Annotated in this window: 44 protein-coding genes, 5 pseudogenes and 1 riboswitch; of the genes and pseudogenes, 28 read left to right on the top strand and 21 right to left on the bottom strand. The window is 42.4% G+C overall.

The features are described 5' to 3' along the window. Positions 1–518 precede the first annotated feature (518 nt). The 9 genes and pseudogenes from IM509_RS01585 to IM509_RS01545 all read left to right on the top strand — a co-directional run bounded on the left by IM509_RS01585 (position 519) and on the right by IM509_RS01545 (position 10,934). Positions 519–3,878, top strand: coding sequence for a ribonucleotide reductase barrel domain-containing protein (locus IM509_RS01585; protein WP_185237727.1), 3,360 nt, complete (start codon positions 519–521; stop codon positions 3,876–3,878). Positions 3,879–3,940: 62 nt separating this feature from the next. Further along, positions 3,941–4,432: a DUF29 domain-containing protein gene (locus tag IM509_RS01580; protein ID WP_081417905.1), complete on the top strand. Its 492-nt coding sequence runs from the start codon at positions 3,941–3,943 to the stop codon at positions 4,430–4,432. Between the two features lie 38 nt (positions 4,433–4,470). Next, positions 4,471–4,947, top strand: a complete 477-nt coding sequence (locus IM509_RS01575; protein ID WP_072927230.1) for a DUF29 domain-containing protein — start codon at positions 4,471–4,473, stop codon at positions 4,945–4,947. Positions 4,948–4,950: 3 nt separating this feature from the next. Then, entirely contained in the window at positions 4,951–5,403 is a 453-nt protein-coding gene (locus IM509_RS01570; RefSeq protein WP_072927227.1) for a DUF29 domain-containing protein, read from the top strand. Between the two features lie 12 nt (positions 5,404–5,415). Continuing rightward, positions 5,416–5,877, top strand: a complete 462-nt coding sequence (locus tag IM509_RS01565; RefSeq protein WP_185237728.1) for a DUF29 domain-containing protein — start codon at positions 5,416–5,418, stop codon at positions 5,875–5,877. 2 nt (positions 5,878–5,879) lie between these two features. Continuing rightward, the gene (locus tag IM509_RS01560; RefSeq protein WP_052278441.1) at positions 5,880–6,326 is read left to right on the top strand and encodes a DUF29 domain-containing protein; all 447 of its coding nucleotides are present in this window, start codon (positions 5,880–5,882) and stop codon (positions 6,324–6,326) included. 53 nt (positions 6,327–6,379) lie between these two features. Then, positions 6,380–6,979: pseudogene (locus IM509_RS01555) on the top strand (ribonucleotide-diphosphate reductase subunit beta); the annotation flags it as partial. A 271-nt stretch (positions 6,980–7,250) separates the two neighbouring features. Further along, a pseudogene (locus tag IM509_RS01550) lies at positions 7,251–7,765 on the top strand (ribonucleotide-diphosphate reductase subunit beta); the annotation flags it as partial. 670 nt (positions 7,766–8,435) lie between these two features. Then, a complete protein-coding gene (locus IM509_RS01545) occupies positions 8,436–10,934 on the top strand; it encodes a plasma-membrane proton-efflux P-type ATPase (RefSeq protein WP_185238094.1) in 2,499 nt (832 codons plus the stop codon). A gap of 288 nt (positions 10,935–11,222) precedes the next feature. Here IM509_RS01545 and IM509_RS01540 read toward each other — a convergent pair whose 3' ends face one another. After that, entirely contained in the window at positions 11,223–12,143 is a 921-nt protein-coding gene (locus IM509_RS01540; protein WP_052276520.1) for an NAD(+) kinase, read from the bottom strand. Between the two features lie 596 nt (positions 12,144–12,739). On the opposite strand from IM509_RS01540, the gene IM509_RS01535 reads away from it, so the two are divergent. Continuing rightward, the gene (locus IM509_RS01535) at positions 12,740–13,279 is read left to right on the top strand and encodes a phycobiliprotein lyase (protein ID WP_185238091.1); all 540 of its coding nucleotides are present in this window, start codon (positions 12,740–12,742) and stop codon (positions 13,277–13,279) included. Between the two features lie 87 nt (positions 13,280–13,366). On the opposite strand, the gene thiC is transcribed toward IM509_RS01535, so the two are convergent. Further along, positions 13,367–14,749: a phosphomethylpyrimidine synthase gene (gene thiC / locus IM509_RS01530; RefSeq protein WP_002751876.1), complete on the bottom strand. Its 1,383-nt coding sequence runs from the start codon at positions 14,747–14,749 to the stop codon at positions 13,367–13,369. Positions 14,750–14,757: 8 nt separating this feature from the next. Continuing rightward, positions 14,758–14,854, bottom strand: a riboswitch (TPP riboswitch). Between the two features lie 86 nt (positions 14,855–14,940). Here thiC and IM509_RS01525 point away from each other — a divergent pair. Then, a pseudogene (locus tag IM509_RS01525) lies at positions 14,941–15,240 on the top strand (RNA-guided endonuclease TnpB family protein); the annotation flags it as partial. Positions 15,241–15,360: 120 nt separating this feature from the next. Beyond that, positions 15,361–15,990: pseudogene (locus IM509_RS01520) on the top strand (RNA-guided endonuclease InsQ/TnpB family protein); the annotation flags it as partial. 35 nt (positions 15,991–16,025) lie between these two features. Here the strand turns inward: IM509_RS01520 and IM509_RS01515 are convergent. Then, positions 16,026–17,201, bottom strand: coding sequence for a transaldolase (locus tag IM509_RS01515; RefSeq protein WP_185238090.1), 1,176 nt, complete (start codon positions 17,199–17,201; stop codon positions 16,026–16,028). A gap of 209 nt (positions 17,202–17,410) precedes the next feature. On the opposite strand from IM509_RS01515, the gene rpmI reads away from it, so the two are divergent. Genes rpmI through IM509_RS01500 form a run of 3 tightly spaced genes read left to right on the top strand, consistent with a single transcriptional unit; the run spans position 17,411 to position 18,963 of the window. Next, entirely contained in the window at positions 17,411–17,614 is a 204-nt protein-coding gene (rpmI, locus tag IM509_RS01510) for a 50S ribosomal protein L35 (RefSeq protein ID WP_002781071.1), read from the top strand. Between the two features lie 31 nt (positions 17,615–17,645). Next, positions 17,646–17,993: a 50S ribosomal protein L20 gene (rplT, locus tag IM509_RS01505; RefSeq protein ID WP_002739593.1), complete on the top strand. Its 348-nt coding sequence runs from the start codon at positions 17,646–17,648 to the stop codon at positions 17,991–17,993. A gap of 13 nt (positions 17,994–18,006) precedes the next feature. Continuing rightward, the gene (locus IM509_RS01500) at positions 18,007–18,963 is read left to right on the top strand and encodes a PhoH family protein (protein ID WP_002772048.1); all 957 of its coding nucleotides are present in this window, start codon (positions 18,007–18,009) and stop codon (positions 18,961–18,963) included. A gap of 180 nt (positions 18,964–19,143) precedes the next feature. On the opposite strand, the gene IM509_RS01495 is transcribed toward IM509_RS01500, so the two are convergent. Beyond that, the gene (locus tag IM509_RS01495; RefSeq protein ID WP_185238089.1) at positions 19,144–20,259 is read right to left on the bottom strand and encodes a fatty acid desaturase; all 1,116 of its coding nucleotides are present in this window, start codon (positions 20,257–20,259) and stop codon (positions 19,144–19,146) included. A 63-nt stretch (positions 20,260–20,322) separates the two neighbouring features. Continuing rightward, positions 20,323–20,505, bottom strand: a complete 183-nt coding sequence (locus IM509_RS01490; protein WP_036400907.1) for a hypothetical protein — start codon at positions 20,503–20,505, stop codon at positions 20,323–20,325. 158 nt (positions 20,506–20,663) lie between these two features. On the opposite strand from IM509_RS01490, the gene IM509_RS01485 reads away from it, so the two are divergent. The 9 genes and pseudogenes from IM509_RS01485 to IM509_RS01445 all read left to right on the top strand — a co-directional run bounded on the left by IM509_RS01485 (position 20,664) and on the right by IM509_RS01445 (position 30,137). Beyond that, a complete protein-coding gene (locus tag IM509_RS01485; protein WP_185238088.1) occupies positions 20,664–22,169 on the top strand; it encodes a VMAP-C domain-containing protein in 1,506 nt (501 codons plus the stop codon). A gap of 6 nt (positions 22,170–22,175) precedes the next feature. Continuing rightward, a complete protein-coding gene (locus IM509_RS01480) occupies positions 22,176–23,135 on the top strand; it encodes an AAA family ATPase (RefSeq protein WP_185238087.1) in 960 nt (319 codons plus the stop codon). Next, positions 23,132–26,014 (top strand): formylglycine-generating enzyme family protein, encoded by a 2,883-nt coding sequence (locus IM509_RS01475; protein ID WP_185238086.1) that lies wholly within the window; start codon positions 23,132–23,134, stop codon positions 26,012–26,014. The genes IM509_RS01480 and IM509_RS01475 overlap by 4 nt, the downstream gene beginning before the upstream one ends. Before the next feature lie 327 nt (positions 26,015–26,341). Next, positions 26,342–26,593, top strand: coding sequence for a UPF0175 family protein (locus IM509_RS01470; protein WP_002769612.1), 252 nt, complete (start codon positions 26,342–26,344; stop codon positions 26,591–26,593). Then, positions 26,586–27,071, top strand: a complete 486-nt coding sequence (locus IM509_RS01465; protein WP_002757194.1) for a PIN domain-containing protein — start codon at positions 26,586–26,588, stop codon at positions 27,069–27,071. Before IM509_RS01470 ends, IM509_RS01465 begins: the two co-directional genes overlap by 8 nt. Before the next feature lie 203 nt (positions 27,072–27,274). Continuing rightward, positions 27,275–28,078, top strand: coding sequence for a formylglycine-generating enzyme family protein (locus tag IM509_RS01460; protein ID WP_185238085.1), 804 nt, complete (start codon positions 27,275–27,277; stop codon positions 28,076–28,078). Positions 28,079–28,440: 362 nt separating this feature from the next. Further along, positions 28,441–28,641: pseudogene (locus tag IM509_RS01455) on the top strand (PhoH family protein); the annotation flags it as partial. Between the two features lie 24 nt (positions 28,642–28,665). Continuing rightward, complete coding sequence (locus IM509_RS01450; protein ID WP_002755861.1) at positions 28,666–29,634, top strand: cysteine synthase A; 969 nt, start codon at positions 28,666–28,668, stop codon at positions 29,632–29,634. 224 nt (positions 29,635–29,858) lie between these two features. Beyond that, positions 29,859–30,137 carry a hemolysin XhlA family protein gene (locus IM509_RS01445; protein WP_004162819.1) on the top strand — a complete coding sequence of 93 codons (279 nt, stop codon included), beginning with the start codon at positions 29,859–29,861 and terminating at the stop codon, positions 30,135–30,137. Positions 30,138–30,513: 376 nt separating this feature from the next. Here the strand turns inward: IM509_RS01445 and IM509_RS01440 are convergent, their stop codons facing one another. The 15 genes from IM509_RS01440 to IM509_RS01375 form a co-directional block, all read right to left on the bottom strand. Further along, complete coding sequence (locus tag IM509_RS01440) at positions 30,514–30,762, bottom strand: type II toxin-antitoxin system HicB family antitoxin (protein WP_002795687.1); 249 nt, start codon at positions 30,760–30,762, stop codon at positions 30,514–30,516. Positions 30,763–30,778: 16 nt separating this feature from the next. Continuing rightward, positions 30,779–30,868 (bottom strand): immunity protein CdiI family protein, encoded by a 90-nt coding sequence (locus tag IM509_RS24270; RefSeq protein ID WP_502865693.1) that lies wholly within the window; start codon positions 30,866–30,868, stop codon positions 30,779–30,781. A gap of 23 nt (positions 30,869–30,891) precedes the next feature. Continuing rightward, the gene (locus IM509_RS01435) at positions 30,892–31,098 is read right to left on the bottom strand and encodes a HepT-like ribonuclease domain-containing protein (protein ID WP_272079423.1); all 207 of its coding nucleotides are present in this window, start codon (positions 31,096–31,098) and stop codon (positions 30,892–30,894) included. A 6-nt stretch (positions 31,099–31,104) separates the two neighbouring features. Next, positions 31,105–31,236, bottom strand: coding sequence for a ribonuclease HepT family protein (locus tag IM509_RS01430; RefSeq protein ID WP_255520617.1), 132 nt, complete (start codon positions 31,234–31,236; stop codon positions 31,105–31,107). Further along, positions 31,223–31,612 (bottom strand): nucleotidyltransferase family protein, encoded by a 390-nt coding sequence (locus tag IM509_RS01425; protein ID WP_002795690.1) that lies wholly within the window; start codon positions 31,610–31,612, stop codon positions 31,223–31,225. The genes IM509_RS01430 and IM509_RS01425 overlap by 14 nt, the downstream gene beginning before the upstream one ends. 396 nt (positions 31,613–32,008) lie before the next feature. Further along, positions 32,009–34,642, bottom strand: a complete 2,634-nt coding sequence (locus IM509_RS01420; RefSeq protein WP_272079421.1) for an SUMF1/EgtB/PvdO family nonheme iron enzyme — start codon at positions 34,640–34,642, stop codon at positions 32,009–32,011. A 100-nt stretch (positions 34,643–34,742) separates the two neighbouring features. Next, positions 34,743–34,904 (bottom strand): hypothetical protein, encoded by a 162-nt coding sequence (locus IM509_RS01415; RefSeq protein ID WP_158499339.1) that lies wholly within the window; start codon positions 34,902–34,904, stop codon positions 34,743–34,745. 186 nt (positions 34,905–35,090) lie between these two features. After that, entirely contained in the window at positions 35,091–35,300 is a 210-nt protein-coding gene (locus tag IM509_RS01410; protein ID WP_081417880.1) for a BrnA antitoxin family protein, read from the bottom strand. A gap of 4 nt (positions 35,301–35,304) precedes the next feature. Beyond that, positions 35,305–35,583 carry a BrnT family toxin gene (locus IM509_RS01405; RefSeq protein WP_002772034.1) on the bottom strand — a complete coding sequence of 93 codons (279 nt, stop codon included), beginning with the start codon at positions 35,581–35,583 and terminating at the stop codon, positions 35,305–35,307. A gap of 113 nt (positions 35,584–35,696) precedes the next feature. Next, positions 35,697–36,032, bottom strand: coding sequence for a HepT-like ribonuclease domain-containing protein (locus tag IM509_RS01400; protein WP_052276537.1), 336 nt, complete (start codon positions 36,030–36,032; stop codon positions 35,697–35,699). After that, positions 36,029–36,322 (bottom strand): nucleotidyltransferase family protein, encoded by a 294-nt coding sequence (locus IM509_RS01395; protein ID WP_002770523.1) that lies wholly within the window; start codon positions 36,320–36,322, stop codon positions 36,029–36,031. Before IM509_RS01395 ends, IM509_RS01400 begins: the two co-directional genes overlap by 4 nt. Positions 36,323–36,384: 62 nt before the next feature. Next, positions 36,385–37,152, bottom strand: a complete 768-nt coding sequence (locus IM509_RS01390; protein ID WP_185238082.1) for a PP2C family serine/threonine-protein phosphatase — start codon at positions 37,150–37,152, stop codon at positions 36,385–36,387. A gap of 13 nt (positions 37,153–37,165) precedes the next feature. Then, positions 37,166–37,822 carry a vWA domain-containing protein gene (locus IM509_RS01385; RefSeq protein ID WP_185238081.1) on the bottom strand — a complete coding sequence of 219 codons (657 nt, stop codon included), beginning with the start codon at positions 37,820–37,822 and terminating at the stop codon, positions 37,166–37,168. A 235-nt stretch (positions 37,823–38,057) separates the two neighbouring features. After that, a complete protein-coding gene (locus tag IM509_RS01380; protein ID WP_052278442.1) occupies positions 38,058–38,399 on the bottom strand; it encodes a thioredoxin family protein in 342 nt (113 codons plus the stop codon). Between the two features lie 88 nt (positions 38,400–38,487). Next, on the bottom strand, positions 38,488–39,189 hold the full coding sequence (locus IM509_RS01375; RefSeq protein ID WP_128575193.1) for an NnrU family protein: 702 nt from the start codon (positions 39,187–39,189) through the stop codon (positions 38,488–38,490). A 186-nt stretch (positions 39,190–39,375) separates the two neighbouring features. Here IM509_RS01375 and IM509_RS01370 point away from each other — a divergent pair, with 186 nt between their 5' ends. The 4 genes from IM509_RS01370 (at position 39,376) to IM509_RS01350 (ending at position 42,790) form a co-directional block, all read left to right on the top strand. After that, positions 39,376–39,675 (top strand): (2Fe-2S) ferredoxin domain-containing protein, encoded by a 300-nt coding sequence (locus IM509_RS01370; RefSeq protein WP_002786792.1) that lies wholly within the window; start codon positions 39,376–39,378, stop codon positions 39,673–39,675. Between the two features lie 204 nt (positions 39,676–39,879). Next, on the top strand, positions 39,880–40,746 hold the full coding sequence (locus tag IM509_RS01365; RefSeq protein ID WP_052276540.1) for a response regulator: 867 nt from the start codon (positions 39,880–39,882) through the stop codon (positions 40,744–40,746). After that, complete coding sequence (locus IM509_RS01360; RefSeq protein WP_002772019.1) at positions 40,743–41,033, top strand: circadian clock KaiB family protein; 291 nt, start codon at positions 40,743–40,745, stop codon at positions 41,031–41,033. Before IM509_RS01365 ends, IM509_RS01360 begins: the two co-directional genes overlap by 4 nt. A gap of 563 nt (positions 41,034–41,596) precedes the next feature. Further along, positions 41,597–42,790: an NAD(P)/FAD-dependent oxidoreductase gene (locus tag IM509_RS01350; protein ID WP_052276541.1), complete on the top strand. Its 1,194-nt coding sequence runs from the start codon at positions 41,597–41,599 to the stop codon at positions 42,788–42,790. Here IM509_RS01350 and IM509_RS01345 read toward each other — a convergent pair. Further along, complete coding sequence (locus IM509_RS01345) at positions 42,770–43,189, bottom strand: GAF domain-containing protein (RefSeq protein WP_052276542.1); 420 nt, start codon at positions 43,187–43,189, stop codon at positions 42,770–42,772. The genes IM509_RS01350 and IM509_RS01345 overlap by 21 nt on opposite strands. Positions 43,190–43,597 lie beyond the last annotated feature (408 nt).

Raw genomic sequence — 43,597 nt, 5'->3', positions numbered from 1 at the left:
GGATGATGAAATCTTTCATAATACAGTGAGTTCTTTTCTTCTTCCGTGAATTCTAGGTTAATCATGTTTTTAATGAGTGCTTTGCTTCTAATTATGGCTCTTAAACTATATTATTGTCCTTGAGTAAAAAATGCAAGTTGCAGCCGTGCAAAGTATACTTAAGAACAAAACTATACCCATAAGCTATCAGCCATTGGCTAAAGTCTGACCACAACCTCCTCAGCAGTCAAGCAGAATCGGATCAAAAATATTTTGTCAATCTGTTTTTCCTACCAAAGAAAAAGCTTTTTGTCAAGCATACAAAAGAACTACATTTTTCAGGAAAATCAAGAATTTTTTCCAGAAAATGTCAGCCAAAACACTGTTTTTAGGGAACAAAATAATCCTGGCTATACCATATATAGAGTGATAAGATTATTTAACACGCTAGATGTTGTGTTTTCCCAGAAAATCTGATAGAATACTCTAGTACAAATAGATTAATTTGTCAAATTTTTTAACGCCGCAATTTCCTAATTATGCAATCAAAGCCCTTGACTACTACCGTCTCCATTCACAAAAATAACGAAGTAATACCCTTTCGTTCTACCCCTTTAGCTAATATGGGCAGCCATGGAATTAGAGTGATTCGGCGCGATGGTTCCACCACAAGCTTAAATATCGGCAAAATTCGCGACGTGGTAGAGTGGGCTTGTGAAGGCAAAAAAGTCAATTCAATCGCCTTAGAAGCGGGTTTAACCACGCGCCTGCGGGATGGGATTACCACCAGGGAAATACAGGATAATTTAATTAATTGCGCCCTAGAAATGTGTAGTCCCGAGGAACCGGATTGGCGCTATGTGGCGGGAAGATTGCATATTTGGAGTCTGTGGAAAGATACCTTAGTAGTCCGGGGTTATCAGTACGGAAATTACGAGAAAACTGTCAAAACTCAAGTTAAAAATCGGCTGTACGACGAAAGGATTCTCATCTATTCCGAAGCAGAATTAAAAGAAGCCGGTTCTTGGATTAATCCCGATTGGGACATCGATTATGATTACGCAGGGGCATTGTTAATCACTAGCCGTTATTTACTCAAAAATGAGTTACCCCAAGAGGCATTATTAACCTGTTCCCTACTGCTTGCCACTGTGGAAGAACCGGCTAATAGACTCCACTGGGCGAAGAAATTTTATCAAGGGATTGCTCAAAGAAAAATCTCTCTTGCCACCCCAATTTTAGCCAATTTACGCACACCTAAAGGTTCCCTAACCAGTTGTTTTATACTTTCCATTGACGACAGTTTAGAAAGCATTTTCGGCGAGATTACTAATGCTGCCCGCATCTCCAAAAATGGTGGCGGTGTCGGGGTGAATATGAGTAGAATCCGTGCCACTGGTAGCTGGGTAATGGGGAAAGCTAACGCTTCCGGGGGGATTATTCCTTGGATTAAATTACTCAACGATACAGCTATTGCAGTAAATCAGGGGGGAAGACGAGCCGGGGCAGTAACTATCGGTGTTGACATCTGGCATTTAGATGTGCCAGAATTTCTGGAAATGCAGACAGAAAACGGTGATCAAAGACGCAAAGCTTATGATGTTTTTCCCCAATTAGTTATCACCGATGAATTTATGCGTCGGGTGATAACTAAAGCCGAGTGGACATTAGTAGATCCCTACGAAGTTCGCACAAAATTAGGTATAGAATTAGCGCAACTATGGGGGGAAGAATTTGAAGAAGCTTATCGTTTAGTAGAAGCTAATTTAGATCAAGAGATTCTCCTCTATAAAAAAATCAATGCCCGGGACTTATTTAAAAGTATCATGCGTTCCCAAGTAGAAACAGGAATGCCCTACATTGCTTTCAAAGATACCATTAATCGCGCTAATCCTAATAAACACGATGGCTACATCCCCGGTGTAAATTTATGCGTCGCGGGAGAAACAAAAATTCTCACTGACCGAGGACAAATAGCAATCGCTGATTTGGTGGGGGAATATGTTAATGTCTGGAATGGATTGGAGTGGTCAGAAGTATTAGTTAAAAAGACTGGAGAAAACCAGCCTTTATTAAAGGTCAATTTCTCTAACGGAGAGGCATTAGAATGTACTTACTACCATAAGTTTTACGTTCAGAAAAACTACAAGGGAACCGTGGAAATTGTGGAGGCAAAAGACCTCAAACAAGGAGATAAATTAATTAAATACCAGCTGCCTCTCATCCAGTCAGAAAATGATCTTGACTTTCCCTACGCCTACACCGCAGGATTCTTTTCTGGAGATGGGAGTTACGGAAACAATGGAATGCCAGAAGTTGACCTATACGGAGTTAAAAAAGAGTTACTTCCCTTATTGGCTATTCGTAACAAATATCGGGGAAATGGCTCTATTGAAAAAGGTACTTTTTGGAGAAAAGAAACCGATACCCTAGGGGTATATCATGACAGTAAACAAGATCGGATCGTCTGTAAACTCCCGTTAGATATTCCCAGTAAATTTACAGTTCCTCTCAATGGTTACACAATTAAATCTCGTTTAGAATGGTTAGCTGGTTTACTTGATGCCGATGGAACAGTTGCCCGCAATGGTTCTAACGAGTCTCTCCAGATTGCTGCTGTTAACCGGCAATTTTTGCTCGATATTCGCCTAATGTTACAGACTTTAGGAGTTGATTCCAAAGTTACTTTTATGGATGACGGTGGCTATAAATTGATGCCAAATGGAAAGGGAAATTATCAAGAATATCTCTGTCAACCAAAATATCGTTTACTGATTAATTCTGTCGGACTATTTCAACTTGGTCAATTGGGACTTAAAACCCATCGCTTACAATGGACTTTAAAAGAACCCCAACGTTCGGCAACTCAGTTTATCCGCATTGAATCGGTAGAGTTAACCTGTCGTCGAGATGACACCTACTGTTTTACAGAACCCAAGCGTCATCTGGGAATGTTTAACGGCATTCTAACAGGACAATGCACCGAATCTTTCAGCAATGTCACCCCCGATAAAACTGCCCATTGTTGTAATTTAGTTAGCCTTAATTTAGCCAATATCGACAGGGAAGAAATCGAGTCTAATTGTCAAATCGCTGTCAGGATTCTCGACAATACCATCGATATCACTAATCCTCCCTTTGATAATGCTAAAAACCACAACGATAAATATCGCACTATTGGGGTAGGGGCGATGGGATTGGCTGACTGGTTAGCTAAACGGAAATTATCCTACAATAACCTGTCAGAAATTAGTAATTTATTTGAAGAAATTGGCTATTGGTGTACCTATTCCTCGATGGAATTAGCCAAAGAACGCGGTGCTTATCAAGCTTTCTTGGGTAGTGAATGGAGTCAAGGTAAATTAATCGGAGCAAAACCAGTGGCATGGTTTTTAAATAATGCGGTGCAACCGCAAAGATGGCAACAATTAGCCGAAGATATTCAACGATTTGGCATCCGTAATTCCCATATTACCGCCATTGCTCCTAATACTTCCTCCAGTTTGGTACAGGGATGTACCGCTAGTGTTTTGCCAGTTTATAGTCGCTTTTTCTACGATAAATGGGCAAAGGGAACCGTTCCCATCGCACCACCTTTTATTGAAGAAGCTTTCTGGTTTTATCCAGAGAATAAAAATCTCGAACAGCAGCAAGTGGTGAAAGCGATCGCTACTATGCAAGAATGGATCGATACGGGAATTTCTATGGAGTTATTATTCAACCTCAATGAAGGGGTTTACTTTCCCGCAGAACCTAACCGTTGTCTCACTGCCAAAGATATCTTTGATACCCTAGTTATGGCCTGGGAATTGGGGTGTAAAGCGATTTATTATATCCGTACCGTACAAAAGGACAATTTTCGAGAGTCTGACGATAGTTGTTCTAGTTGCGCTAATTAAGGTTAACTTCGGTGGGCAATGCCCACCTTAATTTTTTTACATCAAAGATTAGGACTGATAAAATGAGTTTTATTGATCACCTAATCACAGCTATGGATAAGACTTTATACGAACAGGATTACTATCTCTGGATAGAGAAAACCATATCTTTACTAGAAAATCATCAATTTTCCGATTTAGATTTAGATAATCTCATCGAGGAGATTAAAAGTATGGGTATCAAGGAAAAACATACCTTAACAAGTTTATTGACTAGAATAATCCAACATTTGCTGCAACTCGCTTATTGGCAATCGGAAAGCCAATATAATGCTAATCACTGGCAAGGAGAAATTACTATTTTTAGAATTGATTTATGGGAAGTTCTTGATGATAATCCAAGTTTAAAGTCCTATCTAGAGAATAGTTTTGATAAATGTTATCAGTCAGCCCTTCGTATCCTAGCTAGAAAAATGGGAGTAAAAATCAATACTTTGCCCAGGGAAAAAATTCTCACTCTTGCCCAAGCTTTGGATGATGATTGGTTTCCTGAATATGAGGATAATAATAATTGATGATTTGGTTGGATTATAGTTAACTAAGGTGAGGGACTATGGAAACGAACTTATACGAACAGGATTACTATCTTTGGTTAGAGAAAACCATATCTTTACTAGAAAATCGCCAGTTTTCTGAGTTGGATTTAGAAAATTTAATTGAAGAAATCAAAGATATGTCCAGAAGAGAACGTCAGCAGTTAGAGAGTTTACTAACTAAACTCTTGGAACATTTACTTAAATTAACTTATTGGCAATCTAAGCGCGATTACAATAAAAACAAGTGGCGACGGGAGATTTTAAATTTTCGCATTCAAATAAAAAGAATTATTAGCAACAAAAAGGATGGAACTTATAATACAAACTTAGCATCTTACCTCACCGAGATTCTTGAGCAATGTTATGAGGATGCTTGCCATCTATTTGTCGAAGGTTCTGGCATCGATAAAAGACTTTTAAGTGCTACACCTATGGGAGCAATCGACCAAATTTTAGATGAAAATTGGTTTCCTGAGTTTCTCGGAGAGGATTAAGCAATGAAGAGTGATTTATACGAAAAAGATTATTATCTCTGGATAGAGAAAACCAGATCTTTACTAGAAAATCATCAATTTTCCGATTTAGATTTGGATAATCTCATCGAGGAGATTAGCGACATGGGCAAAAGCCAACGACAAAGCTTAAAGAGTTATTTAACTCGGTTATTAGAACATTTGCTAAAACTGGTTTACTGGCAGTCGGAATTAGAATATAATCAAAGAGGATGGAAAAATGAAATCCGTAACTTTCGCCTACAAATTAAACAAATTATTGAAGACAGTCCCAGTTTAAAGCCCTATCTATCGGAAATTTTCTCGTCCTGTTATCAAAATGCCCGTAAATTGTTTCTGGATTTATCTGGAATGGCTGAAAATTTGGTCGGTTTAGCTCCAATTTGCACTATAGAACAGGCTTTAAATGAGGATTGGTTTCCTGAAATATCAAAATAATGGGGGATAATTATGGAAAATAACTTATACGAAAAAGACTACTATCTCTGGTTAGAAAAAACCATATATTTACTAGAAAATAATCGGTTTTCTGATTTAGATTTAGAGAATTTAATTGACGAAATTAGTAGCATGGGTAAAAGTGAGAAACGAAGTTTAGAAAGTTATTTAACTCGCTTATTAGAACATTTGCTAAAACTGGTTTACTGGCAATCGGAATTAGAATATAATCAAAGAGGATGGAAAAATGAAATCAGGAATTTCCGTCGTGCCATAAAAAGAATTATTGCCGATAGTCCTAGTTTACAGCCTTATCTGATTGAAATTTTTGATAACTCTTTTCAAGAAGCTCGTATTTCTTTTATCGAATTATCGGGAATGGCTGAAAATTTGGTCAGTTTAGCTCCAATTTGCACTATAGAACAAGCTTTAAATGAGGATTGGTTTCCTGAAATATCAAAACAATGGGGATAATTATGGAAAAGAACTTATACGAAAAAGATTACTATCTCTGGTTAGAGAAAACCATTAATTTACTGGAAAATAATCAGTTTTCTGATTTAGATTTAGAAAATTTAATTGACGAAATAAAATCTATGTCTATCAATCAACAGAAAGCATTAAAAAGCAATCTGACTGTGATTTTATGGCATTTACTAAAATACTTACAAGAGCCAGAAAAACAAACCAGAAGCTGGGCATTAACCCTTTTTGAGCATCGAGAGAGAATCGAAGAAGATTTAGAAAATAGCCCTAGTCTTAAGAGTTTTTTAACAGAAGAAGATTTAAAAAAATGCTATAATAAAGCCAGAAAAAAAGCCGCTATTGAAACAGGGATAAACCTAGAGAAATTCCCGAAGAATTGCCCATTTACTTTGGCAGAAGCCCTAGATTTTGAATTTATCCCTAATCAAAACATTTGACTTTTTACCAAAAACCTACTATAACCTAGAAGTGCCATAAGATTCAAGTAATCATGTCCTTACATTTAGTTAATACTTGCCATTCGATGCCCATTTCCCCGATCTTCAATCCTGCGGGAGATGATGCGATCGAAAACCGTTCGATCTGGTTTGGTAACACCACCAACCTGATGCAATTAAACGATGTCCGCTACACCTGGGCGGTGGGTTTATATCAACAAATGCGGGAAAATTTCTGGATTCCGCAACGCTTAGATATCACTCAAGACGTGACTGAATACGGGCATCTTACCGACGAAGAAAGGTATGCTTATGATGGTATTTTATCCTATCTAACTTTTCTTGATTCCGTGCAAACCTGTAATATTCCCCACCTAAAAGGTAGCGTCACCGCGCCAGAAATTAGTCTTTGTATGGCGGAACAAATTTCTCAAGAAGCCATGCACAATCAAAGTTATCAATACTTAATTGAAACAATTATTCCCTCGGATCGCCGAGGCGAAGTTTATGACTTTTGGCGCACCGATAAAGTTCTCAGAGATCGCTGTGAATTTATTGCTAGTCTCTACCAGCAATATATCGATAAACAAACTACTGAAAGCTATTTTATCGCTCTTCTTGCCGATTATTTGCTAGAGAGTTTGTATTTTTATAACGGGTTAAATAATGAGGTAGCCCACTAGCATCGTGAGGTGTTAGTTAAAACTCGCCAAATTGCTGGGAAGCCCTAAAGCCCTTAGGCCAAAGCGAAGTCTGAAAAGATAAGCGTAAAGGAGCGAGAGCAGAAAAAAGTTAAGGGATTTAATAAAAGCCGTAAGGCAGTTATTAAAAACAATGGGTAATCAGCAGCCAAGCCTCTATTTTAAAGGGGAAGGTTCAACGAACAGAGGGTGAGTATCTTCTTGGTAAATACGCTATAAAAGGTTCAAGAAGATAATGGTATGTTCTAGCCCCACTCTGAAAGGATGGGTAGTTGCGTCATCTTTTTCTATAATCTCGCTTCTCGACAGCTAATGTCCGGTAGTGCTGACGTTTTCAAAATGATCAACCGGGACGAATTAAGTCACGTCCGTTTGTATCAGAAACTTATTCCCGAAGCCATGGCAACTTTTTCCCATTCCGTTGAACAGATTTATGAGATGTTCGATACGGCCGTTAAACACGAATGTCGCTGGACAAATCACATTGTTGGCAACGACATTTTAGGTATTACCGAATACAGTACCGAACAGTACACCAAATACCTCGCTAATATTCGACTGAAAGCGATCGGACTTGAGCCTTTATACAGGGAAGAAAAGTATAACAAAAGTCCCTATAACCATCTGGAACGCTTCTCCGATACCAAAAAAGAAGGCCACACCAAAGCGAACTTTTTTGAAGCAACCGTGACCAGTTACGTTATGTCTTCTGGCTTAACTGGATGGGATGAAATTTAAAATTTACGGGACAAAAATGACCCAAATCATTACCATAAAGTGGCAATTTTGTCAAAAAATTGACAAAATTTAGCAGCCTTTATATAAAAGGAAGAAATTAGTGCTAATTTCTTCCTTTTTTTGCTTAGGTAATACGGTTCTTCGTTACTTGGTATGGTTCGATAGGGGGGCATAAATCGACTAAATCTTTATCTGGTAAGAGATTTAATTGATTAGTTCGCTCTAGAGCAAAAACAATTGACAAAAATCGCTAAATGCCTTTCTATATAAAGGTTCCATCCCTTATAACCCCCGTCCATTGCATAACACAAACCGAAGAACCGGTAATACTAAATCTGGTTATTAAAGACTGATTATTTATTCCCCCTCTTGCCCCTTGCCTTTTGCCTTTTGCCCTTTGCCTCTTGTATGAGTGCCTCTTGTATGAGTGCCTAAGTGGGTGGGTGGAATTAAATATAAAATGAACGTAGGTTGGGTTGAAGCATGAAACCCAACGCCCGCATAGTTTACGCTACCGCTAACCCATCCTACAAATAATTGTGCCTCCCTACTTAACCCGAACTGACCTGAGAAAATTATAAAACTAGAGATCATTTGCAAAAGTTGCCCTAGAATGAAAGCGTTGAAAAAGCCGAGCAATTACTGTATATTGCTGAAAAATTAACCAGAGATGACCAATACTACCGATAAACCGACCAACGATCTCTCAAAAATCTCCATGCGAGATTTAATGATCCAACTGAAAACATCTCCCGATGGTCTCACCACCAGTGAAGCAAAAAATCGCCTCAATAGCGACGGTTATAACGAGATTGCCGAGAAAAAAGTCAGCCCCCTGATCAAATTCCTTTCCTACTTTTGGAATCCCTTTTCCTGGATGATTGAAGCGGCGGTAATTTTTTCCGCTATCGTCGGTGATTGGGTGGACTTCGTGATTATCGCCATTCTACTGGTGGCTAACGGTTTGATCGGCTACTTCGAGGAAAAAACCGCCGGGGATGCGGTGGCTGCCTTGAAAGCGCAACTCGCCCTCAATGCCGATGCCAAAAGAGACGGCAAATTTGTTTCCGTCCCCGCTAGGGAATTAGTACCCGGAGACGTGATCCGGATCAAGATCGGCGATGTGCTGCCGGCCGATGCCCGACTGCTGCCGGGGGATCCCGTCAAAATCGACCAAGCTGCCCTAACGGGGGAATCCTTACCCGTGGATCGCAGTTCTGGCGAACAAGTGTACTCAGGTTCAGTGGTGAAAAAAGGTCAAGCTGAGGCCATAGTTAACGGGACCGGCAGTAATACCTTTTTCGGTCGTACCGCTAAACTGGTAGCCAGTACCGAAAACGTCAGCCATTTCCAGAAATCAGTCCTCAAAATCGGTGACTTTCTCATCGTCATTGCCCTGATTTTAATCGCTATTATCGTTGTTTACCGTCTTTATAACGGTATTGTCGATAAACAGGGCGTAGAAGTGATCCGCTTGCTGAAATTCTGTCTCGTTCTCACCATTGCTTCTGTTCCCGTCGCCTTGCCCACAGTTCTCTCCGTCAGTATGTCGGTAGGGGCAAAGGCACTAGCGGATAAAAACGCCGTGGTGACACGCTTGGCGGCGATCGAGGAACTAGCGGGCATGAATATGCTCTGTTCCGATAAAACCGGCACTCTCACCCTTAATCAGCTTAGTTTAGGCGATCCCTACACCCTGCCGGGGATCAGCGCCGACGATCTAATTCTCACCGCTTCCCTCGCTTCCCAAACTAGCGATGACGATCCGATCGATAAAACTATTCTCGCCGGTTTAAAAGATGCCACGGTACTCGATCGCTATCAAGTCACCCACTTTACCCCCTTCGATCCCGTCGCTAAACGCACCGAAGCCGATATTACCACCGCCGATGGTGAGACTTTTAAAACCAGTAAGGGCGCACCGCAGGTAATGCTCGATCTAGCCTACAATAAAGAGGAAATCGAAGGGCCGGTGAATCAAATCATCGAAGATTACGCCAAAAAAGGCTATCGCGCCCTAGGAGTGGCCAAAACCACCCCCCAAGGTCAATGGCAATTCTTGGGCATTATCTCCCTATTTGATCCACCACGGGTTGATTCCCAATTAACCCTACAAACCGCCCTAAAATTAGGGGTTCCCGTCAAGATGATCACGGGGGATCAGGTGTTAATCGCTAAGGAAACCGCTCGACAATTGGGTTTAGGTAACAATATCCTCGATGCCAAAATTTTTCGGGAAGTCCCCCCCAATCAGCTAGGAACCCTCGATGAACAGATTCTCGGCGCCGATGGTTTCGGTCAAGTTTTCCCGGAGGACAAATATCATATCGTCGATGTCTTGCAGAAAACTAATCACATTGTCGGTATGACCGGAGATGGGGTCAACGATGCGCCGGCGCTGAAAAAAGCCGATGCGGGGATTGCGGTTTCCGGGGCGACGGATGCGGCCCGGGCGGCGGCCGATATAGTTCTCCTTACCCCCGGTTTATCGGTAATCGTCGATGCAATTAGGTTAAGTCGTCAGATTTTTGAGCGGATGACCAGTTATGTTCTCTACCGGATCATCGCCACAATTCAGATTCTCGTTTTTACCACTTTGGCGATTCTGTTCTTTAATTCCTACCCGATTACGGCAATTATGATCGTTTTCTTAGCAATTCTTAACGATGGAGCGATCATGACGATCGCCTACGATAATGCCAAGATATCGAAAGTACCCCAAGCTTGGGATATGCCGAAAGTTCTCACCATCGCTTCGGTTTTGGGAGTGGTCAACGTCATTGCCACTTTCCTACTGTACTATCTAGCGGGCCGGGTATGGGGAATGACTCCTGACAAGGTGCAAACCTATATTTTCCTCAATATCGCTCTCTTAGGGATGATGACTCTCTATTCGGTGCGGGCAAAAGGTGCGTTTTGGTCCTTGGCCCCTGCTAAACCTCTAGCGATCGCTACTGGCATCTCGGTCATTATATCTTCGCTGATCTCAATGTTCGGAATCCTGATCGCCCCGATCGGTTTTGAGGGAGTGGCAAAAAGCTGGCTCTATGCCCTAGTCTGGTTATTGATTATCGATCGAGTCAAATTGGCTCTCTATTCGATTTTTAATCATCCCAAGGCAGATTTAGGCAACACCTATCAATCCACTTGGGAGAATTTAAAAACTTGATCGTAGTCCCTATCCTGGGGAAAACCAAGCTCATCAGGCACTTTCCCCAGAAAATTTTTTTCAGCAAACTCTAATTAGGGTCTGCTGAAAAAGTACGGGCGAAGCATTCGGATAGAAAATCTCCGGTTTCACCGATAGGTTATTGCCCGAATGCTTCGCCCCTACGGGACGCGGGCCGATGAAGACGCAAGGTTTGGAAGCACGATTCTCTCAAAATCTTGCACCTGTTTCGCCAGAAAAGCCACAAAACCCTTACCTTGCCTACATTTCACATTTATTCAACAAACCCTAATTATGACGATTGCCATCATAGTGAATTCTTGCCCCGGCCCATTGCAATTTTTCCTGTAGAGTCTGATAAAAAGAATAACTTTCCCGCAGGATAATAAATTGGGCGAATTTTTCGGCTTTAGTAACTCCCACCCATTGCCCGGGCCAAATGGAAGTAGCTAAAGCGCCATCCATCCAGAGTTTAGTATTTAATTCGTAGTCTCCCAGAGGCCAAATACTAACCAGAGATGCCGGGGGAATGACAATCGGCCGACTGGAGAGACTCAAGGGACAAATCGGGGTGACAGCGATCGCTTCCATGCCGGGGTGTATAATCGGACCATTAGCGGAAGCGGTGTAACAGGTGGATCCCGTGGGAGTAGCCACTAATAAACCGTCCCCTTGGTACTGATCTACTACTTCCCCGTCCACTTCGATTTCGAGGATTGAGGTGGGCATCCTATCGATACTAGCGGGTTTCACACACATCTCATTCAGGGCATAAAATGCCTCGCTCACTGGCTGCGGGTTTCTTTTATCCCCTTCATAGATTCTGGCCATTAACATCATCCGTTGTTGTACCGCATAGTGATCGGATTGTAAACGCTCCCAGACCGTCTCCGTATCTTGGAAAATCTCCAAAGGTTCCGTTAAAAATCCCAGATGGCCGCCAACATTCACCGCTAAAATTGGAATGTCTTCGTGGGCTAAATAGCGAGCAGCGGCCAAAATGGTTCCATCTCCCCCCAAAACGATGGCAAGGTCGATTTTTTCCGATGCTGAGGCTAAAAATACTGGATAGGGATTATCTTTAAAGCCACTGGGTCCCATTAAAACTTTACACTGACGGGCTTCTAACTGTTTAGCGCATTTTTCCGCCCATGCTTTACTTTGGGGATGGTTGGCCTTGTGAGCGATGATTACTTGTTTTAACTGCACGGAGTTGAGACCTTGTTCGGAGGTTCTATATTTTTAACAATACCAAGACCGGGTAGATCGGGTGAAAAGTAAAAAGTAAAAAAGGGGTTGGGGGAAGAACCTCGGCCTGACTGTAGCCAATTTGACAGAATTAATCGATAGATAAGGGTAGATGGAATTAACTAGGGTTTGCTGAAAAAGTAGGGGCGAAGCATTCGGATAGAAAATCTATGGTTTCACCGATAGGTTATTGCCCGAATGCTTCGCCCCTACAGGACGCGGGCCGATGAAGACGCAATGTTTTGAAGGACGATTCTCTCAAAATCTTGCACCTGTTCCGCGAGAAAAGCCACAAAACTCTTACCTTGCCTACATTTCACATTTATTCAGCAAGCCCTAACTAGGATAAGCTGGCAGGTTTTAGCAATCTTATTCCCTTTTTTCCCTGTAACTGCTGTATCTGTGCGACTTTTTCCCAATTATCTCCCTCAACACCCCTACCACTTAATTTCCCCGCAAGGTTATAATTGTATTAAGATGTGTAACAATTCTCTGGCAAACTCTTGACAAAGGATAACAAATCTGCTCTCCCAAAAAACAGGAAAGGTTTTATTTCTATGACATTAATTCAAACCGCCCAATTATCGCTAGAAACTTTGGCTTTAGCCTTTTTTAAGCAGACAGAAGGACGCTGGCAATCCCAGAGACGTTATTACACCCTCACCCAAGAAACGGAACCCCAAGAAGTTATCAGCGCCATCGAGATTAAATATTTACCCCAAGGCAGCGAAACATTAATTCAACTGGCCCGTTTACATAATCTGGAAGATACAGTTCTATTAGGTGGTACGGAAGTCACTTGGCAAAGTAATTATCTGCGTCCCCAGAGTAAAAAACCCTCCAACGGTTCGACTATATTCGGTATTTTAGATAATATTCTCTATCGCGATCGGGGATTTGCGACGGATAAACCCGTTAGTGCCATTTATACCTTTCCTAACCCCTCTACTCTCTGTCTGAGAACAGAATACGCCGGTTCTGTCTTTGAAGAAGAAATTAAACTCATCGGTCAACAATATCGCACCCGACAAACTATTATCTCTCGCGCTGGTCAAGAATTGATGATCGGTCAATATCTAGAAAAACGGGTCAATTAGTCAAAAAAATGACGGCTATTCCCATAATTTTGACTTTTATCCTAGGAATAGGGCTGAAATCAAATCAGCCCTTCCCATAACTCCCCTTTAAACTGGGGTTAAATTGTCTTGATTCTGACTAGCGAGAAACTTCTCTAATTCCGTAATTGCATCGGCATCGACCTTAGTTTGCATAGGACAGAATTTCGGTCCACACATCGAACAAAACTCCGCAGTCTTATAGATATCTGCGGGTAAAGTCTCATCGTGGTATTCCTTAGCGCGATCGGGATCCAAGGATAACTGAAATTGACGATTCCAATCGAAATTATAACGAGCAATGGAGAGTTCGTCGTCACGATCACGCGCCCCGGGACGATGACGGGCGATATCTGCCGCATGAGCCGCTATTTTGTAGGCAATTAAGCCATTTCGCACATCTTCAGCGTTGGGTAAACCGAGATGTTCTTTCGGAGTGACATAACATAACATCGCCGTCCCGTACCAACCCGCCAGAGCCGCCCCGATCGCCGAAGTGATATGATCGTACCCTGGGGCAATATCAGTGACAAGGGGACCAAGAACATAGAAGGGTGCTTCGCTACACTCCTCCATTTGTTTTTTCACATTAAATTCAATTTGATCCATGGGAACATGGCCAGGTCCTTCCACCATCACCTGTACATCGTGTTCCCAAGCGCGGCGCGTCAGTTGGCCGAGGGTTTTCAATTCCGCTAATTGGGCCGCATCGGAAGCATCGTGGGTACAACCGGGACGTAGGGAGTCACCGAGACTAAAAGAAACGTCATAACGCTTGAAAATCTCGATAATTTCATCGAAATGGGTGTAGAGAGGATTTTGCTTATGGTGGTGTAACATCCACTTAGCAATAATACCACCACCCCGGGAGACAATCCCGGTCAGACGGGTTTTGACTAAAGGCAGGTGTTCGATGAGGATTCCCGCATGAATCGTCATGTAATCTACCCCTTGCCCGGCGTGTTTTTCGATAATATGGAGGAAATCTTCGGGGGTGAGTTTTTCAATATTGCCGTGAACGCTTTCCACCGCTTGATAGATGGGTACAGTACCGATGGGGACAGGAGAAGCATTGATAATCGCAGTGCGAATTTCGTCCAAATTACCGCCACCGGTGGAAAGATCCATCACCGTATCCGCGCCGTATTTGACCGCTAGGTGTAATTTTTCCAGTTCTTCGTTAATATTCGAGGAGTTAGGGGAAGCCCCGATATTAGCATTAACTTTACACTTAGAAGCAATACCGATCGCCATAGGTTCGAGGTTGAGGTGATTGATATTAGCGGGAATAATCAGTCTTCCTCGGGCGATTTCGCTGCGAATCAATTCGGGAGAGAGATTTTCCCGTTTTGCCACATACGTCATCTCTTCGGTAATTATCCCCTGACGGGCGTAGTGCATTTGCGATACATTTGCTTGTCCGCGCCGGGGGGCAACCCATTCTTGTCTCATAATTTTATTTCCTCTGTAAACAGCTTCCCTACGCTGGAATTACCCAGTCTCAGGTTCTAAGGGTCTTTCTCAGCCTGATTATCCCAGACACCCCTAGCTATGACGGCAATTGTATCACTGTTGACGACTGAGGAGATCAAGCTTAAGATTGTTGTTTGATTGGGCAGTTAGGCTAAAACCCACTTAGACCCCCTACAATAAACTTCTTAGGTGACGAATACTTAAATTTTCCACAATTGGGAAAAATTCGGATTAGGAAATCCAGAAAGTACCCGTCTGGGTTTGAGCCTAAACAAGCTCGAATTATCCAAAAAGCGTCGGGATTTTACGTTTCGGTTTCCTTCCAATCTACGGAATTAGTTCCCGATATGACAGTAGGGAAGACCTGTTTAGGAATTGACGCGGGGATTGAGAGTTTTGTGGCTACTTCACGAGGAGATTTAATCAAAGCCCCTCGATTTTTGTTGAAAGTACAGAGTAAGCTTAAATTGCTAAGTAGGTGGGTGGAATTAAATATAAGATGAACGTAGGTTGGGTTGAAGTATGAAACCCAACGCCCGCATGGGTTACGCTACCGCTAACCCATCCTACAAATAATTGTGCCTCCCTACTTACAAAGACGCTTGAAACATAAAGTCAAAGGCTCAAACAGTTGGTTAAAACTCCAAGAGAAGATAGCAAGATTACACGAGAAAGTGTCTAATACTCGTAGAGATTGGCACTTTAAACTAGCTCATTACCTTTGCGATCTCGCTGATAATATCTTTGTCGAAGATATTAACTTCATTTCCTGGTCTAGAGGGATCGTTAGAAAACAATCTCTGGATTCAGGCATTGGTAGTTTTATTAACGAGATACTAAGTAGTCATGCAAAATTAATTACCTGCCCGATCGAGCTAAAACCCTTACGGGGCAATGATCGTCATGTGTAAATAATTTTGCCTAGGTACTTACCATTGGTTGTTTGGAAACGGGGAAAATATTATCTTAAGGTCGATAAAAACGGAACTTCACAGGAGTGTCCCAATTGTGGCGCATTTACTGGTAAAAAGTCGTTATCGGAAAGAGTTCACCGGTGCGATTCTTGCGGCCACATCGAACCAAGAGATACGGCATCAGCGAAGGTAATCGAGAACCGAGGAAAAAACGCGGTCGGACTGACCGTGTTAGAAAACGCTTGCGGAGGCGGTCTGGCGGGGGTCGTTCAGTTAAACCTGTTTGATCTAGTCAAGAGCCTATGAACCAAGAATCCCCCGCTAGGTTTAGCGGGGGAGAGTCAAGCTTCCACTAAACGAAAGGCTGCACCTAAACCGACAGCGATCTCATCGGGAGAAATTTTCCCATCATGGTTAATATCGATCGCATCGAATACCGCATCGGTTCCCGCCCATTCTTCCCGGGTGATGAAACCATCCCCATCATGATCATAGACTCGGAAAATATCTTCGGCGGCGTGTTCTAGGGTTGACTGACCTTCCAACTGGGTTAAACGTTGAATCAGCAATTGTTCCAACAATTCTAAAGCTTTGGTAAAACCTTGAATACCTTCCGCTAGTTTTTCGGAAGCCATGGCATCTTCGGCGTGCATTTTTTCAAAAGTCGCGTGATCCATGGCAATTTTGACAATATCAAGGGTTGCAGCCTGTGCTGGATCGAGCTTACGGGGTAAATCGGCTTCTGTCCCTTGCAATTGTTCGAGAAGTTTCGGGGAAATGGTTAAAAGATCACAACCAGCTAACTCGCAAATTTCGCCGATATTGCGGAAACTTGCCCCCATAACTTCGGTTTTATAGCCAAACTTTTTATAGTAGTTATAGATCTGGGTAACGGATTGGACCCCGGGATCTTCAGCGCCAACGTAGTCTTTACCGGTTTCTTTTTTATACCAATCGAGAATCCGACCGACAAAGGGAGAAATTAAGGTTACTCCCGCTTCCGCACAGGCGATCGCCTGATGGAACCCGAATAATAGGGTTAAATTACAGTGAATTCCCTCTTTTTCGAGGACTTCTGCGGCTTTAATTCCTTCCCACGTCGAGGCAATTTTAATTAAGACTCTTTCTCTAGAGATACCTGCTTGTTCATACTGGGAAATCAGATAACGGGCCTTGTGGATGGTAGCTTGGGTATCGTAGGAAAGACGAGCATCCACTTCGGTGGAGACGCGGCCGGGGACGATTTGCAGGATTTGCAGACCAAAACCGATGGCTAGGCGATCGAAAGCTAATGTGGCCACATCTTCCGGGGTGGCCTGCTTTCCCAATTCTTTTCTGGCCGCTTGCAGGGTTTGATCGACAATCGGCTGATATTGGGGCATTTGGGCCGCGGCCGTGATCAGGGAGGGGTTAGTGGTGGTATCTTGGGGGGTGAAAGCTTCGATCGCTTGGATATCGCCGGTATCGGCAACAACCACTGTAAATTCCCGTAATTGTTCTAGTAGGGTTTTAGCCATAACTTCTCCAGATGCGTGTTAACGCAAGACTTTATCTGGATCTTAGCGATTCGATCGAAAGGAAGGGGAAAAATTCCCGATTGATTTAATTCCTACCCACAGACCTGGCCAAAGTAAGGATAAGCGGGGAATCTTTTAGCTACTTCTTGCCTAAAGTCCTTTATTTGTGATAGTATTAGTGATTGTGTCGATTTAACAAAACGGAGTTTATGCCCAAGCTAAAAACGCGAAAGGCGGCGGCCAAACGATTCGAGGCCACGGGAAGCGGCAAAAAAATCAAACGTCGCAAAGCCTTCAAAAATCACCTACTCGATCATAAAAGTGCCGAACGCAAGCGCCGTCGTTTGTCCCAGATTACCCTGGTACACGAGCGCGACGAGAAGGAAGTGCGCTTAATGTTGCCCTATTTGTAAATTTTCCAGAAAAATTGTCTAAAGGATTATCATGTCTAGAGTAAAACGGGGGAATGTCGCCCGCAAGCGACGCAAAAAAGTTCTCAAATTAGCCAAAGGTTTTCGCGGTTCTCACTCGCGCTTATTCCGTACCGCTAACCAACAGGTAATGAAGGCCTTGCGGAATGCCTATAGAGACCGTCGCAAACGGAAACGCGATTTTCGTCGTCTTTGGATTACCCGCATTAACGCGGCTGCCCGTCAACAGGGCATCAGTTACAGCCAACTGACCGGACAATTAAAGAAAGCTAATATCCTCCTCAATCGGAAAATGTTAGCCCAATTAGCTGTCCTCGATCCCGTCGCTTTTGCTAAAGTGGTAGAAACAGCCAAAGGATAATTTAGCCCCAAGCATGACGGAAACTTGGCAAACGATTCAATTCCCCAGTTCAGAAAGTGCGATCGCTTTAGCGGGTCATCAAGAAGCTAACCTCAAATTGATAGCCAGGCAAACTGGGGCGAATTTAGTCCTCAGAGGCATGGAATTGCGGATTGCGGGGCAACCGACCCCGGTGGAGCGTGCCACAGCGATTGTACGCTCCTTAAGTATTTTATGGCAAGAGGCCAAGTTAATCGCCGAAGCCGATATTATGACCGCTATCCATGCCCTCGATACGGGGCGTTCTAGCGAGTATAAAGAACTACAGCAGGATATTCTCGCTCGTACCCGTCGCGGGGAGCTAATTCGGGCAAAAACCTTCCGTCAGCGTCAATATATCCAAGCGATTCAAAGTCACGATATCACCTTTTGTATTGGACCTGCTGGCACGGGGAAAACCTTTTTAGCCGCCGTTTTAGCCGTACAAGCTTTATTAGAAGATAAAGTAGAACGGATTATCCTCACCCGGCCGGCCGTGGAAGCGGGGGAAAAATTAGGCTTTCTCCCAGGGGATTTACAGCAAAAAGTCGATCCTTTTTTGCGTCCCCTCTACGATGCTTTATACGAATTTATCGAAGCGGCCAAAATTCCCGACCTGATGGAACGGGGTAAAATCGAAATAGCTCCCTTAGCTTATATGCGGGGACGAACCCTAGCTAATGCTTTTGTTATCGTTGATGAGGCCCAAAATACCACCCCAGCACAGTTAAAAATGGTCTTAACGCGCTTGGGATTCGGTTCGCGTATGGTAGTAACTGGAGATGTCACCCAAACCGATTTACCGCAACAACAAGAATCGGGGTTAATTGCCGCTCAAAAAATCCTCAAATCAGTAGAAGGGATCGCTTTTTGTTACCTATCCCGGGCCGATGTGGTGCGTCATCCCCTAGTACAAAAAATTGTCTCAGCTTACGAACAGCACGAAAAATAACAGATTGTTGAGATAGTCGCTCTTGTACTCTGGTGAGAGGGTATAGAATTAGGTTAATTTAACGCGATGTGCAACTAAAAAGGACAGAATCAGGGTTCCAGAGGATACTTTATCTCTGCTGATTTCTGAAAGTCTTGTTGTAAATCAAGACTAAAAATATAGTTGCACACCGAGTTTAATTTAGCTTTTTCCCCTTAAACTAAAACCGACAAAGACGTAGTTTAAGGCGTTTCGGTATCCCCAAACCTCAAGGAATTGATAACGCTGCCATCCTTTCACCGAGCCAGTCTGAAAAGCTCTTAGGGTGTATAGTTGATTAGCCCAGTTGTGATCGTTTGGTGTAGCATGGTGAACACAGTGCGCCCCTAGGCTAACTGGAAGGATGATTAGCCGAATAAAGACTGCTCCCACTAATTCCGTGGACCATTTTAACCACTCTAACCAGTGGTCTGAGCGCGGGGGGTAAGCACCCAGATATAGGGCAAAAGATTTACCAATTACCTGAGATTTAGCTCCCTCATTATCATCAGCTTTATAGGCCCAATTATGCTCCGGTAGCTGTTGCAAGAGTGCGGCTGCATAGGTTCCGAGTTGGGTAAATAGCGCCCAGAGTAAGCAGATTAAACAAGCATGGGTTAAACCCGCACAAACAGAGGCCAAGAAAAGCACAATCAGGGTAGCTATTTGGTAGTTAATGGGAGCTTTAAGGAGATTAGTCAGGCGAGAAAGGAAGGTTTCTCCGTAAAACTTGGGAGAGAGTAATAACTTGCCCAAATTTTGCCAATAGAAGGCCTCTTCTTGGGCAAATTCAAAACCTAAATCTTCTACTAGGTAGGGGGTATTCCCTTTGTCATTCATGGTAGCTAGGTTTTTCGGCGGGTGGTGAATTAATAGGTGATCTTTTTTGAACAATGGAAAGGGCTTTTTCCCAGTAATTAAGGTAAGTAAACAACCTAAAAGATGGTTATAAGTGGGATATTGAGGGAAAAAAGCATTATGGGCGCAAAAGTGGGCTATTTCCTGCAATTGAGCCGCTCCAGCTACGGATAACACCCATCCTAGGGGTATTAATTGCCAGTGGCTAAGAGCGATCGCTAATCCTCCTATATACTGGAGTATGCCATAGAGTAATTCTAAGGAGGGCGTGCTTTTCCAGAGAGGGGGAGCAAGGTAGTAGCCTGTTAGCCAGTCAAAGAAAGCTTGTACGAGACGATTATCGCTGAGTTGGAGCATCCCTAGGCGTGGATTATCCCTTAAAGCCGATGCTTGTGTTGGGGTGGGTTTTTTCAGTATCATGGCAGTAGAAAATAAGTTGTACTGTCCTGAAAATGGTTAAATAACCAAATTCAGGCGGTTTTATTAGCTGTGCAGCTGTTCGATTTCTCGGTAGTGCTGGACTAATTGCCCATCACTAAAAAACGGCTTTGGAGAGATTTCTATCTCGATGGCGAGATTAATTACCCAAGCTTCTTTGGGTACATACCCCAAGCGATTTTTTAGCCTCTGGGTTAGTGATTTAATCTGGTAGTTTGAGATGTACATAAGCTCTGAATTAGACTACACTTTTAGCTTATTTCTAGACCTTTTAATTGTCGAGGTAGTTTTTGTAGCATTTAGTAGTCAATTTGCCAAAGTATCATTAAGTAGCTAAAAGTAGCATTTTGTGAATTGTATTCTTAAAAGGAGAACCACAAGTACAAATGGGAAATAGAAAACCTAAGTCTAAAAAACCAAGTGATCTGAATGAATCAGATTTTTTGGGCATTGTAATGCAGTTAGTTATAAAAGTAGATAATAAGGGATTATCTGATATACAAAAAATCTTAGTAAATGGATTTCGTCAAGGTTTAACTTATGATGAGATAGCAGAGAAAAATTACTTAAATTCAGAAAATCTTAGGAAAGAAGCAAATAAAAAATTATTTCCCTTGATTTCTAAAGCTCTCACAGAAGCTATGAAAACGCCTATAAAAGTTCAAAAGACCAATTTTATTACATTAATTGAGCATTGGAATGCTATCGATAACAAGGGTATCTCTGTAGAAAATAGTTTTGTTAAAAGCAAGACAAAAATTAATATATTTACAGAGCTTAAAAATAAATTGTCTGGACAACAACAATCAGAACTGAATCGGATCATAAAGTCGTACTTGCCAGATAATGACAATGCTAATTTTGAAAAAATCATCGATAAAATCATAAATATTCGAGATGATAAAGATTTATTAAGAATACTTTTTAGACTTACTCAAGATAGCAGAATTAATAGCGACACTCGCTCATACATTGAACAAACAATACAGGAGTTAAAGAAACTATTAAATATTACTGACACAGATTACAATGCTTGGACAGCAGAGATAACAGAAATTAATCCGGAACCTGACAATCGAGAAAATATTAACAACTATCTAATTATCAAAATAGAGGAGAGTAAAAGTCAAGCAAATACTTCCCCTGAATATAAATTTGCTGCGTGGTTTCTACAGTTAAATACATCTCAAAGTCAAGAAAATAATTATATACATCTTCCTGTAGATAGTAGCGTTAGCAAAGATGTTTATACTCAAAAAGATATAACGAACATTTTAACAAAAATTATTGAAGATTGTCATGAGCGAGGAGGTGCAAACTTAAATATTGAATTTTTCACCAATGGTAAGCTACTATATACTAACTTTGAATCTTGGGAATACAATTACTTTGATAGCCTAACTCAACTTAAGAGAGTATATTTTGTTAATGTTCGCTCTCTTATGAGATTGGAGAATAGATATCGGAATCAACCAGTTTATAAAAATTGGAAAAGTAGATGGGAAAACTTAAAAAAAACTTTTATAGATACACAAACAGTTACTAACAGCGAGTCCTACTTATGCCAAGAAACAACTCTATGGAGCAATCTTTGCGCTTCAACTCAAGAGGATTTAGAGCAATTCTTTAAAAGAAGCTTAAAATATGGAATACCTTTAGCCGTTGGGTCGCGCTGTCATGCTCAGGAAGCAATTCACAGAACACAAATTAATACACTCTTACAGGGTATTCAAATCAATCAATTGTCCACAAAAGTTCAAGAGGTGAGGCGACAATCATCAGATAATTTAGAAGATGAACCAGAACATCTAGGACATCATCTATTATGCTTTTTAGAAGACCCTAATCGGATGCCCCCCTTCCACTACTTAACATCTCAGCACCTAGGTTAACTAACTATGAGTTCATGGAAAATCTTTCAAGGCAATCATGAAAAACGCTCAAGGGATAAGATTACTTGGCCAGAAATCCCACCTTGGCGAAGCTTCGCCACCAACAAATCCGAGGAGCGGGGAAAACAACTCATAGTTAACGATAAAACCATCGAAACCGTAAACGCAGCCATTCACCTACGCCGGCCGATTTTAGTCACAGGGAAACCGGGTACAGGGAAAACCTCCCTAGCCTACGCAATCGCCTACGAATTAGACTTAGGAGAAGTATTAGTCTGGCCAATTAATACCCGCACCACCCTACAAGAGGGATTATACTACTACGACGCGATCGCACGTTTGCAAGATTACCAATTAGAAGAAAAAAAAGACATAGGGCAGTATATCCGCTTGGGTCCCTTGGGGACAGCCCTCTGTCCGAGAAATTATCCCCGGGTACTGCTTATCGATGAGATAGATAAAAGTGACATCGACCTACCCAACGACCTCTTAAACCTTTTTGAAGAGGGAAGATTTGAAATCACCGAACTTTCCCGACTCGCTAAAGATACCAAAAACCAACCAATACCAGTACAAACCCATGACGGTGAATGGGAATCCATCCCCCAAGGTAAGGTAAGCTGCCAACAGTTCCCCATAGTGATTATGACGAGCAACGGCGAGAGGGATTTTCCCCTACCCTTTAAACGTAGATGTCTGCTCTTAGAAATTCCCGACCCCACCCCAGAGGAACTAAAAAAGATAGTAAAAAGCCATTTTGATTATAAAGAAGCCAGTCCCGAAAGTAAAAAAATAGAAGACGCGATCGCAGAATATGTTAAAAAACGAGAAAAAGGGGAACTAGCAACAGACCAGCTTTTAAACGCCGTCTTTTTGAGCATGGGCGAAAATAAACCCACAGGTGCAGAATTAAAGTCCCTTACCGACCTACTATTTACCTATCTCACCGACACAGGCAATACATGACCCAAACCCTTCCCACACCAGAACTGATTGATAAATTTATCACCTTTGTCAAGGGCAGGGGATGGGACCTAGACAGTTACCAGATAGCTGATAGTTTATGGTGGTATGTTCTCACCCAAGAAGAGGAAGGAAAACCCCAAACCCCTACAGAGCCTAGGGAAGAAAAGGAAGAAACCCCTCCCGCTAAAAACCCCCCCCAGGAGAGTAAAAACGAAACCCAAGAGCCAGCAGCCCCATCCGATGAAGTTCCCTTAATACGGGAGACAGAGGCACAAAAACAGCCGGAGAAGATAGGCGCAGACACCCTACCCATTAGCCTCCCCAGTGCCAAATTCTGGCGAGAAACCCTAAAATTAGGGCGAGCAGTGCGTCCCCTCATCCAAAAGATAGACTCAGCCACCCAAAGACAAATAAACCTAAACAGCACCGTACAGAAATCGGCCGAGTATAGCATCGGCAAGAAAGATGGCAGTTTAGCCCTAATACCCGTTTACCAAGCCAAAAAAGTCCGTTCCCTAGAGGTAGTTTTACTGATTGAAGAATGGGCCTCCATGGTCTTTTGGAAAGAAATGGCCGGGGAAATCCGCGATTGGCTAGAACAAATCGGGGCCTTTCGGGATGTCAAACTCTACCGCATCGGATGGGACGAAGACAGGCAAAATTTAGCCATCCGTACCTACTCTAACGATACTTGCTCAATTCACCCAAAAGATCTCATCCATCCTCGCGGCGAAAGACTTCTCCTCTTCTACAGCGATTGTACTTCCCCAGACTGGTATCAAGGACGCTATAACCAAGCTCTTCAGGACTGGGGAAAACACCAAATCGTCACCCTGCTTTCTCCCTTCCCGGAAGCAATGTGGGAAAGAACCGCCCTTAGTCGAGGTTGGTTCGTCTCCCTAGTCAACCAAACCCCCCGGAAACCTTCACAAAACTGGAGATTTACCTCTATCCCCCTCCTACTACAAATTGAGAAGGAAGAGGAAAATCAACATATTCTCAGAGAAACAATCCAAAAAACCTACTTTCCCCTACCCACCATCTCCCTAACCCCTTCATCCTTAAAAGCTTGGGCGCTCGTTGTCAGTGGTGACAGCAACGCCACCTGTGCGGGGGTACTACTAGAAAAATCCCCCCAAAACAGAGAAATACCCGCAACTATTTCTCCGGAGATGTCTAGGAAACAAGCTCTAGAACTATTCGCTAGTACCGCCTCACCTCTAGCTTGGGAATTACTGAAAAAATTAGCCGCAGCCCCGGTAAATCTTCCCATCATCCGTCTTATCCAAAGCCAACTTTTAAGCGCCTCTAACCCCCTAAACATAGCAGAAGTCATCCTTAGCGGTTTTCTCAAAGTCTATCTAGGAGGGGAACCAGTGAAGTGGGACAAAGGAGGTAAATTTAACTTTCATACTCCCCCCAACAGCCTAGATTTTGAATTTGATGATGAGGACAGAGAGCTTCTGCTCACTGAACTAGGGAATAGCCGCGCCTTAGAAGTAATTTTTGTCCTCTCGGAATACATCGCCCAAAAACTTAACCTGAGTACCACCACCTTTTTTGGTCTTATTCTTACCAATCCCCAAGTTCTCCTCGGCAAAGAAGCAGCTAATCTAGTCCGCGCCTTTGCCAAGGTATCTGCTAAGGTTTTCCAAAAGCTAGGGGAAGCAAAGTACCAAGAAATTAGCCAAAAGCTGCAATCTATGGTTGACTCACCTCCACCCCTACCGGTTGAGGAAAAGTGGCTGAGGAAATATAAAACCGTAACCATAGCTAAGGTAAAAGAGCTTACGGGAGGAGAGGAAATATTGTTTCAACTGCTCAAGCATAGACTTAAGGATTTCAGCGTAGAAGATGGGGAACTGTATCAGCGTCTTCGTTTAACCCCTGAGCAGCTTAAAATTTTGGCAAGCGAAGAAATAACCGCCGAGACAATGCCAGTCCAGTTTAGGGAAGTCTTGGATAACACAGAAGAAGAAATCATCACCGAGAAATTTAACCTAACCCTGTTCAAGTCTGAAACCGTCTTTGTGGATGAGACGGGACAAATTACCGCCAAAGAACCCGTGAGAGCCTTCTACTTTGAAGAAAATCCCCCCAGCTTAAAAATGCTCTATATTCCTTCGGGGGAGTTTTGGATGGGAACCGAAGCGGAGGAAATAGCGCGGCTAGTGAAAAAATGCAATGGGCATTGGTTCGAAGCAGAATCCCCGAGACATTTAGTAAAAATCGCCCCGTTTTACCTAAGTCAAACTCCGATTACCCAAGCTCAATGGTTATATATTGCCCAAAGGGAAGATTTAAAAGTAGAGCGAGATTTAAACCCAGAGCCATCATATTTTAAAGGCAGCACAAACCCCGTTGAAGAGGTATCTTGGTTAGATGCCATAGAATTTTGCCAAAGGCTCTCTAAAATGACCAAGAAACAGTATCGGCTACCCAGTGAGGCGGAATGGGAGTATGCTTGTCGTGCTGGAACCACCACTCCCTTCCACTTCGGAGCAACCCTCACCTCAAATTTAGCTAACTACGATGCTACGCAACGCTTTGCTGAGGAACCAGCAGGAGAATATAGCCAGCAAACCACCCCCGTGGGGCAATTTCCCCCCAATGGTTTTGGTTTGTATGATATGCACGGCAATGTCTGGGAGTGGTGTCAGGATGACTTCCGGGAAAATTATCAAGGCGCACCTAATGATGGTAGTCCTCGGCGAGAAAAGAGCAAAAAAAAGCAAAATCAGGCAAAAAAAGCTCTGCGGGGCGGTTCTTGTTACGACGATACAGATTACTGCCGTTCCGCTTTCCGCCGCAACAGCCTCCGCCGCAACCTCAGCTTCAACGGTTTTCGGGTGGTGTGCGGTGCTGGGAGGACTTTGTAGCCCTTTTTCTCTTTTTTCCCTTTTTTCCCTTTTTCTCTTTTTCGATTTTTTTCAACAAATGTACTAGATGAGGTTGGCTGATCAGTAGCTGGTTATAATTAAATTGAAGACGGGTTTTAGGTTTTCCCCTTATCAAGGTAGGGTTGATTCATGAATCAACCCTACAATCAAACCTACAATCAACCCTACAATCAAACCTAGAATCAAACCTAGAATCAAACCTAGAATCAACCCTACAATCAAACCTAGAATCAAACCTATCAACCCTACAATCAACCCTATCAACCCTACAATCAACCCTACAATCAATTAATCCTAGGATTCATCATGTACCAAATCACTCTTTCCCTACCCGATGAAACCGCTCTCGCTTTACATCTCACCCCAGAACAACTAGGACAGGAAATCTCTCTTCTTGCTGCCATTAAACTTTATGAATTGGGAAAACTTTCCTCTGGCACTGCTGCCAACTTAGCAGGTATTCCGCGAGTTGTTTTTCTTTCTAAACTTGCAGACTATGGAGTTGATACCTTCCGACTCAAGGAAGCAGAATTAATCGAGGATCTGGCTAATGCCTAACGTCATTGCCGATACATCACCGATTCAATACCTCTATCAGACTAACTTACTTGACTTACTACCGAACTTTTACGGACAGATAATTATTCCTTTTTCAGTAGCTCAAGAGTTAGCCGTTGGAAAAGCTTCTGGAATCTCTTTACCTGATATAACCTCCTTAAGTTGGATAATTATTCAACAAGCAAAATCAGTTTCTCTTTTACCCCTTGTCACTGATTTAGGAAAAGGAGAAAAAGAAGTATTAGCTTTAGCAATAGAAATTACCGATTCTCTCGCTTTACTTGATGATAGTTTGGCGAGACGATATGCAAATTTATTAGGAATAAAACTCACTGGCACAATGGGAATATTATTAAAGGCTAAACAAAATGGTTATCTACACCGTATTGAGCCAATTCTTAATCAACTAGAATTGCTGAAGTTTCGCTTAGATGCCACTACTCGTACTTCTGTGTTAAAATTAGCTGGTGAAGGATAGAGTATAAAATCAATTTTTAATTTAATTATAATCACTTACTTAGAGCTTGCTGAAAAAGTACGGGCGAAGCATTCGGATAGAAAATCTACGGTTTCACCGATAGGTTATGCCCGAATGCTTCGCCCCTACGGGACGCGGGCCGATACAGAACACTAAAACCCTTACCTCGTCTATATTTCATATTTATTCAGCCAACCCTACTTATGCCTACAATAATCATCCAAAAGACCCAAAAACGTCTTTTAATCTATAGAGAAAAACTCACCGATGACCTAGAAATAGAATTAGTCAAAATACCATCGGGAACCTTTACAATGGGTTCTTCAGAACAAGAAAGTGGTAATACAAGTGAAAAGCCGCAACACAACGTCACCCTGAAAAACTTCTTGATGGGTATCTACCCCATTACCCAAGCTCAATGGTTATATATTGCCCAAAGAGAAGATTTAAAAGTAGAGCAAGATTTAAACCCAGAGCCATCGGAGTTTAAAGGCAGCACAAACCCCGTTGAAAGGGTATCTTGGTTAGATGCCGTCGAATTTTGCCAAAGGCTATCTAAATTAAGTAAAAGAAAATATAGGCTACCAACGGAAGCTGAGTGGGAGTACGCTTGTCGAGCGCAAACCAAACCCTTAAATCTCCACAAAGGAGAAACCTACCCCCCCTATCACTTTGGGGAAATTCTTACCCCAGATTTAGCCAACTATAATGACAATCTCGGAAAAACCACCCCTGTTGGGCAATTCTACGCCAACGACTTTGGTTTATATGATATGCACGGAAATGTCTGGGAGTGGTGTCAAGATGATTGGCGCGAAAACTATGAGGAGATAAAAAAGAGCAAAAAACAGCAAAATCAGGCAGATAAAGCTCTGCGGAGCGGTTCTTGGTACAGCCATCCTTATCTCTGCCGTTCTGCTTACCGCAGCAGCCTCATCAGCCGCGACCGCTTCCTCGAAAAATGCTACGGTTTTCGGGTGGTGTGCGGTGCTGGGAGGACTTTGTAACCCTTTTTCTTGCATGAGTAGAAAAAGGGTTTCTCGGAGAAACCCTTTTTCTGTGGGTTACTCAACGGATTTAGGATAAATTGCTTGTTGAGACGAGACAAGAGGCAACAGTAAAGGGATTGGGGGAAGTTCAACTAATCTAAGAATAAGCGGTTTAAATGCGTCTTAGTTTACATCAACAGCTGCTCATGGCTCTCCTATTCTTTGTGTGATCAGCTTAACTTACATAGGACTGATCGATCTTTGTGTCCTCTGTGTCTCTGTGGTTCCTTCCACTCGCTCGCCAGCAGGACTGTATCAGCTAAAGTGGTAGAATTTGGCCAACGATTCAATTCCCCAGTGGAGAAAGTGCGATCGCATTGATGGTCTTAACTCCCTTGGGATTCGGTTCACGCATGGTAGTAACCGGAGATGTCACCCAAACCGATTTACCGCAACCACAGGAATCGGGGTTAATTGCCGCTCAAAAAATCCTAAAATCAGTAGAAGGGATCGCTTTTTCTTACCTATCGCGGGCCGATGTGGTACGTCATCCCTTAGTACAAAAAATCGTCTCAGCCTAGGAACAGCACGAAAAATAACAGATTATGGATATTAAAAATGGTTTCGTCGATGCGGTGGGTAATACTCCCCTAATTCGTCTCAATAGTTTTAGCGAGGAAACTGGCTGCGAGATTCTCGGTAAGGCCGAATTTCTTAACCCCGGTGGTTCGGTCAAGGATCGCGCCGCTTTATATATTATTCAAGAAGCGGAAAAAGCTGGGACTCTCCAACCGGGGGGAACCGTTGTCGAAGGAACCGCCGGCAATACTGGCATCGGTTTGGCCCATATCTGCAATGCTAAAGGTTATAAATGCCTGATTATCATTCCCGATACCCAATCCCAAGAGAAAATCGACCTCTTAAGAACCCTTGGCGCAGAAGTGCGTACTGTTCCCGCCGTTCCCTACCGAGATGCCAATAATTACGTTAAATTATCGGGGAGATTGGCCAGTGAGATGGAAAATGCTATCTGGGCCAATCAATTCGATAATCTGGCTAATCGTCGCGCTCACTACGAAACCACTGGCCGGGAAATCTGGGAACAAACCGACGGTAAAATTGATGCTTGGGTGGCTGCCACGGGAACCGGGGGAACCTACGCGGGGGTGGCGATGTTTTTAAAAGACCAAAATCCCCAGGTGCGTTGTGTGGTGGCGGATCCGATGGGTAGCGGTTTATATAGTTATGTGAAAACCGGGACAATTACCCTGGAAGGTAGTTCAATTACTGAAGGGATTGGTAATAGTCGTATTACGGCTAATATGGAAGGCGCACCCATAGATGATGCCATTCAAATTGATGATCCCACTGCCATCAAAGTTGTTTATCAACTATTACAAAAAGATGGTTTATTTATGGGGGGTTCTGTGGGTATTAATGTCGGTGCTGCCGTGGCTTTGGCTAAACAAATGGGACCGGGCCACACCATAGTTACTGTTCTTTGTGATGGTGGGTCCCGTTATCAATCTCGTTTATATAATCCTCAATGGTTGGCTGAGAAAGGATTGGCTTAAATTCTTGTTAGGGTTAAGTCATCTGTCAGCTAGATTAAGGTGATGAACCCGGAATTTTACAGGAAAATCAGAAATTATCGGCTCATAAATTAGTGGAGATCATGGTAGCGGTAGGGCAACAATTAGAGAAGGCAGCAGGGGAAAATGAGGCGCAATGTTTGGCAAGCACTTGAGACAAGATAGACAATAATACTGATAACTATCATTATTAGGAGAATCATCAGATGTCAGTTACTATTGAACAAGACCTCAAAGAAATTTTAGGTTCAATTAATCAGAAGTTAGATAATCTGCAAAAAGATGTTATGGATATTAAAATAGTACAGGCGAGATTAGAGGAAAAAGTCGATAGTTTAGAAAAAGATATTGAAGGAGTAAAAGAAGATACAAAAGAATTAAAAGGCTCTCAGAAAGCCCAGATTTGGACGTTAATCGGCATCTTGGGAACAGCTTTAATAGGAACAGTTATTCGCTATATTATTCTCCCTTTTCCTCAATCATAATTAAGACAATGAATTTGGAAACGCCTTCTGCAACAGTTATTCCTCAAATTGCAGAAAATCACTGTAAGGGCGAAGCATTTGGGCATAACCTATCGCTGAAATCCTAGATTTTTTATCCGAATGCTTCGCCCCTACCCATCAATTTCCCATCTACCACGCACCACGCCACCACGCCCAACCTACAACCTAACCTACGGCTGATTGAGCAGAATCAGGCAGTTTAGGTGATGGCACGTTTTTAGGCAGATGAATTGCATCATTCAACCTTTATTTTATCTCAGAGAATAAAGAGCTTAGGTTGGGTTGAACGATAGTGAAACCCAACACTTTTAAATAATTGGGTTGGGTTTCGTTCCTCAAACCAGCCTACTTATTGCTAAATTTGTTGGTGTAATTTCGGGTGTGGCTGTGACAGAAAACTATCAGAAAAAGGTTTTTCTGGCTTTTCCCCACGCTCGGCACAAAAAGCTAAGTAATCTTCCACTGAATCAGCAAAAGCTTGCTGCAATTCCGCTACACTCTCTCCCTGAAAAGTGATAACATCTCGGACGTTGGCCACCTCACCGTGAAAGATACCCGCCTCGTCATCAAAAAAAACTACTGCTTCGTAACCTTTACAATTCATTCTAAGCGATAATTGTTTACTGTTCACTGCTAAAGGGTAATTCCGAGAAATCTATCTCACCTATTTGATCGATTACCCAGAGAGGATAGCAGTCATAATCTGCCATTAACTTAATTTTTTAAATTATTATCATTGGGGCAATGGTGGCAATAGAGACTGCAATTGTTCTAGCAAAGGAGAAAGTCTTACTGTAATAATATTCCAGACAATTTCTGGTTGAACCTGATCGTACTGATGGCTAATAATATTTCTGAGGCCAATAATTCCCCTCCAATCAATTTTGGTGTGTTTTTGTTGAAAAGTCTCAGGAATTCTACGGGCTGCTTCTCCTAAAATTTCTAATTATCTTTCCACAGCACTTTGTAACAAAAGACTCTTGGAATATTCTTCCAAAGAAACATCTTGAATAAATTCTTGGATATTAGTAATAGCTTCGACCATATCCCAAAGATATCCAGCCTCACGACTGTTCATGACGATAAATTAGCTGATGAGTTTTTAAAATTTCGTAACGACGATAGGGGTTTTTCAGTCCCTCTTGATTAACCAAGTCAACTTTGCGTCCGAATATCTCCTCTAATTCTTCTTTCATCTGAACAATATCAAACAAATCCCAGCCATGATTGGGAGCAAACTTATAAAGAACATCAATATCACTATCAACTCGAAAGTCTTCCCTTAATACTGAACCAAATAAAGACATTTCAAGAATTTTCCAATGTTGACAAAAATTAGTAATTTTGCTTAAGATAACTTGAGCTTGTTTTTTCTTAAAACCAGAATTTAACAAGATTTTTTCGGCCTTGTTGGTGGTTATTTTAACAACCTTCGCTGTAATAGCTTGTTTCATTGGTGAGCAAAATCCCCCAAATTATCCTTGACAAAACACTTGAGATCCTTAAGGTTACAGTAACCCGCCATGTAAAGTCGGCTGGTAGGCTACACCAACATTAACACACCCTAGGAGATCGGCGCTCACTTTTTCGTCCGTAGTCTGATCGTAGGTTAGGCCAAACGATAGTGAAACCCAACATTTTTAAATCATTGGGTTGGGTTTCGTTCCTCAACCCAACCCACGGCTTTTTAACAACCGATAACTGTTTCATTTTTCATTGTCCTTAACAAAATTTAACACTACCTCAATTTTTTCAAAAAAATCGAGCCGCCCTTAGGCGGGAAAAAGAGAAAAAAGTAAAAAAGGGTAAAAAGGGTAAAAAGGGTAAAAAGGGAAAAAAGAGAATAAGGGTTACAGAGTCCTCCCAGCACCGCACACCACCCGAAAACCGAGGCTGTTGCCGTCGTCGCGGCGGTTGAAGTTGACGCGGTAAGCAGAACGGCAGGAATTTGGATTGAGGTACCAAGAACCGCCCCGCACTATTTGATAATCATTATCATTTGTCAGCCAAGCACTGCCATCCTTTGGCGCTCCGATATAGTTATCGTGCCAATCGTCTTCGCACCACTCCCAAACATTGCCACTCATGTCATGGAGTCCCCAAGCATTGGGCTTTTTCTGACCCACAGGATGAGTTTTATCCTGAGAATTTCCTTTATACCAAGCGTAATCTCCTAACTGACTAGCATCATCACCGAAATAATAGCGAGTAGTTGTCCCCGCACGACAAGCATATTCCCATTCCGCTTCTGTGGGGAGGCGATAGGTTTTTCCTGTTATTTGACTCAATTTTTGACAAAAGGCTTGAGCATCGTTCCAGTTAACATTTTCTACTGGATTTTGGGGATTATTTTTAAACCAATTTTTAAACCGAGAGGGATTGGTTCCCATTACCGCTTGATATTGTGCCTGAGTCACTGGATATTTCCCAATCGCAAAACTGTTTACTTGAACTTGGTGTGGAGGCTTTTCGTTCTGGTAAGCATCGGGATCGCTGTCAGGAGATCCCATGAGAAATTGACCTGCTGGTAAGCTCACCATCTCCAGTGTTATTCCCTTGGGTAGGTTTTCGGTAAATAGAGTTAGCTTTGCCGGGGGAGGTGGTGGCGAAGAGGGCGGTGATGGCGATACTTTAGGTGACGGTGTAGGTGTTACAGTAGCGATAGGTAACTGTGTAGATGTCACAGTGGGGACGCACACCACCCGAAAACCGGTGAAGTAGTAGTAGTCGAAGACGCGGCGGTAGAAGTTGTAGCGGTAAGCGGAACGGTAGAGATAAGGAAGGTTGCACCAAGAACCGCCCCGCAATATTTGATAATCATTATCATTTGTCAGCCAAGCACTGCCATCCTTTGGCGCTCCGATATAGTTATTGTGCCAATCGTCTTCGCACCACTCCCAAACATTGCCACTCATGTCATAGAGTCCCCAAGCATTGGGCTTTTTCTGGCCCACAGGATGAGTTTTAGCCTGAGAATTTTCTATATACCAAGCATAATCTCCTAGCTGATTAGCATCATCACCGAAATAATAGCGAGTAGTAGTCCCCGCACGACAAGCATATTCCCATTCCGCTTCCGTCGGTAGGCGATAGGTTTTCCCGGTTATTTGACTCAATTTCCGACAAAAGGCTTGAGCATCGTTCCAGCTAACATTTTCTACTGGATTTTGGGGATTATTTTTAAACCAATTTTTAAACCAAGAGGGATTTTTTCCCATTACCGCTTGATATTGTGCCTGAGTCACTGGATATTTCCCAATCGCAAAACTGTTGACTTTAACTTGGTGTTGAGGCTTTTCAAAATCCCTAGCATCGGGATCGCTGTCAGGAGATCCCATGAGAAATTGACCTGCTGGTAAGCTCACCATCTCCAGTGTTATTCCCTTGGGTAGGTTTTCGGTAAAGTTTGTCAGTGGAGTTGGCGCTACTTTAGGTAACGGTGTAGATGTCACAGTAGCGATACTGTTCCCCGGAAAAATATCAAGATTTAAATTACTAAATCGCTCACACCAATAACACTTTCCGTAACTGCGGTTGTAGTAATGATTATCAACTTTGCCACAGCGTATAACCTCATTTAATGCAGCTTCCAAAGTACCACGCCATTCCTTAGCCGTCGGTCGTCTGTCGGGGAATTTATGTCCCTCATTGAAACAGCGCAAAAATAAGGCGTGTAAGTCGGGATGTAAAATATTTAATGGTATGGTAGTATTACTAGGTACAAGCAATTTATCCCCAGAAAAAGGCCATAGTCCCCGTCGAATTAGTTCCGACTGTTCCAGGGAATCCCCTCCTCCTTGCCACAATCCCCGAAACGGCGGCCCGCTAAATAGTAGATAATAAATAACAACTCCTAATCGAAAGCGATCATGAACTTCTGTTTGATCTACATCTGCTATATTCACTCCGATTAATTCCGCCGGTGTAAATCCTTCTGAACCAACTAAACACCGATATATTTTACCGCTATAGGGATCTGATACTTGAAATGAATCTGTGTCAATAATTGTAGGTAACGCCCGATTATTTACTAAGATATTTTCTAGCTTGATGTCTCCCAAAACATAACCTTTAAGGTGAATTGCTTGGATAATAGCGGCTATATTCCGCGCTACTACATGAAGAAAATACCAATTAGTTTCTAACTTGTATTGTTTTCTCAATTTGGGGGTACAAAGCTTTAATAATGTTTCTGAACCCACCACTTCTGGCATTAAAAAACCAGCGACTTTTCCCTGGTTATCTTCTAAGATAGAATAGGGCCAAGCGAAGGAAATATGGTTAAGATGAGCATTAGGATCCCCAGGCCGATTTCTCACCATTAACTGTAATTTATCAACCCTTTCATTATGGGGATTGTGGTAGATTTTCGCTAAGTACCCATTAAAGTTAGTGTGCCATACTTTCGCTTCGCCACTGTCGGCCATTTCTTGCGTCAGGGTAATCAAGCGATTCTGTAGTTGACAGCGATAAGTTAAAGACATCAAAAAATCTCCGAGTATTTATGCTGTTCAGTCCCATCGTAGTTGGGTTGAACAATAGTGAAACCCAACATTTTTTAATAATTGAGTTGGGTTTCGTTCCTCAACCCAACCTACAGATACTTTCATTATGGGGATTGTGGTAGATTTTCGCTAAGTACCCATTAAAGTTAGTGTGCCATACTTTCGCTTCGCCACTGTTGGCCAATTCTTGCGTCAGGGTAATCAGACGATTTTGTAGTTGACAGCGATAAGTTAAAGACATCAAAAAATCTCCGAGTATTTATGCTGTTCAGTCCCATCGTAGGTTGGGTTGAACGATAGTGAAACCCAACATTTTTTAATAATTAAGTTGGGTTTCGTTCCTCAACCCAACCTACAGATTACTTTTGATAGATTTTTTGCTCACGATTGTTTGGGGTAGATGTAATCAAATCAGGTTCATTGTTTTTTACTGCTGCTGCTGTTCCATCACTTCCCGCAAGATGTAGTTAATTTGTGTCTCATATCCTTTCCCTTGAGCTTTTAACCATTCTAATATATCTTGATCTAGTTGGATGGTTAATTGCTGCTTTGATGTCGAAAAAGATACTGTTTCTTGGGTAAAGAATTCATCACCTAATGGCGGAATATCAGAATAATCGATATTCTCATCCGTCATCGCATCAATTCTCTTCAAGTCGCTTTTGATAGATTTTTTGCTCACGATTGTTTGCCTTTCTCATTGAGATTATACGAGTTTTATTAGAGCGAGGGGTATGGACGATTAAGACAACTCGACCTTTCAATTTGCCAAGCGTAATATATCTTATCTCACCATAAACGAAACGGCTATCCTCGAAGGTAACACATTTACCACCAAAAACTAGCGGTGCATCCTCAAAACTCAGTCCGTGCTTCTCTAAGTTAGCGTCGCTCTTGTCTTGATCCCATTCGTACTTCATTGTTTGAGGTAGATTCGTTAATATTAGCTTCCAAGGTAGTGCCTTAGTCCCATCGTAGGTTGGGTTGAACGATAGTGAAACCCAACATTTTTTAATAATTGAGTTGGGTTTCGTCAAATCAATTCCTGTAAAATAGCTTCGATTTGTCCTTTTAGAGGAGGAATGTCATTTTTAACAATATCCCAAATAATCTCTAGATTGATACGAAAATATTCATGAATAGTTAAGTTTCTTAGATCGCTGGCATCTCGCCAAGGAACTTCGGGATATCTTGCTTTAAATTCTTGAGAAGTTGCTCTAGCTGCTTCACCAATAATTTGTAAATGATAGACAATCCAAGTTTGAATTAATTCTTGTTGTTCAAACAGGGTTTTTCCCTGTCGAGCATACTTTTCTAAACGCTCAATTGCTTCTAAAATATCCCGCAAGCGTTCGCTATCATCTCTCATAGTGGTATTGCTTCTTTAAGTACCCGCTCTCTGATTCTATCTTTAAGTCCCTGTTCGGTAACAATATCAACTTTGCAGCCTAACAAAGCTTCGAGTTCTCGAATTAACGGCAAAGGAAACCAGGGACTCCGACGTTCGCTACAATAATCAATTAATAAATCAATATCGCTTTTTTCGTCAGCTTCTCCCCGTGCGACAGAACCAAAGATTCGCACGTTATTTGCGCCGTGTTTAGCCGCAATAGCAATAATTTTTTCTCGTTTGTTTTTGAGTAATTCGTCAATTTTCATGATTTACTTAGTCCATAGTCTTATCGTAGGTTGGGTTGAACCAGAGCCAGAAACCGGGTTTGTCAAACAAACCCGGTTTCTGAACAAAAAGCTAGGAGTAAGGTTTTATCATCGGTTGTTAACTTATTTAAATCCTCCCGCTCTAAAAATTCTTTGAGGTCTTCTTGCAATGGCGTTTCTGTCTGTTGTAAATATTCCTCTAATGGCTGAAAAAAAGGCGGAAAAGGCTGCCAATTTTTATAATCGATCGATACCTTTTCCACTCCATCCGTCGCCACACAAATAAAGGCAACTGGCTCAGTTAAAATTTTTATTTGCATCTCCTCCAAAGCATTACTAGAAATAACAAAAGTGGTTTCATTGATGTATTCCCCCTTGTCAGGCTGAAACAATAACTGATAATTTCCTCCCAGAGGTTTGAACACAATAAAACCGTCTCCTATCTGCATCGCCGCCAATCGTTTTGAAGTAACCAAAACAACCAGTAAAGTTGTCGCCAGATCATTAATGTCTAACTGTTCTTTTTCGGCTTCTTCTTGGAGAATTTGCTGAACATAAGCCAACAGTCGCCGGAATATTTTCTTTAATTCCGCTTCAGTTCCAGTGGCAGCTAATGCTGTTTTTTTGAGATTTTCCTCTAAAAATTGCAGTGATGCTTTAACTGTTATTTTCGCCCCTAAATCCGAATATTTGGCACTACCGGCCCCATCGGCCACGGCTCCAATCAAAACATCCTGACCCAATAATTTATAAGCACCGTAATCTTGACAGGGTAATCCCGTTTGGACGTGAAAACTACCGACCACTGACTGACATAATGTTCTCCACATAATTAACTGTCCTCTAGGTGGTAATTTGTCCCCAATTCACTGGTGGTAAATCGATCGCTTCTCCAATTTTACCACCAGAAACTCGTTTCATTGAGTTACTTAACCACTGAAATAAATCCCGAAAATCTAACCCATTGAGTAACACGGGGGGATTATTAGAAATCTGTTTGAGCTTCTCCATATCAGCACCCTGAACACCTACAGAAAAAAATAAAACCCGATTTTCTGCTTCGGCTTGTTTTACCCGTTGCGCCGCCAGATTCCATTGATCCGTAGGCGCACCATCAGTAATTAAAAATATCCAGGGGCGATAATATTGGATACCATGATTTCTATAAATCGCTTTACGATCTTCGATTAAATCTAAGGCCAATTCAATCGCTTGTCCCATGGGGGTTAAGTCTCCTGCGCTTAAAGTAGGTGGCGTAAATTGGTCAATCCCGACAAAATCTTGCACGGTTTTAACCCCTCCCTTACCAAAGGTAACAATGGCGGTTTCTACGCTCAACGTCGCTTGCATATCCCGCATCACGTCCTCCTGAAAGGTTTTGATGCCATCATTGAGAGCCTTAATCGGTTCTCCCTGCATTGAACCAGAGGTATCTAGTAGTAGTACCACAGGACAGCGATTTTCCTGGTTTTCGACAAATTCAGCCACACCAATCGGCATTTTTTGCAAGCCTCCTAATTTTTTGAACTGGGGGAACTATGGGAGTTTTAGCAATTGGGATTATCTACTTTTTGTCCTATTATATTATCTCTGCCAGTCCCATCAGAAAAGATAGCTTTCCCTTAAGCAGGCAGGTGTTAAAAGTTGTCAGACACCCCCCTTATTAAGGGGGGATTAAGGGGGGCAGGGGGGATCGAACCCAAAATATATCTTCAATTTAATTATAACCAGCTACTTAAGCTGAACGCAGGATTTGATTTTTGACTATTAGTCGCAGGGTTTGTTGTAATTCCTCGCGACTGTGAATTTCCTCCAGACGGTGAACCGGAACACCTTGATCGAAGAGAATTAAAGTAGGCAGACTACGCAGACGAAAACTATTAGCCAATTTAAAATTATCATCGGCATTGACACCGACTAATTGAATCGCATCTTGACAGTCATTTTGCCAAGAAAAGAGGGTGGGTTGGATTAAACGACACAAACCACACCAAGGAGCCCAAAAATACACGAGGACCGGACGAGAAGACTCTAAAACTAGCTTAGGGAAGCTCTTTTCGTTGACAGATAGCATCATGTCTAAACCGATTTTATGAAAACTTAATTTTGATATAGAAACCATCTTACACCAGTCGGGATCAATAAGAAAGGGGTTGGGAGCAAAATCACCAATAAATTTTACTTGTTGCTTGCATTAGCCAAGGATGCCCCCACCAGAGGAGTAGAATAAACCCTGTTACTCCTAGATAGGCAGGACGAAGGAATTCTTGCCATTTTAGGCTTTGCCGACCATCGATAATCGCTAAAAAGGGGACCACCGAGGTGCGTTCTTTGATCTTTAAAAATGCCTCTCCGTAACGGTCTTCTAAGCGGCGATCGCCATGCCAAACGGCAAAAAGATGATGAGCAATTAAACCCAGGGAAGTTAATAGGGTAAAGCTTGTCCCTAACCAGAGGGTGTGAGCAATACACCAGATCACCTGTCCTACCATCTGGGGATGACGGGTAACGCGCAGGATGCCGGTTTCGTAGAGATGAACCTGGGGTTTTTGGATAGCGGCGATCTCCAGCAGGTTAAAGGTGGCAGGATAGAGAAAGAAAAAAGAAATGGCCGAAAGTACCCAAACTAGGGTTTTAACTCCGGTTACTCCCTGTACTTGCCAGAGAAGCAAACCATCATAACGATGATTGAAGAAATAAACTACTAAAATCACGGCTAGAGGGATACTCACAAGGGCAAATAATACCCGATACAGTCGCGCACCGATGATAGCTTCTCCCCGCATTCGTAAACTGGCTAATCCGCTATGGGCGACGGCAAAACCCAGTAATAAACCTAACATGACCCAATGACTAGCGAATGCCACTTTTACTCTCTTGATTGACTAAATTTTTCTCTGAACTCTATTTTAAAGATTGATGGTTAATTTTCAGCCCCTTTTTTTTGTGTTGCCAGTATCGGGGATTCGGGGCAAAATAAAACTATGCTTCCCCAAAGCCTCTCCCAAGAATATACCCAGGGAACTATCTAATTTTGCAACTTTTTAGGTAATATGTCTTATCCCCAAAAGCGATTTGTGATGGTCTGTCAGCATTCTTCCTGTTTGGTACAGGGTGCGTCCGAGCTTCTTTTAGCTTGGCAAACGGCAGCTCTCCCAGAAGATGTCATCGTTATGACCAGTGGTTGTCAAGGACAGTGTAGCACTAGCCCCACGGTGAGGATTATTCCTGAAGAAACTTGGTACTGTCGTGTTAAACCAGAGGATGTCAATCAGATTGTCGAGGAACATTTAAAAAACGGTCAACCAGTCGAGCGTTTACTCCATCCACGCATTCACGCTCAATGGCAGTAAACTTGATCGTCAATTTTTAAGTGATGCTTCACAATAGTCTTTTTGCTCGTAGGTTAACCGCTTTGAGTGCCTGTGATTTCAGCTTAGTCTATATAAGACTTCGAGATAGCGGGTGCTAGATGGTGATTTTGTCCTTGCGTTTCCCAAAGATGGGCGTACTATGAAAGTAGGGAAAAAAAAGATAATTTTAGCGATCAATTCACAATGACTAGGGATCTCTGTAGGATTTTATTGATAGAGGATGAGCCGACAACTGTTAAATTAATCCAGAGATTGCTGTTAAAGGCCCCCCAATGTTCCTTGGCCGGGGGGTTGACTTTTACCCTCACCCAAGCTCAGGATCTAGAGGAAACTGCCGAAAAACTGGCAGGGGAGAAATTTGATATCATCCTCTTAAGCTTGGAAATCTCTGTCCCCCCCGGTTTAAATATTCTAGTCAAAACCAGAGAATTAGCCTCTGATATACCGATAGTGGTTCAAACTACTAGCAATGATGAGAAATTAGTCGTTAAAGCCTTTCAACTAGGTGCTGACGGTTATATTCAGTTAAATAATATCGATAGTAGTCTTTTAGTCTATCAAATTCGTGTGGCGATCGAGCGTCAGCAATATATCCTCAATCTTAAACATCAACAACAGGAAGATGAATTTCGCGAACTGGAACAGTTAATCAAGGGAGGACAAACTAGCATCACGGCGAAAATGTTCGGTTCTGAGGCAATCAGGCAGAGTATCCCCGATATTTTTCAAGAATTAGTCGAAAATTACGGAGAGTTATTAGATTTAGCTTTAGAAGAACAAGCATACAAAGTCGAACATAATCTATCGGAACGACTGCGAAGCTTGGCCGATAAGCTAGGATTCTTAAAAGCTAGTCCTCGCGATGTGGTGGATATTCATACCACCACCCTACGCCAAAAAAATCAGGATGTCACCCTGGCCAAAGCGCAGGCCTACGTTAGCGAAGGTCGTCTCATGGTCTTGGAATTGATGGGTTATCTCGTCTCTTTCTATCGTAAATACTATATCGGTCTCAGCAACATTAAACTGTTCAATAACACGCAATCATGAGTCAATATCTTCTCAAACTCTACATTATGGGCGATTCAAGTAAATCCCAGAGGGCGATCGCCAATATTTTTCGTATCTGTCGCGAGGAGTTATCCGGTCTTTATACGGTAGAAATAATTGATGTTCTCGAACAGCCGCAATTAGCGGAACAGGATAAAATTCTCGTAACTCCTACTTTAGTCAAACAACTTCCCCCACCCCTACAAAGAATTATCGGCGATATGTCCAATACTCAAAAGGTTCTCCTCGGTTTGGATGTTATTCCCAAAGACTCCCATCTCAATTAGGATTCACCTAAGAATTCTTCTGGTTAGGTTTTTCCTCGCTCCTAAGCTCTAATCTTAATTTTATCTCAAATGTCGGGGTGAAGACCCTCGCTTTTAACGAGATGAAACTCCAACCAATATAAAACAGCGAAGCACGACTTAAATCTTGACAATCTCTGCTGTATAAGTTAGCCTATAAATAGTTGTTTGAGGTCGATAAACAATGATTATCCTAAGTTTCAGAAAAATAATCGTTCAAATGTTTATTATGTCCAATTCTGTCTAAGCGTTAATATTCGGGAATAGGCAAAACCGCTAGAACCGAATAAAAAATGTGTAGGATTGGATGTAGGTTTAAAAGTTTTCTACGCTAATAGTGATTATGTTTAAAAATTGGTCTTTCGACGATTGGATGAATCATATCCTTTTTCTGGCTACAATTATGGCTTTGCTGACGATTTGGTTGGGTAGATAAATAAAAACATTTTTCTTTCCTCGCTTTACCAAAAATTTGGGTTTAAGGTTCCCCGTCCATTTTATGGCAGGGAGTGTCAAAATAAGAAACAAAACCCTCAGCGATCGATATGACTGACTCAATCCCAAAAATTTGTATTCTCGGTGGTGGTTTTGGTGGACTCTATACTGCTCTACGTTTGAGTCAATTGCCTTGGACCGATCAACACCCCCCCCAAATTACCTTAATTGATAAAAGCGATCGCTTTTTATTTTCTCCCCTTCTCTACGAATTAGTCACCTCAGAACTACAATCTTGGGAAATTGCTCCCCCTTTCAGCGAATTGCTCGCCAATACCCCCGTTAACTTCCAACAGGGAACCGTCACGGCGATCAATGTTAATAATCATAAAATAACCCTTGACAATCAAAACGATATATGCTATGACCGCCTCGTGATCGCCCTCGGTGGTCAATCTTCCCTTGAATTCCTACCCGGGGCCAAAACCCACGCTATCCCCTTTCGTAGTCTAGAGGATGCCTATCGTCTTCAGGATCGACTCAAAACCCTAGAACAATCCGATCGCGATAAAATTCGGGTCGCCATTATCGGGGGCGGTTATAGCGGCGTAGAATTAGCCTGTAAGCTGGCCGATCGCCTCGGAGAAAGGGGAAGAATTCGTCTGATCGAAAGAAATAGCGATATACTTGGCCCTTCAACCCAATTTAACCGCGACACCGCCAAAAAAGCCCTAGAAAAACGTCTAGTTTGGTTAGACCTAGAAACCACCGTCGCCGACATCCAAGCTGATCGCCTCTCCCTTGACTACAAAGGACAGATCGACAATATCCCCGTTGATCTAATTCTCTGGACCGTTAGTCCGATCGCCTCTCCACTGCTCGCTAATTTGCCCCTAGCACATAATGAGCGCAAATTACTAAAAGTTAATCAATATTTACAAACTGTCGAAAACCCCAGCATCTACGCGATCGGCGATGCGGCCGATAGTCGCGATCAAGAGGATAAACCCTATGCTGCCACGGCTCAGGTCGCCCTTCAACAGTCCGACTACTGCGCTTGGAATATTTGGGCGAGTTTTCACGATAAACCGGCTTTACCCTTCCGTTATCAACCTTTAGGCGAAATGTTGACCCTCGGAGTCGATGAGGCTACGATTAGCGGTTTAGGACTAGAATTAGCCGGTCCCCTTGCCCATCTTACCCGTCGCTTAGTCTATCTCTACCGACTGCCCACCCTTAACCATCAAATCGCGGTAGCATTTAACTGGATTGCCCAACCGCTTCTATCCCTCATCTCTGAGTAGCGAGTTCAGATATTCCTCCACTAACAAACTATCTCGATCGGTCAATTCCTGACCATCGAGACGGTTTAACAGCATTACTGCACCAAATAACCGATTATTAACCCTAATTGGCACAGCTAAAGCCGTTTTTATCCCCAAAGCGACCGCTATATCCTGACGGATGCGATTATCTCCGAGAGTTTGTCCCACCACCACCGGACAACTCCCCTGGTAAACCACCGTACACAATCCCGACGTGGCAATATCACCCCTTTTGCCCACAATTGCCCCAGTGTTTTTACCCGCACCCGCGCGATAATAAATACTATCACCGTCAAATTCGGCAATGATAACCGTTTCTGTTGGAATTAAACCTAAAATTTCTTCAGCAATGCGATCGAGATTAGTTAATTTTTCCATAATGGTTTAGGGGTTGAGGAAATGGGGTGTTATAATCAAAAAAAGGTAATGATTCGGTAGTAGTGGCGTAGCTCTCTTGCTTACCTGGTATAAATTGTGTAAAATATTTATTAATAAAAATAATCGGAACCCGATCAGTCTTTAAACCTCTAGCTTGATTATGACTTTTCTGATAAATATCTTTTTCTGGCTCCTGTCTGGCTTACTGAAATATCAGTCTAGCACCGAACAAAGTGCCCCCCTAGTTCACCTCTATTCCCCTGTCAAGCGTTGTGGTTCTCACCATAGGGCTCTTCTGGTTTTCGTGTGTTAATTTTTGTTATGAATTAAAGCCAGCAAACAGCTTAAGTCGAAGATGTTCAAAATTGGTAAATCCATAACTCATTCTTTTAATAAGCTTTATTTTGG

The sequence above is a fragment of the Microcystis sp. M31BS1 genome, assembly GCF_020245285.1.
In the GTDB taxonomy this organism is placed as follows: Bacteria; Cyanobacteriota; Cyanobacteriia; order Cyanobacteriales; family Microcystaceae; genus Microcystis; species Microcystis panniformis.
The sequence above is the reverse complement of the archived record's forward strand: the minus strand, read 5'-3'. Positions and strand labels throughout refer to the sequence as shown.

What these genes read in the sequence shown, in the direction of transcription:
- IM509_RS01585 (WP_185237727.1), top strand. Translation starts at nt 519, where the DNA reads ATGCAATCAAAGCCCTTGACTACTACCGTCTCCATTCACAAAAATAAC.
- IM509_RS01580 (WP_081417905.1), top strand. Translation starts at nt 3,941, where the DNA reads ATGAGTTTTATTGATCACCTAATCACAGCTATGGATAAGACTTTATAC.
- IM509_RS01575 (WP_072927230.1), top strand. Translation starts at nt 4,471, where the DNA reads ATGGAAACGAACTTATACGAACAGGATTACTATCTTTGGTTAGAGAAA.
- IM509_RS01570 (WP_072927227.1), top strand. Translation starts at nt 4,951, where the DNA reads ATGAAGAGTGATTTATACGAAAAAGATTATTATCTCTGGATAGAGAAA.
- IM509_RS01565 (WP_185237728.1), top strand. Translation starts at nt 5,416, where the DNA reads ATGGAAAATAACTTATACGAAAAAGACTACTATCTCTGGTTAGAAAAA.
- IM509_RS01560 (WP_052278441.1), top strand. Translation starts at nt 5,880, where the DNA reads ATGGAAAAGAACTTATACGAAAAAGATTACTATCTCTGGTTAGAGAAA.
- IM509_RS01545 (WP_185238094.1), top strand. Translation starts at nt 8,436, where the DNA reads ATGACCAATACTACCGATAAACCGACCAACGATCTCTCAAAAATCTCC.
- IM509_RS01535 (WP_185238091.1), top strand. Translation starts at nt 12,740, where the DNA reads ATGACATTAATTCAAACCGCCCAATTATCGCTAGAAACTTTGGCTTTA.
- thiC (WP_002751876.1), bottom strand. Translation starts at nt 14,749, where the DNA reads ATGAGACAAGAATGGGTTGCCCCCCGGCGCGGACAAGCAAATGTATCG.
- IM509_RS01515 (WP_185238090.1), bottom strand. Translation starts at nt 17,201, where the DNA reads ATGGCTAAAACCCTACTAGAACAATTACGGGAATTTACAGTGGTTGTT.
- rpmI (WP_002781071.1), top strand. Translation starts at nt 17,411, where the DNA reads ATGCCCAAGCTAAAAACGCGAAAGGCGGCGGCCAAACGATTCGAGGCC.
- rplT (WP_002739593.1), top strand. Translation starts at nt 17,646, where the DNA reads ATGTCTAGAGTAAAACGGGGGAATGTCGCCCGCAAGCGACGCAAAAAA.
- IM509_RS01500 (WP_002772048.1), top strand. Translation starts at nt 18,007, where the DNA reads ATGACGGAAACTTGGCAAACGATTCAATTCCCCAGTTCAGAAAGTGCG.
- IM509_RS01495 (WP_185238089.1), bottom strand. Translation starts at nt 20,259, where the DNA reads ATGATACTGAAAAAACCCACCCCAACACAAGCATCGGCTTTAAGGGAT.
- IM509_RS01490 (WP_036400907.1), bottom strand. Translation starts at nt 20,505, where the DNA reads ATGTACATCTCAAACTACCAGATTAAATCACTAACCCAGAGGCTAAAA.
- IM509_RS01485 (WP_185238088.1), top strand. Translation starts at nt 20,664, where the DNA reads ATGGGAAATAGAAAACCTAAGTCTAAAAAACCAAGTGATCTGAATGAA.
- IM509_RS01480 (WP_185238087.1), top strand. Translation starts at nt 22,176, where the DNA reads ATGAGTTCATGGAAAATCTTTCAAGGCAATCATGAAAAACGCTCAAGG.
- IM509_RS01475 (WP_185238086.1), top strand. Translation starts at nt 23,132, where the DNA reads ATGACCCAAACCCTTCCCACACCAGAACTGATTGATAAATTTATCACC.
- IM509_RS01470 (WP_002769612.1), top strand. Translation starts at nt 26,342, where the DNA reads ATGTACCAAATCACTCTTTCCCTACCCGATGAAACCGCTCTCGCTTTA.
- IM509_RS01465 (WP_002757194.1), top strand. Translation starts at nt 26,586, where the DNA reads ATGCCTAACGTCATTGCCGATACATCACCGATTCAATACCTCTATCAG.
- IM509_RS01460 (WP_185238085.1), top strand. Translation starts at nt 27,275, where the DNA reads ATGCCTACAATAATCATCCAAAAGACCCAAAAACGTCTTTTAATCTAT.
- IM509_RS01450 (WP_002755861.1), top strand. Translation starts at nt 28,666, where the DNA reads ATGGATATTAAAAATGGTTTCGTCGATGCGGTGGGTAATACTCCCCTA.
- IM509_RS01445 (WP_004162819.1), top strand. Translation starts at nt 29,859, where the DNA reads ATGTCAGTTACTATTGAACAAGACCTCAAAGAAATTTTAGGTTCAATT.
- IM509_RS01440 (WP_002795687.1), bottom strand. Translation starts at nt 30,762, where the DNA reads ATGAATTGTAAAGGTTACGAAGCAGTAGTTTTTTTTGATGACGAGGCG.
- IM509_RS24270 (WP_502865693.1), bottom strand. Translation starts at nt 30,868, where the DNA reads ATGGCAGATTATGACTGCTATCCTCTCTGGGTAATCGATCAAATAGGT.
- IM509_RS01430 (WP_255520617.1), bottom strand. Translation starts at nt 31,236, where the DNA reads ATGAACAGTCGTGAGGCTGGATATCTTTGGGATATGGTCGAAGCTATT.
- IM509_RS01425 (WP_002795690.1), bottom strand. Translation starts at nt 31,612, where the DNA reads ATGAAACAAGCTATTACAGCGAAGGTTGTTAAAATAACCACCAACAAG.
- IM509_RS01420 (WP_272079421.1), bottom strand. Translation starts at nt 34,642, where the DNA reads ATGTCTTTAACTTATCGCTGTCAACTACAGAATCGCTTGATTACCCTG.
- IM509_RS01415 (WP_158499339.1), bottom strand. Translation starts at nt 34,904, where the DNA reads ATGTCTTTAACTTATCGCTGTCAACTACAAAATCGTCTGATTACCCTG.
- IM509_RS01410 (WP_081417880.1), bottom strand. Translation starts at nt 35,300, where the DNA reads ATGACGGATGAGAATATCGATTATTCTGATATTCCGCCATTAGGTGAT.
- IM509_RS01405 (WP_002772034.1), bottom strand. Translation starts at nt 35,583, where the DNA reads ATGAAGTACGAATGGGATCAAGACAAGAGCGACGCTAACTTAGAGAAG.
- IM509_RS01400 (WP_052276537.1), bottom strand. Translation starts at nt 36,032, where the DNA reads ATGAGAGATGATAGCGAACGCTTGCGGGATATTTTAGAAGCAATTGAG.
- IM509_RS01395 (WP_002770523.1), bottom strand. Translation starts at nt 36,322, where the DNA reads ATGAAAATTGACGAATTACTCAAAAACAAACGAGAAAAAATTATTGCT.
- IM509_RS01390 (WP_185238082.1), bottom strand. Translation starts at nt 37,152, where the DNA reads ATGTGGAGAACATTATGTCAGTCAGTGGTCGGTAGTTTTCACGTCCAA.
- IM509_RS01385 (WP_185238081.1), bottom strand. Translation starts at nt 37,822, where the DNA reads ATGCCGATTGGTGTGGCTGAATTTGTCGAAAACCAGGAAAATCGCTGT.
- IM509_RS01380 (WP_052278442.1), bottom strand. Translation starts at nt 38,399, where the DNA reads ATGATGCTATCTGTCAACGAAAAGAGCTTCCCTAAGCTAGTTTTAGAG.
- IM509_RS01370 (WP_002786792.1), top strand. Translation starts at nt 39,376, where the DNA reads ATGTCTTATCCCCAAAAGCGATTTGTGATGGTCTGTCAGCATTCTTCC.
- IM509_RS01365 (WP_052276540.1), top strand. Translation starts at nt 39,880, where the DNA reads ATGACTAGGGATCTCTGTAGGATTTTATTGATAGAGGATGAGCCGACA.
- IM509_RS01360 (WP_002772019.1), top strand. Translation starts at nt 40,743, where the DNA reads ATGAGTCAATATCTTCTCAAACTCTACATTATGGGCGATTCAAGTAAA.
- IM509_RS01350 (WP_052276541.1), top strand. Translation starts at nt 41,597, where the DNA reads ATGACTGACTCAATCCCAAAAATTTGTATTCTCGGTGGTGGTTTTGGT.
- IM509_RS01345 (WP_052276542.1), bottom strand. Translation starts at nt 43,189, where the DNA reads ATGGAAAAATTAACTAATCTCGATCGCATTGCTGAAGAAATTTTAGGT.